Raw genomic sequence first — 52,672 nt, forward strand, 5'->3', positions numbered from 1 at the left:
GGCCCCCGCGGGTGCGGGGGCCGGCGCGCGGTGGTCCGCCTGCCGGGGACGGCGGCTCCGGGGACCGTCGGCGTCCTCGTCAGCCGGCGAGGAGTTCGAGCGTGTCGATCACGCGGTTCGAGAAGCCCCACTCGTTGTCGTACCAGGCGACGACCTTGACGTGGCGGCCCTCGACGCGGGTGAGCTCCGAGTCGAAGATCGAGGAGGCCGGGTTGCCGGTGATGTCGGAGGAGACGAGCGCGTCCTCCGAGTACTCCAGGACGCCCTTGAGCGGGCCCTCGGCGGCGGTGCGGTACGCCGCGAGGACGTCCTCGCGGGTCACGTCGCGGGAGACGGTCGTGTTCAGCTCGACGATCGAGCCGACCGGGACCGGCACGCGGATCGAGTCGCCGGACAGCTTGCCGTCCAGGTTCGGCAGCACGTGGCCGATGGCCTTGGCGGCACCCGTCGAGGTCGGGACGATGTTGACGCCGGCGGCGCGGGCGCGACGCGGGTCGCGGTGCGGGCCGTCCTGCAGGTTCTGCTCCTGCGTGTAGGCGTGGACCGTCGTCATGAAGCCGTGCTCGATGCCGGCGAGGTCGTCGAGGACCTTGGCCAGGGGAGCGAGCGCGTTCGTCGTGCACGAGGCGTTCGAGACGATCGTGTGCAGCTCCGCGTCGTAAGCGTCGGTGTTGACGCCGTACGCGAGGGTGACGTCGGCGCCGTCGGCGGGCGCGCTGACGAGCACCTTCTTGGCACCCGCGTCGATGTGGGCACGGGCCGCCTTGGCCGAGGTGAAGCGGCCGGTCGCCTCCAGGACGATGTCGACGCCGAGCTCGGCCCAGGGAAGCTGCGCCGGCTCGCGCTCGGCGAGCACCTTGATGCGGTGCCCGTCGACGACCAGGGTGTCGCCGTCCACGCTCACGGGGCGACCGAGGCGACCGGAGGTCGAGTCGAAGGCGAGGAGACGCGCGAGCGCGGTGGGCTCGGTGAGGTCGTTGACGGCGACGATCTCGAGGCTGCTGTCGCGCTCGAGCAGCGCGCGCAGCACGTTGCGTCCGATGCGGCCGAATCCGTTGATGGCGATACGAGTCATGGCGATGATGTCCCTTCGGTTCGCCACCCATGCTCGTGCGCGGCGCCCGCCCGTGACAGCGGCGTGATCGCCACGGTCCGCAAGTATCGCGCCAGAGCGCGGCCGGCCCCGGAACCGGGCCCCGTCTCCCCTACTCGCCCTGGGCGAACGTGCGCCGGTACTCGCTCGGCGTGGTGCCCAGGATCCGCTGGAAGTGCAGCCGCAGATTGGCCCCGGTGCCGAGGCCCACGTCGGCGGCGATCTGCTCGACGCCCCGCTCGGAGCGTTCGAGCAGCTCGCGGGCCCGGTCGACGCGGGCCCGCATGACCCACTGCATGGGGGTGTAGCCGGTGTCCTCGACGAACCGGCGCGAGAAGGTGCGCGCCGACACCGCCGCGTGCCGGGCCAGGACGTCGAGGGTGAGGGGTTCGCCGAGCCGGTGCAGCGCCCATTCGCGGGTGGCGGCGAACCGCTCGCCGAGCGGTTCGGGCACGCTGCGCGGCACGTACTGCGCCTGGCCGCCGCTGCGGTACGGGGCGGCGACCAGGCGCCGGGCCGCGTGGTTCGACGCGGCCACCCCGAGGTCCCCGCGCAGGATGTGCAGGCACAGGTCGATGCCCGAGGCGGCGCCGGCGGACGTCAGGACGCTGCCCTCGTCGACGAAGAGGACGTTCTCGTCGACGCGGATCAGGGGGCGTTTCGCGGCGAGCGCCCGCGCGTAGTGCCAGTGCGTGGTGGCGCGCCTGCCGTCGAGGAGTCCCGTGGCGGCGAGCGCGAAGGCACCCGTGGAGATCGCGGCGAGCCGGGCGCCCCGCGCGTGGGCGGCGATCAGCGCGTCGACGACGGCCCGCGGCGGGTCCTCGCGGTCGGGGAAGCGGTAGCCGGGGACGAAGACGATGTCGGCCCACGCGAGCGCGTCCAGGCCGTGGGCGACCTGGTACGCCAGGCCGTCGCCCCCGGCGACGACGCCGGGTTCGGCGCCGCACACCCGTACCTCGTACGGCATGCTCGCGCGCGTGGTGAACACCTGCGCGGGGATGCCGACGTCGAGGGGTTTCGCCCCTTCGAGGACGAGGACGGCGACGCGATGCAGACGGGAAACGGGCACGTCACGAGGGTACGCGGGGCATGCCGGAGGGCGGCCCGCGGGCACCCGGGCACGGACGCGGGCGCGGGCGTCAGGACCCGGGGACCGGAACCGGAGCCGGCCCCTTAGTATTCCGTGATCCGTGTCAGGAACCCTTCCCGGGCGTTGGCACTCATGATCAATGGGCCCGGGGCCGCACCGTGATGGCGCTCCTCCGGGTCCCGCGGCACACCGCTGCCGTGTGCCGTTCCGGACGATTCCGACGAAGTCGAGGAAACCACCGTGCCCCTGACGCCGCACCGACGCCTGGTCGTGAGCGCCACTCTGATCGCCGCACTCGCCGCGGGCGTGGCCCCCGCCACCAGCGCGTCCGCCGCCCCGCGAACCCCGGTCGTCCCGCAGGCCCCCGCCGCCCCGGCGGCGAAGACCGTTCCCGCTCCCGACATGAAGGGCGTGGTCGCCGCGCTGGACGCCGCCGTGGCCAACGGCGCGCCGGGGGCGATGGCCCGCTTCTCCGGACCCGGCGGCGTCCAGAGCCGCGCGGTCGGCGTCCAGGACCGGGTGAAGGGCACGCCCATGGACGTCCGGTCGCGGTTCCGGATCGGCAGCGTCAGCAAGACGTTCTCCGCGGTCGTCCTCCTCCAGTTGGTGCAGGAGAAGCGGCTGAGGCTCGACGCGCCGGTCAACGCGTACCTGCCCGGCCTGCTCCCCGACGACCGCATCACGGTCCGTCACCTGCTCACCCACCGCAGCGGTCTCGCCGACTACACCGACCCGATGTTCGCCGCCACGGTGCCGGGCTTCGAGTCCGTGCGGAACAGGGTGTTCGGCTACCGCGAGCTCGTGAAGCTCTCCCTGGCGCTGCCCCGGACCACCGAGCCCGGGGTGTCGTACAAGTACTCGAACACCAACTTCGTGGTGGTCGGGATGCTCGTCGAGAAGCTCACGGGCAAGCCGGTGGCGGACGCGTACCAGCGCCGCATCTTCCAGCCGCTGGGGCTGCGGGACACCTCGTACGTCCACCCCGACACCCGCATCGCGGGCCGGCACGTGCGCGGGTACCTGTACCCCGACGCGGCCGGCGACCCGCTGGTGGACTCCACGGAGCAGACCGCGTCCTGGGCGCAGTCGGCCGGGGCCGTCATCTCCAGCCCCGCCGATCTGAACACCTTCACCGAGGCCCTCATGAGCGGCCGTCTGTTGTCCCCGGCCATGATGGAGGCGATGACGAAGGTGACGCCGACGGACACCACCGGCGCCCGGTTCTACGGGCTCGGCCTGCGCCGCTACGACCTGTCGTGCGGCACCCGGGTGTACGGCCACACCGGCACCGTGCAGGGCTTCTACACGTACGCCTTCTCGACGCGCGACGGCCGGCGCAGCCTCTCGGCCATGGCCAACTCCTCGAACCGCGGCGTGGTCAACACGGCGCTCGGCGGAACGCTGGAGGCGGCGTTCTGCGGCAAGAAGCCGGCCGTGGCGCCGTCGTCGCGCGCCGCCTCGCCCTCGGCCCGTGACTTCTCGTCGCTGCCGGCGGAGCGGGACCTGCCCGAGCGGCACTGACCGGCTCCCCGAGGGGGCGTCCGCGGTCTCCACCGGGCGGACGCCCCCTCGGGTTCACGCCTGGTACTCGGTGAGGTCGATGGCGTGGACGCGCAGGGGCACGCCGAGGACCGGGTGGTCCAGGTCGCGCTCGGGCTCCATGCCGAGCTTGGCGGCGACGTTCTCGGACGCGCGGTCGCCGAGGTGCGTGACGGCGACGACCCGGTCGAGCCCCCGGTCCTGGAGCGCCCACTCCAGGACCGCGTGGGCGGCCTCGGAGGCGTAGCCCTGGCCCCAGAACTGCCGGCCGAGACGCCAGCGGATCTCGATGTCCGGCACCGTCTCGTCCGGCACGGAGAGCCCCGCGAGGCCGATCAGCTCGCCGGAGGCGATGAGTTCCACGGCGAAGAGGCCGAAGCCCTCCTCGTCCCACTCCTCCTCGTACCGCTCGATGTCCTCGGCGGTCTCCTCCAGGCCGCGGAGCGAGCCGTCGCCGATCCGGTGCATGACCTCGGGGTCGGCGTTGATCTCGGACAGCGGGACGAGGTCGTCGTCGCTCCAGCGGCGGAGGACGAGGCGGGGGGTGCGGATCTCGGTCATGGTCCCATCCTGACGCACGCGGCGGACCGCCCGCGCCACCGGGCGACGGGGGTCCGCCGAGTGGGGTTCCCGGGCACGGTGACGCCCCGGAGGCGCCGGCTGCCTCCGGGGCGTTTCCCGATCTCGTGGTACCGCGGGCCGTCTCGCGGTCCGTGTTACGGGACGATCCGCAGGAGGCGGTTCGGGGAGCCGCTGCCCGGGCCGGTGACCTTGCCGGGCGTGGAGCCGTTGACGAGGGCCGTGGCGACCTGGGCCGGGGTGGCGGAGGGGTGCCCGGCGAGGTAGACCGCCGCGGCGCCCGCCACGTGCGGGGCGGCCATCGAGGTGCCCGAGATGGTGTTGGTGGCGCTGTCGCCCGTGTGCCAGCCCGCGGTGATGGACACACCGGGGGCGAAGAGGTCGAGCACCGAGCCGTAGTTGGACCAGCTCGCCTTCGCGTCGGTGTTGCTCGTGGCGCCGACCGTGAGGGCCTCGGCGACCCGGGCGGGCGACGAGGAGGAGGCGTTGACGCCGGAGTTGCCGGCCGCGACGGCGTAGGTGATGCCGTCGGCGATGGACCTCTTCACCGCGTTGTCGAGGGTGGTGGAGGCGCCGCCGCCGAGGGAGAGGTTGGCCACGGCCGGGGTGCCGGCGGTGTGGTGGGAGGTGACCCAGTCGATGCCCGCGATGACGCCGGCGGTGGTGCCGGAGCCGTTGTTGTCGAGGACGCGGACGGCGACGACCTTCGCCTTCTTGGCCACGCCGTAGGTGGTGCCGGCGACGGTCGTGGCGACGTGGGTGCCGTGTCCGTTGCCGTCCTGGGCGACCGTGTCGCCCTCGACCGCGTCGTAGCCGTTCACGGCGCGCCCGGTCAGCTGGGAGTGGCTGATGCGGACCCCGGTGTCGATGACGTAGGCCGTGACGCCGCCGCCCGCGCTGTCGGGGTAGGTGTACGTGCCGGAGAGCGGCAGGTTCGCCTGGTCGATGCGGTCCAGGCCCCAGGGGGCGCTGGTCTGCGTCGCGTCGGAGCGGACCACCTGGTTCTGCTCGACGGAGGCGACGGACGGGTCGGCGGCGAGGCGGCGGGCCGCCGTCGCGTCGAGGGTGGCCGTGTAGCCGTTGAGGGCGGAGCCGAACGTCTTGCGGACGGTGCCGCCGTAGGCGGATATCAGCTTCCGGCCCTTGTCCGAGCCGGCCTTGAAGCCCGCGCCCTGCTTCAGGGTGACGATGTAACTGCCGGGGACGGCGTCGGCCGAACCCGCCGCGAGGACCGTGCCCTCGGCCGGGGCCGCCTGGGCGGGGACGGCGGCGAAGGTGCCGAGCAGGGCGGCCACGGTCGCGGCGGAGGCCGTCACGGCGAAGCGGGTCTTGGTGCTCTTCGGGAGTGCCATTGCGAGGGAGTCCTCCTCGTCTACGTCGTGCCCGGGGGGTGGGACGGCACGACTGTGGGGGGGGTGCACGTGGGGCCACGTACACGGTCGGGACCGGTGTGTCCGGCCTCGGCGTGATCAGCAGCCTGGCGGCTCTACGGGCGTAGCTCAAGGAAGTTGACGCCTTGTCATGCATCCGCCATACGCCTGCAATCGAACCCCCTCCGAAGCCCCTCCGGGTGGCCTGATCAGGCACGCGGGTGGCCGGAAACCGGACCAGCCCGGTCTGCACGGCCCGTCCGGTCCGTCCGGCCCGTCTGATCCGCGAAGTCCGCCGGAGCCTCCGCGAGGGAGCGGGCGAGCGCCTCGGCGAAGCCGTCCGGGTTGTCCAGCATCAGGTTGTGCCCCGCGCCGGGGACCTCGGTCACCGGGACGCCGAACGCGGCGGCCTTCTCCGCGGCGGCGTCCGGCAGGCTCGCCTCCCCGACGAGGAACGTGCGGGGCGCCGTGATCCCGGCCAGCAGGTCCCCCGTGGCGGGCGTGCTCCCCTCGACGAGCGCCACCGCGCTGCGGTGGACGGCCAGCGGGTCGGCGAGGCGCAGCCGGGCGGCGTAGTCGGCACGTCCGGCGAGGGCGAGCATGCGGGAGAACCCCCTCGCCACGAACGCCTCCTCGCTCTGGGCGGCCACCGGCGAACTGAACGCGCCTCCGCCCGCGTACAGGTTGGGCTCCGCCACCACGAGCCGGGCGACCAGGTCGGGCCGGGCCGCCGCCAGGTGGACGGCCACGGCGCCGCCCATCGAGTGCCCGACGAGGTCCACCCCCGCCACACCGAGGTGGTCGAGGACGGCGGCCACCACCGCCGCCTGGGACTCCATGCGGTAGTCGAAGTCCGCGGGCCGGTCGCTCAGTCCGTGCCCGAGGAGGTCCACCAGGAGCGCCCGGCCGCCGCGGAGGGCGGGGTGGGTGGCGATGTGGGCGAAGTCCGAGGCGGCCGTGCATCCGAGGCCGTGGACGAAGACCCGTACGGGCCCTTCCCCCGGCAGGTCGATCCACCGGACGTACGCCCGCTCCTCCGTCAGGAACAACTCCCGCATGCCACCGCTCCCCTGCGCCGTACCGCCGTCGTGCCGTCGGGCGCCACCCTACGAGCCGGTACCGACAACACCCGCCGGAGCGGCCTGCTGCCGCGCGCGGGAGCGGTCGGATAGCGTCGTGTCCGACGCCGAGCCGGCGACGCCGGACACGACCCGAAAGGACGCCCATGCCCCTCGAAGGTGAGTACGAGCCCAGCCCGGAGGCGTGGGTGCGGAACCAGGTCGAGCTCTACGAGTCCTCCGGGGGCACGAAGGGCACGACCATGCGCGGCCTGCCCGTGGTCCTGGTGACCAACCGCGGCGCGAAGAGCGGCAAGCTCCGCAAGACCCCGCTGATGCGGGTCGAGCACGACGGGGCGTACGCGCTCGTGGCGTCGAACGGCGGCGCCGTGAAGCACCCCGTCTGGTACCACAACCTCGTCGCCTCGCCGCTGGTCGAGCTGCGCGACGGCACCGAGGTGTGGGACATGGAGGCGCGCGTCGTCACCGGCGAGGAGCGCCGGGCGTGGTGGGACCGGGCCGTCGCCGCCTTCCCGGACTACGCCGACTACCAGCGCAAGACGGACCGCGAGATTCCCTTGTTCGTGGTGGAGCGGGTCGGCTGACCGACCGACGGAGGAAGGGCCCGGGCCGGGGGCGGTCCGGGCCCTTCCCGTGCCGTCCCTCAGCCGGTGCGGAGCACCCGGAAGCGGCCGGGTTCCGCCGGATCCCGGTCGGCGACCTGGACCGGCGCCCAGGTCCACTGCAGGACGCCGATGTCCGGCGTGCGGGAGAACCGGATCGGCCCGCGGGTGCCCTCGGCCTCCACGCGCGGCCACGACGCGGCGACGGACGCCCGGTCCGTGCCGTGGGAACGCAGCACCGCGGCGAGGAAGGTGACGGTGTCCCAGCCCTCGAAGGCGACGAAGGAGGGTGCCTCGCCCAGCCGTTCGCGGAGTTCCTTCCCGACCCGTTCGCCGAGCGGGCCCGGGGACTCGGGCAGGTAGCGCAGGAACGGGATCCCGGCGCCGTCCCCGCCCAGCGCCGCGGCCCATCCCGCGAACTCCGGCTGTCCGGCCGGGGCGCCGATCAGGAGTTCCGCGAGCCGCCGGTCGCCCCGGACGGCCCTGACGATCGGCACCGCCGGCTCCGGGTGGCCGACGAGGAGCAGGAGCGCCGTCGCGCCGTGCTCGACGAGCGCGTCGCACAGGGCCCCGGGGGTGAGCGCGTTCGCGTCGAGTGCGACGACGGTGCCGCCCCGGGGGGCGAGGTGCTCCCGCAGGACGCGGGTCCCGGACGCCCAGTAGACGCTCGGCTGGGTCGCCACGGCGATCCGGTGCCGGCCCTCGGCGAGGAGGAAGTCCCCGTAGAGCCGCCAGCCGTGGGACTGGGCCGGTGCCAGGCGCGCGACCCACTCCGTCGGCTCCTCGGTGAGCGCGTCGAGCACGGCGGAGGAGCAGAGGAACGGCACGCCGAGGGCGTCGGCGCGGGCGGCGGCGGCACGGGCGACGACGCTGTGGTACTCGCCCGCCACGGCGGCCACGCCCAGGCCGGCCAGTTCGTCCACGGCCGCCGCGGCCCGCTCCGGGTCGGCCGCGGTGTCCCGGACCAGGAGTTCCAGCGGCCTGCCGTCGATGCCGCCGGTGTCGTTGACCTCGCGGACGGCCAGGTCGAGTCCGGCGAGCAGGTGCCGGCCCGCCTCGACCCAGCCGGGCGGCGTCAGCGGGACGAGGGCGCCCAGGCGGACGGTCGGCCCGTCCGCCGGGTGCTCCGCTCCGGACGGCGACGGTGAGGTGCTCGACGACGGCGCACTCGGCAACGGCGACGGCGTGCTCGACGACGGCGGTAGCGGTGGTGGCGGCGTGCTCGCTGACGTGCTCGCTGACGTGTTCATCGGGTGGCGCCTCCCCTGGACGATGCGGTCGCGGTCCGTCCGGGTCCCGCGCCGGCCGGGACCGGCGGTGCGCGTCCCCCGCGTCCCGCCCCGGCGGGCACATCCGGACGGTCACGCCGGACATTGGATCCGCCGCCGCCCCGGCGGGCAACCGGTTATCCGTCCGCCGGACCGGCGGACCTCACCGCCGGCCGTGCGCCGCCGGTCTCCGCCCCGGGGCCCGGCCGCCCGGTCACCCGGGTCAGCCCCACCCCCAGCAGGACGACCGCCATGCCCGTCACCACCCGTGCGGTCAGCGGCTCGTCGAGGACGAGGGCGCCCAGGGCCACGGACACCACCGGCAGCAGGTAGCCGACCGTCGCGGCGCTGGTGGGGCCCTCCTCGGCGATCATGCGGTAGTTCAGGTGGAAGGTGACCCCGGTCGCGAGGACGCCGAGGACGACGACCGCGCACACCCCGGTCCAGGTGACCGCCGCCGGGCCGCCGGCCGCCGGGACGGGTGCGCTCAGGGCGGTCGCCGTCAGGAGCTGCGCGGCGGAGAGGGCCAGCGGAGCGGTGCCCCGGCCGGTCAGCCGGCGGGCCATGTACGCGAAGGCCACCGCGTAGCTCGCGGAGGCGCCGAGCAGGGCGAGCGCGCCTCCGCTCAGGAGGCCGGAGCCCGCGCTCCAGGGAGCGAAGATCAGCAGGACGCCGGCGAACCCGAGGACGAGGCCGCCGAGCCGGAGGGCGCGGAACGGGCGCTCCGTGCCCAGGCCCAGGCCGATGAGGAGGGACCAGAGCGGGGTGGTGGCGTTCAGGACGCCCGCCACCCCGCTGTCGACGGTCTGCTCGCCGACCGAGAAGAGCAGGAACGGCAGCGCGTTGCAGAAGAAGGCGGCGACGACCAGCCGCCCCCAGGTGCCCCGGTCCCGCGGCAGCCGCTGCCCGGCCCCGTGCGCGAGCGCCAGGAGCACCGCCGCGCCGAGGAGGCACCGCACGAAGGTGATCCACCCCGGTGTGAGGCCCTCGTTGAGGGAGATCTTGATCCAGAGGAAGCCCGAGCCCCAGAGCAGGGCGAGGACGCCCATGCGTATCGCCGACGTCATGCCTCCACGCTCCCCCGCACCCTGCGTGCAGGACAAGCGAAGAGTTGTGCATCCGGCGTTAAGCTCTCCTACATGCTGGACGTGAAGCGCATGCAGGTGCTCCGGGCCGTCGTCGCCAGCGGCTCCGTCACGGGCGCCGCCGCGAACCTGGGGTACACCCCTTCCGCCGTGAGTCAGCAGATCGCCGTCCTGGAGAAGGAGGCGGGCATCGCGCTGCTCGAACGCTTCGGCCGGGGCGTGCGGCCGACCGCCGCCGGACTGTTGCTCACCGAGCACGCCGCCGCCATCGGCAGCCGGGTGGCGGAGGCCGAGACCGCCCTCGCGGACCTGCGGGCGGGTCGTACGGGGCGGATCTCCGTCCGCTACTTCGCCACGGCGGGCGCCGACCTCGTCGCCCCCGCCCTGGCCCGCTTCCGTACCGAACACCCCGGTGTCCGCGTCGATCTGAGGATCGCGGAGGGCGCGCCCGACGCGGAGGCGGACCTCACCCTCGTCGTACGGCCCCGGGGCGGCCCGGACGCGTACGGCGAGGGCCTCCGGCTCGTCCACCTGGTCGACGACCCGTACCGGGCCGTGCTGCCGAAGGGGCATCCGCTGGCCGGCCGCCGCGCCGCCGTCGACCTGGCGGCGCTCGCCGCCGAGCCGTGGGTCGGCAGCGAGCGGCCGGGCCCCTGTCTCGACGCGGTCCTGGACGCCTGCGCGGCGGCCGGTTTCAGTCCGGACGTCGCGGTGGAGTGCGAGGAGTACGCCACCGCCCAGGGTTTCGTCGCGGCCGGCCTGGGCGTCAGCCTGATTCCGCTGATGGGTCTGGGCAGCCGTCACCCGGGCGTGGTCGTCCGCAGGGTCCGGGGCCCGGAGCCGGTGCGCGCGATCCACGCGGCGGTGCGCGAGTCCTCGCTGGCGCTGCCCGCCGTGCGCGGTCTCCTGACCGCGCTCCGGGAGGTGTGAGCGGACGCGTCCGACCCGGTCAGGCCGGGGCGAGGACCGTCAGGAGGAGGGCGACCTCCCGGGCCACGGCCGCGCGGGCCGGGGTCAGGTACTGACGGGGGTCGACCGCGTCGGGGTGGTCGGCGAGGTGGTCCCGGACCGCCCGGGTGAAGGCCTTGTTCAGGTGGGTGGAGACGTTCACCTTGGTCATGCCGGCCGTGACGGCGGTGGTGAGGTCCGCGTTCGAGACGCCGGAGGAGCCGTGCAGGACCAGCGGGACGTCGACCGCGGCGCGCAGACGGGCGATCAGGTCGAAGTCGAGCACCGCGTCGCGGGTCAGCATCTGGTGGGAGCTGCCGACGGCGACGGCGAGGGCGTCGACTCCGGTGGCGGCGACGAAGGCCCGGGCCTCCTCCGGGTCCGTGCGCACGCCGGGGGTGTGGGCGCCGCCCTTGCCGCCGACCTCGCCGAGCTCGGCCTCGACCCAGACGCCGTGGCGGTGGCACTCCTCCACGATCTCGCGGGTCGCGGCGACGTTCTCGGCGTAGGGGAGCTTCGAGGCGTCGAACATGACGGAGCCCAGGCCGAGTCCGACGGCCTCGCGGACGAGGTCGGGGTTCTCGGCGTGGTCGAGGTGGACGGCGACGGGGACCTTGGCGGCGCGGGCGACCGCCAGGGAGGCGAGGGCGACCGGCTCCAGGGCGCCGTGGTAGCGGACGGTGTTCTCGCTGATCTGGAGGACGACCGGCCGGTCGGCGTCCTCGGCGCCGGCCACGATGGCCTGGGCGTGTTCGAGCTGGAGGACGTTGAAGGCCCCCACTCCGGTGCCGGCCGCGCGGGCGCGGCGGGCGATCTCGTCGGTCGGCGTCAGCGGCATGGCGCGTCTTCTCCCGGGATGCGGTCGGCTTCTTCTGGGGTGCGGTCGGCGGGGCGGCGGTCGGGCGCGGCCGTCGGGGCGCCGGACACGACGGCCCGGTCGGCGGACATGGCGGCCGGGCCGTCGGACGCGGCCGCCATGTCGCCGGGCGTGGCTGTCGGACCGTCAGGCATGGACGTCGGAGAGGACCACGGAGCGCGTCAGGTTGCGCGGGGTGTCGGGGTTCAGGCCCCGGGCCTCCGCGACGGCGACGGCGAGGCGCTGGGCGCGGACCAGGTCCGCGAGCGGGTCGAGGCCGCTCTCGGAGAGGATGCCGCCGACCTTCCGCACGTCGTCCGCGAGTCCGGCGGGGAGGGCGCCGAAGCCCCAGGCGACCCGGCCGGGGCCGGTGATGCTGATCGGGCCGTGGCGGTACTCCATCGCGGGGTACGCCTCCGTCCACGCGCCCGCCGCCTCGCGCATCTTGAGGCCGGCCTCCAGGGCGAGTCCGTAGGTCCAGCCGCTGCCGAGGAAGGTGAACTGCTCGGCCGTGAGGACGTCTTCGCCCAGCGGGGAGGCGAGGGCCTGCTCGGCGTCCCGCGCGGCGTCCTCGACGGTGGACACGCCCTCGGGGAGGGCGTCCTCGGCCTCCAGGTGGGCGCGGAAGAGGGCGAGCGCCGTGGTGGCGAAGCGGGTCTGAACGACCGACTCCTCGTCCGCGAAGTCGAGGACGGCGACCTCGTCGGCGAGGCCCATCACCGGGGTGGCGGGGTCGGCCGTGACCGCGCCCGTGGGCACGGTGCCGCGCAGCCGGGAGAGGACGGCGAGGACCTCGCTGGTGGTGCCGGAGCGGGTGAGGGCGACGACCCGGTCGTAACGGCGCCCGTGGGGGAACTCGGAGGCCGCGAAGGCGTCGGTCTCGCCGTGGCCGCCGGACTCGCGCAGCTCGGCGTAGGCCAGGGCCATGAACCAGGAGGTGCCGCAGCCGACGACCGCGACCCGCTCGCCCCGCCGGGGCAGGGCGGTGACGTGCCGGGGCAGGGTGCGGGCGGCCTGGCGCCAGGTCGCCGGCTGGGAGGCGATCTCCACGGCGGTGCGGGTGGTGCTCATGCCGATCTCCTTGCAAGAAAGACTGCGAGATATTGAACGAACATGCTTGAAGTCGAAGCCATTCAAGCAGAAACATGCATGACGTTTCCAGATCCCACACCCGTCGGCGGCTAGAATCGGACGCTCGCACGACCGGGAGGGAGGGACCCATGTCCAAGCACGAGCGGTGGAACACGCTCCTCGAACTACTGGCGGCCTCGGGAAGGATCGAGGTGGAGGAGGCGGCGACGACGCTCGACGTCTCCGCGGCCACGATCCGCCGGGACCTCGACGAACTCGCCGAGCAGCAGCTCCTCGTACGGACGCGGGGCGGCGCGGTCGCGCACGGCGTGTCGTACGAACTCCCCCTGCGGTACAAGTCGACGCGGCACGCGCCGGAGAAGAAGCGGATCGCGGAGACCGCGGCCGACCTGGTCGCGCCCGGCGAGGTCGTCGGGCTCAACGGCGGCACGACGACGACGGAGGTGGCGCGGGCGCTGGCGCTGCGGTTCGCGAGCGGACGCGCCGAGGGCCCCGGCCCGGTGACGGCGCCCTCGGGCCCGGCGCTGACCGTGGTCACCAACGCGCTCAACATCGCGGGCGAGCTCGCGGTGCGTCCGCAGATCAAGATCGTCACGACGGGCGGCGTCGCCCGGCCCCAGACCTACGAACTGGTCGGCCCGTTGACCGTCGGGGTGCTCAGCGAGGTGGTGCTCGACGTGGTGGTGCTGGGGGTCGACGGGATCGACGCCGAGCTGGGCGTGATGGCGCACCACGAGGACGAGGCGAGCATCAGCCGGCTCTTCGCGGAACGGGCGAGCCGGGTGGTCGTGGTGACCGACTCCTCGAAGATGGGCCGCCGGGCGTTCGCGCGGATCTGCGGCCTGGACCGGATCGACACCCTGGTGACCGACACCGGCATCGCGCCGGAGACGGTCGCCCGGCTCACCGAGGCCGGGGTGAAGGTCCTCACCGTCTGACCCGCCCGTCACCCCTGGCGAAGGAGTGCTTCGACGACCGGCCCCGACGATCGGAGGGGAGGGCGGGCGCGGCACCGTCAGCGGCCGGCGTGCGCGGCGCGGCGGATCGTGGCGTCGAGGAGGGCGAGCGCGTCCTCGGCCGCGCGCCCGGGGGCCCTGTTCCACGGACCGATGAGGTCCCGCCAGCCCCGCGACCGCAGCTCGGTCATGATCCAGGCGGCCGCCTCGTTCATGGTGTCCGCGCCGCCGTGGCCGAGGCGGTGGGCCGCGAGGAGCGCCCCGCAGACACAGCGGGCCCCGCGCCTGTCGCGCAGTCTGTACGGGGCGTTCTGCCAGCCCCACTCGGTGAGGACGAGGCGCGCGTAGCCGAGGTGGACCGAGGGGCGCAGCTCGGGTCGGCCGATGCGGCGCCAGGCATGGAGACGGTCGGGCAGCACGGCGCCGATCCGGCCGGGGAGGCGCTCGGCCGGGCCAGGGGCCGGGAGCGCGTCGAGCGCCTCGGCCACGAGCCGGTCCACGGGCACGCTGAGCAGGTCCCGCCAGCTCCGCCCCTCCCCCGGCGGCAGCGGCCCGGGGGCGGGCGCGGGCGGTTCGGGGGCGGTCCAGTCGGTGACGAGCCGCTGCCAGACGGCGCTCTCGTAGAGGGCGGCGGCCTCGCGGTCGAGGGCGTCGGGGACGTCGGGGGCGAGCTGGGGAACGGCGGGGGGCATCGGGCGGCTCCTGGGTCGGGCACTCCATCCTTCGAGAAGGATGTCGGCTTTGCACCCTTTGCCCTTGAGTGACTCCGATGCGAATAAAGCCCCCCTCATCCTCCCGAAGGCCTCACTCCGTAGATTTTCGCCTTATTTCTCCATCAATGGAATTACGCCGCATATTCGGACATAACTCACCGGGTGACGCGACTCACTCCGCACGGCCCGCCACGCGGCCCCCGCCCGCCCCGCCCCATACCGCACAAGGAAGTTCGGCACTTCTGCGGCCCGGCCGATCTTGAATTCCCCGAATTCGGTGATCCAATTACAGGGGCCGCCGCTCTGATCCTCTTGTTATTCGCCGCATTACTGGCCTACGGTCACCCCCATTCGAGCGGAACGCCTAATCCTGCCGCCGCTCGACAACCTCCCTTTTCACCCGACGGCAGGAGCGGGGGACCCACGAATACGCCGGCCCGGAATCCGGGACGGCTCGGGGTGCAGCCGCGTGCGCGCGGCCGGACATCTCCCGTCCGAACCCGACAGCTCACCTCGTAGGCGCCGGAGAGGAATCCGTCATGCCTGCACACGGTAAGCACCGCCGCCCCCGCCGCAGCCGCGTCTCCCGCGGTCTGGCCCTGGTCGGAACCGGTGGGGCCGCGCTGTCCCTGCCCCTGATCGCCTCCACCACGGCCGGAGCCGCGACCGCCGCACCCGCCGCCGGGACCCCGGAGATCGCCGCCGAGGCCTTCGCCGCTCCCGCCGCCCCGGTCGCCGCCAAGGCCCCGGCCGCCCCGGCGGCCGCGCGCACGTACACCGTCGTGAGCGGTGACTCGCTTTCTCTGATCGCCCAGAAGAAGGGAATTCAGGGAGGCTGGAAGAGCCTTTACCGCGCCAACCAGAGCGCTGTGGGTGACAACCCGTCACTCATTCACCCCGGTCTGGAACTGACGATTCATCGGGGTTCGGTCGAGGCCGCTCCCGCGCGGGCCGAGACGCAGGAAAAGGCCGAGCGGAAGAGCACCGCGAAGGCGGAGAAGTCCGGTACGGCCGAACGGGCGAACCGCTCCGAGCGCCGTGCCACGCCGACCGCCGCCACCACCGGCACGGGTGCCTCCGCCGCCGCTCCCGCGGTCGCCGCCGCCCCGGCCGCCGTCCCCCAGTACACCGACAACCTCGACGGCTGGATCCGGGAGTCGCTGGACATCATGGCCCGGCACGGCATCCCCGGTTCCTACGAGGGCATCCACCGCAACATCATGCGCGAGTCCTCCGGCAACCCGCTGGCCATCAACAACTGGGACATCAACGCCGTCAACGGCACCCCCTCGAAGGGCCTCCTCCAGGTCATCGAGCCGACGTTCCTCGCCTACCACGTGCCCGGCACGGCGATGGACCTGTACGACCCGGTCGCCAACATCACCGCCGCCTGCAACTACGCGGCCGACCGCTACGGCTCCATCGACAACGTCAACGGGGCCTACTAGTCCGCACCGGCCGACGGGGCTCCCCGGCCCCGGAAGTGCCCGGTGAACCAGGAGGTGGCGAGCTCCGCCACCTCCTCCAGGGCGCCGGGCTCCTCGAAGAGGTGGGTGGCGCCCTCCACCACGGCCAGCCGGTGCTCGCAGCGCAGCAGCGCCCCGGCCCGCCGGTTGAGGTCCAGGACCAGCGGGTCCTCGCCGCCCACCACCAGGAGGGTCGGGGCCCGCACCCCGGCCAGGCGGTCGGCCGCGAGGTCCGGCCGCCCGCCGCGCGAGACGACGGCGGCGACGGGGGACGCGGGGTCGCCCGCCGCCCACAGCGCGGCCGCCGCCCCCGTGCTCGCGCCGAAGTAGCCGAGCGGGAGGCCCGCGACGTCGGGCCGCTCGGCCAGCCGCTCCGTGGCCCCGGCGAGCCGTCCCGCGAGGAGCGGGGTGTCGAAGACGTGCGCCCGGTCGGCCGCCTCGGCCTCGCCGAGCAGGTCGAACAGCAGGGTCCCGAGGCCGGCCCTGTTCAGCTCCGCCGCGACCGCCCGGTTCCGGGGGCTGTGGCGGCTGCTGCCGCTGCCGTGGGCGAACAGGACGAGCCCGACGGCCCCCTCGGGCACGGCGAGCCTCCCGGCGAGGACGGCGCCGTCGACCGGGATCCGTACGTCCGTGTCCCGGACGACGGGGTCGCGCGCGGCCCGGCTCCGGTCCAGACAGGCGATCACCTCGTCGTCCGGCGTCTGCGGGAACTCCCGGTAGAACTGGCCGACGGCGTAGAACCCCTCCGGGGTGCGGACGCCGACGGTCTCGTCGGCCTCGCCTCCCAGGCGGGCCGTCCAGCCGGGCGGGGCGACCGGCACCGCGAGGACGATCCGGGCCGCTCCCCGGGCGCGGACCACCCGGCAGGCCGCCAGGGCCGTGGCACCGGTGGCCAGCCCGTCGTCGACGACGAGGACCGTCCGTCCTTCGAGGGGCACGGGCGTCCGGCTGCCCCGGTAGCGGCGGGTGCGCTGGTCCAGTTCGGCCAGCTCGCGCTCCTCCACGGCGGCCAGCGCGCGGTCGTCCACTCCGGCCTCGTGGATCACCCCGTCGTTGAGCACCCGCACGCCGCCCTCGCCGATCGCGCCCATCGCGACCTCCGGCCGGTGGGGCACGCCCAGCTTCCGCACGAGGCAGATGTCGAGCGGGGCGTCGAGGGCGTCGGCGACCTCGGCGGCCACCGGCACGCCGCCGCGCGGGAGGCCGAGGACCACGACGTCCTGGCCCCTGAAGTGGTCGAGCCGGGCGGCGAGCTGCCGCCCCGCGTCGCTGCGATCGCTGAAGAACATGGTCCGACGCCCTTCCGCCTGTGCGGCCGCCCGGGCGGACCCGGGACGGACGACCACGTTCCTCCAGGGTAGGCACGTCGGCCCGCCCGGCGCGGCGGACCGCGGCCCGTCAGGCGGCGAGGAAGGCCTCGATGGCCTCGGCGAGGGCCTTCGGGGTCTCCTCGGGGGCGTAGTGCCCGGCGTCCTCGAGTACTTCCAGGCGTGCGTTGGGGTACCAGCGCAGCCAGGTGCCCTCCATCGCCTCGGCGCCGAGCGCCGGGTCGTGCGCGCCGACGACGAGGAGGACGGGCGTGGGGTTGTCGCGGACGCGCTCGTGGAAGTCGGCGCGGGACCAGGAGTCCAGGTAGGCGCGGAAGGCCGTGGCGGAGGAGCGGCCGAGGGAGCGGTCGACGAGCCTGCCGAGCCAGGCGTCGTCGTACCGGCCGCCGGTGGTGCGGTCGATGATCGCGCGCCGGTTGGCCGGCTCGCCCGCGGCACCGGCGAAGAGCTCCCAGGACTCCCCGTCGAGGGGGAATCCGGCGGCGGAGACCGGCGAGACGCCGATGAGCGAGCGCACCCGGCCGGGGGCTTCGAGGAGCACCAGCTGGGCCGCCTTGCCGCCCATCGAGTGGCCGATGACGGAGAAGGAGTCCCAGCCGAGGTCGTCGGCGACCGCCAGGGCGTCGGCGGCGACCTCCTCCATCGTGTAGGCGCCCTCGTGGTCGAGGGCCTCGCCGTAGCCGCGGCAGTCGACGAAGGCGTAGGTGCCGACGGCGCCGTCCAGATGGGCGCGCAGCGGGGCGAAGCCGGTGCGGTCGCCGAACCAGTCGTGGAGCACGAGAGCCCTCACCGGCCCCTCGCCGTGGACGTCGTACGGAAGAACCCGGCCGGTCATCGTGCCCCCTGGTCGCGCGGTGGCGCCGCCGCGCTTCGACGGCGGCGGTCGACCACCGAGTGTGACGGCACGGACGCACGTGGTCAACGTCCTCGACCGGTGGAGGGTCCTCCCGGGATGCGGGCGCTTCGGCTCCCGGGGCATCCTGGCTGTGTGACCTCGCACGGCGCTTCCGGCCCCGGCCCGGCGGGCGGTACCGGGCGTCCGTCCGGGAGCGGAGCCGGCGGCGAGCCCGCTCCCGTCGCCCTGACGTGGGCGCTCGCGGAGGCGGCGCTCGGGGCCGTGGAGGAGGTCGGCGGATACGCGGGCGGGGTGTACCTGCGCTCCGAGACGCCCGGTCTGCTGCGGCTCGCGGTCCTCGTGGGGCTGCCGGGACCGTTGTTCCGTCCGTGGTGGCGGATGCACGCCAATCGTCCGTTCCCGGTGGCGGAGGTCCACCGTTCGGGCCAGGCCGTCCACCTCGCCGACGTCGAGGAGGCGATGCGGCGCTTCCCCCAGCTGGTGGCGAGCCTGCCGTTCCCCTTCGCGTCGCTGTACGCGCCGGTGACGGCGGGCCGTGAGCGCTTCGGCGTGCTCGTGGCGCTGCGCGCGCCCACCCCGGGCGTGCCGGTGGACGGGCGGGACCGGAGCCGGATGACGCGGGGCGCGCTCCGGCTCGGCGAGGCCCTCGCCGAGCTGTCCCACCGGGGGACGACGGTCGAGTGGGCGGGCGATCCGGTGTGCGTGCAGCTGCCGACCGGCTCGGGACCGCCGGTGCGGTTCGGCTCCTTCGACTGGGACCTGGCCGCGGGCACCGTGACGATGGACGAGGGGCTCCTGAAGATCCTCGGCGCGGGCGTGCCCTCGCCCTGCACGATCGAGGCCCTCATGTCCCTCCTGGAGCCGGAGGACGGGTACGCGCTGTGGGCGGCGGCCCGGCACTCGACGGGCGCCGGCGGGCGCCCCCTGGTGCGCCGGCTCCGGCTGAAGGGCCCGGACGGCGGGCTGCACCTCCTGGAGGTGTCCGCACGCGCGCGGCGGACCGGCGCCGAGAAGGGCTCCAGACTCGTGGGCACCCTCGTCGACCTCGGTACCGGCCTGATCGGCTCGGACGCCACCGACCGGCTGCCGCGGGCGCTCCTGGCCGTCGACCGGCTCGGCCGCGTCACGTACGTCAACGAGCGCACGGAGCAGTTGCTCGGCCGGCCGCGCAGGGACCTGGCCGGGCGGCCGCTGTGGGAGGCGCTGCCCTGGTTCGGGCACGCCTTCCACCAGGAGCAGCTGCGCGCCGCCCTGCTCTCGGGCGAACCGGTGCGCTTCCTGGCCCGCCCCGAGGGGGGCCACTGGCTGTCGGTCTCGCTGCATCCGGGGCGGGACGGGGTGACGATGGTGCTCCAGCCCGAGGAGGGGGCGGCGGTCCTCGCGCACGGGGCCGGGACGGGCCGGCGCATCGCGGACGACCTGGCCTCGCCCGGGGACCGGGCGGCGGACCTGTACCGGCCGGTGGCCCTCGCGATCGCGCTCACCGAGGCGGTGACGGCGCGCCAGGTGTCGGCGGTGGTGACGGAGGAGCTGCTGCCGGCGTTCGGCGGACGGCAGCTGGCGATCTACCTGCTGAGCGACCGGCGCCTCTACCTGGCGTGGGAGACGGGTTTCCCGCAGGGCTTCCTCGAACCCTTCGACGGCGTGGGCCTGGACGCGCGGGTGCCGGGAGTGGTGACGCTGACGACGGGCAGGCCGCTGTTCTTCGAGTCGATGGAGCAGTTGGGCCGGGCGTATCCGGGTCTTCCGCTGGACGCGGAGGAGGGGGCGCGGGCGTTCCTGCCGCTGATCGCCTCGGGCCGGCCGGTGGGCTCCTGCATCCTCGGCTTCGACCAGCCGCGCGGGTTCAGCCCGGAGGAACGGACCGTCCTCACGGCGCTCGCGGGGCTGATCGCGCAGGCCCTGGAGCGGGCGCAGCGGTACGACACCGAGTCGGCGGTCGCGCGCGGGCTCCAGGACGCGCTGCTGCCGCACCGGTTGCCGGTCCGGGTCGGGGTGGACACGGTGGGCCGCTACCTTCCGGGCACACAGGGCATGGACGTGGGCGGGGACTGGTACGACGTGATCGAGACGGGTCAGGGGCGGCTCGCCCTGGTCATCGGCGACGTGCAGGGCCACGGGGTGGCGGCCGCCGCCACCATGGGCCAGCTGCGCAGCGCGGTGCGGGCGTTCGCGCTCGGGGGCCACCGGCCGCAGGACGTCATGCGGGGCACCAACCGGCTCCTGATCGACCTGGACCCGGGGCAGTTCGCGAGCTGCTGCTACGTCCTGCTCGATCCGGAGACGGGCGAGGCGCGGGCGGTGCGGGCGGGGCATCCGCAGCCGCTGCTGCTGCGGCCGGACGGGACGGCGCAACAGCTGGACCTGGCGGGCGGGATGGTCCTCGGGATCGACGACGGGGCCACGTACCCGGTGTCCCGGCTGCGGCTGGCCCCCGGGGCGGTGCTCGCGCTGTTCACGGACGGGCTCGTGGAGCGGCCGGGCAGGGACATCGACGAGGGGATCGAGCGGTTGCGCCGGGCGCTCGCCGCGACGGCCTCCCTGCCGCTCTCGGAGACGGCCGACCGGCTGACCCGGGAGGCCCGGCAGGCCACGGCCCGGCCGGACGACATCGCCCTGCTGCTCGCGGCACGTTGGCCGGAGGGCGGCTGAGCCGTACGAGGGGGGGCCGCGCCCGGTCGGAGGAGCGTACGGGGGGTCCGCGCCGGGCGAAGGAGCTGTCCGGAGGGGTGCGGGGGCGGTACGCGTGCGCGTGTCCCGTCACCCGGTTCACCCGGTCGGGCCCGCGGCACTGGTCGGCGGCCCCGGCCCCGGGGAGGCTGGGGGTGCCGCGCCGATCAGGCCGGACGAGTCAGGGCGGCAGCCCGAGGAGGACACGTGCAGCAGGACAAGCAGCCCGAGTACGGCCCCGTGGTCTTCCGCGACCGCTCGGCCGGGTACGCGTTTCTGACCCGCTCCACCGCGACCAGCGACCGGACCATCGAGTGGGACGACGGCAACACGTACCCCGTGATCGACGTCGAGATCTCCTCCGAGAGCCACCCGTTCTACACGGGCAAGGCGCGGACCGTGGACACCGAGGGCCGGATCGCCAGGTTCGAGCGCCGTTTCGGCGAGCAGGGGTCTTCGGAGGGCTGAGCCCTCTCCCGGGGCCGCGCCGGGCTCTTCGGAGCCGCGGCCGGCTTCGGAGCGCGGCGGGCCTCCGGAAGAACACGGCGGGGCGGGAACACGGGTCCGTGGGACCGCGTTCCCGCCCCGGCCGGGGTCGGTGAGCGGGGCTCGGGGCCCTCCGCTCAGCTCCGGAAGGCGATCAGGCCTTCACGACGCCGGACTCGGCGACCTTGATGGCGGCCTTGGTGGAGCCGGAGGGGGAGCCGAGGCCCTCGATCTTCTTGACCAGGTCCTGGCCCTCGACGACCTCGCCGAAGACGACGTGCTTGCCGTCGAGCCAGTCGGTGATGATCGTGGTGATGAAGAACTGCGAGCCGTTGGTGTTCTTGCCGGCGTTGGCCATCGAGAGCAGGAACGGGCGGTCGTGCTTCAGCTGGAAGTTCTCGTCCGCGAACTTCTCGCCGTAGATGCTCTTGCCGCCGGTGCCGTTGCCGTTGGTGAAGTCGCCGCCCTGGAGCATGAACTGCGGGATGACGCGGTGGAACGGGGAACCGGCGTAACCGAAGCCGTGCTGGCCGGTGGCGAGCTCACGGAAGTTCTGCGCGGTCTTCGGCACGACGTCGTCGAACAGCTGGAAGACGATGCGGCCCGCGGGCTCGTCGTTGATGGTGATGTCGAAGTAAACGTTGTCGCTCATGGGGACATCCTGTCATTACTCGCGCACCGGGTGCGCACGGGCTGCCTCCGGCCGTGTCACGGCGCGCCGGTGCCCCGCCGCCCGTGGGGGCGCGGGGCACGGTTCTCGCCGTCGGACACGGGGGACGAACGGGGCCGCGGCTAGAGCAGTCCGCCGGTCTCCGGGGACTGGAGGGCGCCCCCGGCGCCCTGGACGGTGTCCTGGAGGACGGTCTCGGCGCCCCGGTCCTCCTGGAGGAGGCCGAGGGGGCTGCCGACGGGGTTGTCCCCGACGACGGCGTTCGCCTGCGGCGGAGGCGTGATGAGGGCGGTGACGACACCTGCGGCGAGGGAGGCGATGGCGAGCATGCTGCGCTTCTTCATGCCCGGGTCAACTGCCGAACGGCCGAGGGGTTACGGGCTTTCTCGGATCGGACGCGGATCGGGCCCGGTCCGGCCCCGTGCCCAGACGAGGAGCAGCAGGGAGGCGACGGCGGCGAGGGCGCACCAGGTGGAGACGAACTCGGTGGTCCACAGGAGGGCGCAGACGACGGCTCCGGCCCCGGTCAGGACCCCGAGGAGCCGCAGGAGCCGGTCGCGGGCGAGGAGCAGGGCGCCGACGGTGGCGAGGAGGTAGGCGGCGAGGAGCAGCGGCGCGTGCGGCAGGTCGACGACGTACCCGAGGGCGCGGCCGCGGATCTCGGCGGTGACGGGGCCGGTGGCGAGCCGGTGCGCCAGGACGCCGGCGGTCGCGAGGCCGGCGGCGAGCGGTACGAGCAGGCGTGGCCGGTCGGCGGGGCGGGCGGCGGTCAGGACGCCGACGGGGAGCCAGAGGGGCAGCAGGGGGAGGGCGATGACGGCCCAGGCGAGGGTGGCGGGCCCGGATCCGCCGCCGGCGTGCCAGACGGCGGCCTCCACGATCTGGTGGGCGCCCAGGAGCAGGGGCAGGGCGGCGAGCGGCGCGTCCCCGGGACGCCGTACGGAGGCGAGGGAGGCCGCGCCCACGGCGCCGATCCCGAGGCCCGCCCAGAGGTCGGCCGTCGCGCTCCAGCACATAGCGCACTTCTACCCCATATCGGGTGGAACCGTACGGCCGTGGCGAGTGTCTCCCCCAGTGACACCACTGTCCCCGAGCACCAGGAAATGGGGGACGTCATGCAGCACCGTCATGCGTTCGCCGCCGTCTCCGCCGTCGCCGCGGGAGTCCTGCTGACCGCCGGGATCGGCGCCACGATCCCGGCGGGCGCGGCCGGCACCCCGCCCCGGAGCGGGCCGGCCCCGGCCACGGCCCTGGTCGTCGGCGCCCGCTGGGGCGGCCACGCGGCCTTCGACCGGCTCGTGATCGACGTGCGGGGCGCCGCGCCCGCGGTCACCGTGCGCCAGGTCTCCGCCCTGTACCAGGACGGCTCGGGGCGGAAGGTCCCGCTGGCGGGGAAGTACTTCCTGGAGATCAGGCTCTCCCCCGCCGCCGCCCACGACGACGCCGGAAGGTCCGTGTACCGGGGTCCCCGACTGGCCGAGGTCTCCCTGCCCGCGCTCAAGGGGGTCGCGCTGACGGGCGACTTCGAGGGCGTGGTCACCGTCGGAGCGGCCTTCGACGCCAAACCGGTCCACAAGGCCTTCCGGCTGCACGCGCCGGAGCGCCTCGTGGTCGACATCGCCCATCCGGTGGGCTGCCGGTCCTGAGGCGCGCCGCCGGTGCGGCCGGTCGGCCGCACCGGCACGCGCTCGCCTTTCCTACGAACCGGTCTCCACGTACAGGGGGATTCCGGTCCGCCGGGCGCGGTCGGTCGCCGCGAGGCGGGCGAACTCGGCCGGGTCCATCTCCCGCTCCCACTCGTCGAGGGTGCGCAGGCGGTACTCGCTGTGTTCGTCGGGGTCGAGGACGACGGCGGCGATCTGCTCGTCCGTCAGCTCGCCGCCGTCGAAGACGAAGCCGATGTGGTTGGCGGGCCAGGCGTCGCCCCGGTCGGTCGTGAAGTGGGTGCCGAGCAGCCGGGGCTCGCCGGTGAAGACGATGCCGGTCTCCTCGCGGCACTCGCGCACCGCCGTCTCCCAGGGCGTCTCCCCCGGGTCCATGTTGCCGCCGGGCCACTGCCACATCCGGGAGTGGTAGGTGGCGCGCAGCTGGAGGGGGCGGCCCCTGGTGTCGGTGAAGTAGAGGCAGGCGTAGGCCGTCGCTCTCGGCAGGGTCGCTACGTACTCGACGGGCGGCAGCCAGGTGTTCGCCATGGGGCGGCTCTCTCTCGACGGGCCGATGGGATCGCCTCCATCCAAGCGGTCGCGGGAGCGCGGCCCGGCCGCTCGCGGACGGATCACCGGATCGTGTGATCAGGCCCTTCCCGCGGGGCCTCCGGGGCGGTGCAGGAGGTGGCGCAGGCGGCGGCGGACGAGCTGCTCGTGGACGAGGCGGCCGACGAGGGCGCCGCCATAGACGACGAAGCCGACGCCGACGAGCCAGGACTGGAGGACGAGGACGGTGCCGAACTGGCCGTACGTCACCGCGTTCGAGGCGATGAGGGGGGAGAAGACGAGCTGGGAGAAGATCCGCAGCCCGAGGAGGCCGAGCGCGGTGAGGACGGCTCCGGGGAGGAGGGCGCGCCAGCGGATGCGTCCGCAGAGCAGGAAGCGCTGGGACCACCAGAAGAAGAGGAAGGTGCCGAGGGTGTCGCCGAGGGCGACGGCGGCGGTGGTGAGGGCCGGGGCGTCCTCGGGGGCGGGGAAGGCGACGAAGACGAGGAGGGCCCCGATGAGGACGGCGAGCCAGACGACGTGCCGCCACATGGTGTGCCAGCGGGCCGTGGGAAGGTCCCAGACCCGTTCGTACCCGGTCTGCACGGCGGATCCGAAGGTGACGCCGAAGGCGGCGAGGGCGGCGAGGCCGAAGGCGGTGGTGCGTTGCAGGGCCTGTCCCGGCCGGCCGAAGAGCTGCTCGACCTCTTCCTGGGAGACCTCGGTGACGCCGAGGCCCTGGACGAGCCAGCGGGCGAAGCCCTGTCCCCTGGCGAGGTCGGCCGCCGCGACGACGATGAGGAGGGGGACGAGGGTGAGCAGGCTGAGCGCCGCGAAGCCCATGGCGCGGTGCATGAGTTCCATGGCGCGGCCGCGGTTCCACGCGAGGCCGACGGGGGAGGCGGCGACGCGGTCGTGGACCCGTCGGAACCAGTGGCCGTGTTCGGTGGGGGCACCGTCGTGCGGCGGACCGGGTGTGGAGGGCATGCCTCGTGAGGTACCCGGCCGGGCGGCGCGGCATCGCGGGGGTGCCGCCGAACGGGTGGGGCGGGTGTCCGGAGGGAGGGGGCCGGGCCCCGGAAGGGCGAGAGCGGGGCCCGGGGCCGCCGGGAGTCCGGGAAGCGGGCGCCGGGAGGAGGCTCAGGCGGGGAGGAGGCTCAGGCCGGGAGGAGGCTTAGGTCGGGAGGGGGCTTAGGTCGGGAGGGGGCTTAGGTCGGGAGGGGGCGGGCGCCGGGGCCGGGGCGGACGGTGACGTCGCGGGCGGAGAGGGCGGCCCGCTCCTCGCCCTCGCACTGGACGACCACGCGGACGGGGGCTCCGCAGTCGGTGTGGCGGACGTCGAGGACGGGGCCCCCGGGAGCCTCCGCGTGGACGTCGCCCCACTGCTTGAGCGCGAGGAGAACGGGCCAGAGGTCGACGCCCTTGGAGGTGAGCCGGTACTCGTACCGCGTCCGGGCGCCCGGCTCGCGGTAGGGCTCGGCGCGCAGGACCTCCGCCGCGACGAGCTTGCGGAGGCGGTCGGCGAGGACGGCCTCGGAGAGCCCGAGGTGCCGGCGGAACTCGTCGTAGCGGCGCACGCCGTTGAACGCGTCCCGCAGGATCAGCAGGGTCCACTTCTCGCCGACCAGGTCCAGGGCGCGCCGGACCGAGCAGTTCTCCGTGTCCGTCTCCAGCCACTTCATCGTCCCACTCTAACCACCTGGCTGTGTCGTTGACAGTCAGCTTTCGGGACGGCTAGCTTCGGGATGCAAAGTCAGCAGGTCGAAGTGAGCGGAGTGTGGTCGTGGGACGGACGCGTACGGTCGAGTGGGAGGATCCCGCGGCCTCCGCGCGGGCGGCGGGGACGATGGCGGGGCTCGACTTCCTGCGGGAGATCACCGCCGGGCGGCTGCCCGGACCGCCGATCGCCGCGCTCCTCGGCTTCGCCCTCGAAGAGGTCGAGGACGGGCGGGTGGTGTTCTCCTTCGAGCCGGCCGAGGAGCACTACAACCCGATCGGAAGCGTGCACGGCGGCGTGTACGCGACGCTGCTCGACTCGGCGGCCGGGTGCGCGGTGCACTCCACGCTCCCTCAGGGGACGGCGTACACCTCGCTCGACCTGTCGACCCGTTTCCTCCGCCCGATCACGATCGCCACCGGCAAGGTCAGGGCGGTCGGCACGGTGCTGACCCGGGGGCGCCGCACGTCGCTCGCGGAGGCGGGGCTGTACGACGCGGAGGACCGGCTGCTCGGCCACGCGACCAGCACGTGCATGCTGTTCCCGATCCCGGCGTAGCCCTCCGCGTCGCGCGACACGGAGCGCGCGGGCTCAGAGTCCTCCGCGGACGCCGGGGACCGGGTGGGTGCGGGTGCAGCCGTCCGGGACGGTGTCGGGGGCGCCGCTGGCCTGGAGGGCCGCGCTCACCAGGGTGGCGAGCAGGTCGATGTCGGAGCCCATGTCCAGACGGACCGTCACCCACCCGGACCCGGCGCGCAGGCGGACGGCGCTCGACCCGAGGAGGGCCGGACGCAGCTTGGCGATCATGGCGCGGGTGAGGTGGACGTCGGCCTCGTGCTCACCGTGGAAGTGCACGATCTCCTGCGTCGCGGTGCCCAGTCCGACCTCGGCGCCGCAGTGGGCACGGCCGGGGGTCAGCGAGGGCCAGCTCATCAGACGTTCACTGGCATGCCTGGCCGTGTTCATACGAGGAGCGTGCCGGGCGCCGGGGCCGCGCACAAGCGTCCTGCGGCAAGAATCCGGCCCATGGCGGGAAACAGGCCGTCGGGAGGGCCCTCGCGGCCGTGCGCCACGGCGCCGCGTGGGGAGGGAGTGACCCTGCGTCACGGTGGGACGGGCGGTTCCGGGCATCCCGGTTGCACGGCGGACGGGACCTCGAACTAGCGTGGCGCCCATGGAACTCTTGGGAGAGATCACGGGCGACCGCCCCCTGCTGGTGCTCGCCGTCAAGGAGGAGGCGCAGTTCCTCGACACGGGGCTGCCGGTGCTGCTCACCGGCATGGGCAAGGTGAACGCCGCGACCGCGCTGGCGACCGTGCTCGGCCGGGGGCCCCGGCCGTCCGGGATCGTGAACCTGGGGACGGCCGGGGCGCTGCGGCCGGGCCTGACCGGGACGCACGTCGTCGGCACGGTGGTGCAGCACGACTTCGACGGACGGCTGCTCGCCATGCTGACGGGCGAGTCGTACGGGGCGCCGCTGACCCTGCCGGACGGCGGTGACGTGGTCCTGGCCACCGGCGACACCTTCATCTCGGACGAGACCGCCCGCGCCCGGCTCGCGGAGCAGGCGGCCCTCGTCGACATGGAGGGGTACGCCCTCGCGCACGTTGCCGCGGTCGCCGGAGTGCCACTGCGCGTCGTGAAGCACGTGAGCGACGAGGCCGGCGAGGGCGCCGCGCGCACCTGGCGCGAATCGGTCGCCGGGTGCGCGCGGGTCCTGGCCGACTGGGCGGCGGAGAACGTTCCGTACCGCTCCTGAGGGACGGGTCCCCCGGTCAGGGGTTCTGGAAGTGCGCCTCCGGGGCGGCCGCGGACGGGCCGTCCAGGACCGGGCGCGGAAGGCCGCGCAGGTGCCGGTCGAAGAAGGCCGAGACGTACGTCCGGGTGAGGGCGACGGCCCGGTCGGCGGGCAGCTCCGGCTCGGGGAGGCCGAAGTGACGCGAGATCACGGGCCCGTCCGAGAAGGAGAAGTGGTCGGCCCCGACCAGGGTGATCCAGCGCTTCCAGCCGTCGAGCGCGGACCACGTCCGGTCCCAGCTGGTGTCGGTCCCGCCGGGCAGGTGCGTCTCGTCGTGGGTGCCGAGCATCATGAACGGGCGGCCCCGCAGACCCTCCGGGGGAAGCTCCTCCCAGAAGGCGCCGTCCATGTTGATCCCGGCGTCGATGCGCCGGTCGGCCACCATCGCGGTGGCCGCGCTCGCCCCTCCGATGGAGTGGCCCGCCATGCCGATCCGGCGGGCGTCGATCACGTCGGCGTGCCGCCAGACGGACCGGGGGCCGACGAGCCGGTCCAGGACGTACCGCACGTCGGCGGCGCGGGTCGTGGTGACCACGCTCCCGTGCACCCCGCCCTCGTCGAGGGCCGTGCAGGCGACACAGGTGAGGGTGCGGCCGCCGGGGAGGCTGATCCCGAACGACTCGTAGGCGTGGTCGACGGAGGCGACGACGTAGCCGCGCGAGGCGAGGTCCTCGGCGAGGGAGGTGAGCGTCCAGCGGGAGACGCTGAAGCCCGGCGAAAGGACCACCAGGGGGTGGCGGCCCGGCGCGGGCCGGGCGTCGGTCCCGCCGTGGGTGCGCGTCCGGGCGAGCACGTCGCCGGAGACGCCGGGCCCGAGCTGCTCGGCGAGCAGCCGCGCCTCCTCCCGGGTGGCGTACCGGGCGGGGCTGCCGCCGCCGGAGCGGGCGGCCGGGTAGTGGAGCGTGACCATCAGCGCCCGCCCGTCGGCGGTGGGCACCCAGGGGTCGGTGCGGGACCGGTCGACCAGCGGCAGGACCGTGCTGCCGACGGCGTGCGGTCCGGTGGGCGCGGGGAGGGCGGCGGGCCGCACCGGATGCGTGGCCGCCGTACGCGCGCCGGGGGCGTCGGAGGTGGCCGCGGTGGCGACTCCGGCGGTCAAGGCGAGGGAACAGGCGAGAGCGGTGGCCGCGACGGCCCTGGTGAGTCGAGTCATGCGGGCACGGTAGGCGCCGGGAGCGGTCCCGCACGTCCGCCCGTGGGCCCACTTTCGATCAACCTCGGGTCTGAGACGGGGGCGTGCCCGTCCCCCACGGGTACCCCCCTGGTTCCGGTGTCCGGCTCCCTTCAACTCCCCTCCTCCGCAGCGTTTCTGACGTGCCGACCGGACGGGCGGCCCCGTGCGGCGAGACGACCTTGACAGCGCGGAAGGCCGCCTGCCTATGGTGAGGAGTCTCCGTCCGCGTCCGGGCGGGGCCGAGACCCGGGGGAGGCGTACGTGCTCACAGCGACCACGGCGCCGCACGCCCCGGTCCGGGCGGGTGCCCGCCTCGTCTGCCGTCGGCACGTCGACTTCTGCCGCACCGCCTCGGCCATCTGTCCTTCCCCTCGCGCCTGACCCCGCCCCGCGGGCCCGCGCGTCCCGTCGCCCGCCCGGCGCGGGACTTCGCGGCGATCCCGCCACGCCCGGGTCCGCGCGCCCCGTGACGTCCCGTCGCCCGGCCCCGCGCAGCCGTGTCCCGCACCGCTGCCGTGCCGCCGTGCGCCCCTGCCGTTCGGAAGGACTCCCATGCCCCAGCCCGCCCTGCACCTGGCCGTCGAGATCGACGGCGACGGTGCCCATCCCGCCGCGTGGCGCCGTGCCGCGCACGCCCCCGGAGAGCTGCTGAGCCCGCGCCGGCTCGCCCGGACCGCGGCCGCCGCCGAGAACGCCGGGTTCACCCTGGTCACCCTCGACGACTCGGTCCTGCCGCCCGGTTCCGCCGACGGCACCGGCCCGGTGGGCCGGATCGGCGCGGTCGAACGGGCCGCGTTCGCGGCCGCGTCGACGAGCGTCCTCGGCATCGCCCCCGTCCTCGCGACCACGTACGCCGAGCCGTTCCACGTCTCCTCGCAGATCGCCTCGCTCGACCACGTCTCGTCCGGCCGGGCCGGCTGGGTGGTGGGGACCGAGGAGGACCCGGCCGCCGCGCGTGCCTGGGGACGCCCGGTCGTCGAGGGCGCCGACGCGATCGCCCGCGAGGCCCGCGACGGCCTCCGGGTCGTACGGGACCTGTGGGACTCGTGGGAGGACGACGCGGTGATCCGGTCGGTGGCCACCAGCCGGTACCTGGACCGGTCGCGGCTGCACTACGTGGACTTCGCGGGCGAGACGTACTCCGTGAAGGGGCCGTCGATCGTGCCGCGTCCGCCGCAGGGCCGGCCCGTGGTCCTGGCGCCCGCCGGTCTCGTCCCGGCGGAGCTGGTCGACGTGGCGCTGGTCGACGGCCCGACCCCGGCCGAGGCGGGCGCGGCGGCCTCGGCCGCCGGTGCGCCGCTCGCCTTCGCCGAGGTCGAGGTGGCGCTCGACACCCCGCGCGAGACGGCGCAGAAGCGGATCGCCGACCTGGAGCGGTACGCGCCGTGGGAGGGCCGCCCCGAGCGGCTGCGGTACACCGGTCCGGCCGCCGGTCTGGTGGAGCTGCTCGCGGAGCTCGGCGGGCGCGTCGACGGGGTGCGGCTGCGGCCGCTCGTCCTCGACGAGGACCTCGCCGTGCTCTCCCGGCTCGTCCTGCCCGAGCTGTTCGTGCGGCGGCTCGCGGCCCGGCCCCTGCCGGGCACCACCCTCCGCACCTCCCTGGGCCTCCCCCGGCCCCTCAGCCGCTTCACGACCGACGGCGCCGCCGCGCCCGTTCCGGAGGAGACCCGATGACCCGCACCGATCCGCACGACGTCCCGCGCCCGGACGCGCAGCTGCACTTCGGGGTGTTCTTCCAGGGGGTCAACCACTGGACGATCTGGTCGGACCCGTCCAGCGGCTCCCAGATCGACCCGGCCTCCTTCCTGCGGGTGGCCAGGACCGCCGAACGCGGCCTCTTCGACGCCTTCTTCCTCGGCGACGGCCTGCGGCTGCGCGAGTCGCGGGGAGGCGTCCACGAACTGGACGTGGCGGGCCGGCCCGACTCGATCACCCAGTTGTCGGCGCTCGCCGCCGCGACCGAGCGGATCGGGCTCGTCTCCACCTCCAACACCACCTACAACGAGCCGGGCGACCTCGCCCGGCGGCTCGCCGGGCTCGACCTGCTCTCCGGCGGCCGGGCCGGCTGGAACGTGGTGACCACGCACAACGCCTGGACCGGCGAGAACTTCCGGCGCGGCGGGTTCCTCGACCACGCCGACCGGTACCGGCGCGCCGAGGAGTTCCTGTCCGTCGCGCGCGCCGTGTGGAACGGCTGGGCGGAGGGCGCGGTGGCGGACTCCGCCGAGGCCCGTTCCTGGTCGGTGCCGGGGGCGGTGGGACGCGTACGGGCGGAGGGCGCCCAGTTCGACGTCGACCTGGTGCCGACCCTGCCGCGCAGCGCCCAGGGGCATCCGGTGATCTTCCAGGCGGGCGACTCCGGCGAGGGCCGGGACTTCGCGGCCCGCAACGCGGACGTCATCTTCTCCGCGCACGGCACGGACTTCGACGACGCCCTCGCCTTCGCCGAGGACGTCCGGGGCCGGCTGCGGGCGGCGGGCCGGGCCGAGGACGCGCTGCGGATCCTGCCGGGCACGGAGATCGTCATCGGGGCGACCGAGAAGGAGGCGGAGGAGAAGGCCCGCTGGGTGCGCCTCGAACAGGTCACGCCCGCGGTGGCGCTCGGCATCGCGAGCCGGCTGTGGGGCTTCGACCTGTCCGGGCGGGACGCCGACGGGCCGCTGCCCGCCGAGGACCCGGTGGTCGCCGAGGACCAGGGGAAGTTCGGGACGCGCTGGGTGGACGATCCCCGGGAGGTGGTGGCCGAGTGGCGGGCCAAGGCCGGGGCCAACGGCTGGTCGCTGCGCGAGACGGTGATCGAGCTGGGCCCGCAGCGCGGGCACGTCGGGACTCCCGCCGGGCTCGCCGAGAAGTTCGCGCGGTTCGTCCGGCACGGCGCCCTGGACGGCTTCAACATCTCGCCGTACCTCGTGCCGGACGGCCTCGACGACATCGTGGAGCTGCTCGTGCCGGAGCTCCAGGAGCGGGGCGTGTACCGGACCGCGTACACGGGGACGACGCTCCGGGAGCACCTGGGACTCGCCCCGGCGGTGTGACGGCGGGGCGCGGGACCGGGAACCGCCCGGCGTTCAGGGGGCGTCGGGCGGGCGGACCACCAGGAGGGCGGCCACGTCGTCGTCGGGGCCCCTGCCGCCGTAGGCGGTGAGGTCGCGGCGGAGGAGTTCCAGGAGGCCCGCGGAGGGTTCCCGGTCCCAGCTCCGCAGGCGCGCCTCCAGCGGGTAGAAGGCGCCCGCCCGGTCGCGGGTCTCGCTGACGCCGTCGGTGTAGAGGAGCAGCCGGTCCCCCGGGCCGAAGGGGGCCTCCTCAATGCGGTGGCGGCCTTCGGCGAGGCCCGCGAGGTTGACGGGGAGCGAGGGGTCGGCGAAGCGCACCGGCTCGACCCCGCCCCCGTGCTGGAGGAGCGGGGCCGGGTGGCCGCGGCTGAGGAGCCGTACGACGTCCCGGTCGTCGGGGAGTTCCACGAGGACGACGGTGGCGAAGCGTTCGGCCGCGTCGGAGTCCGGGTCCCAGGCGCCGTAGCGGGCGAGGCCCTCGTCGAGACGGTCCGCGAGGACGGCCAGGTCCTCGGCGTCGTGGACGGCGGCGCGGAACGCGCCGAGCAGGACCGAGGCGGTCTCGACGGCGCCGAGCCCCTTGCCCTGGACGTCGCCGAGCATGACGCGCACGGCTCCGGGGACCTCGACGGCCTCGTAGAAGTCGCCGCCGATCCTGGCCTTGGCGGCGGCCGCGACGTACAGCAGGTGGAGTTCGAACCGGCCGAGGCGGCGGGGCAGGGGACGCAGCACGACCCGCTGGACGACCTCGGCGACGGCGGTGAGTTCGCGCAGGTCCCGTTCGCGGCGGGTGCGGACCCTGCTGGCCCAGGCCGAGGCGGCGGTCACGACGGCGAGGACGGTCTCGCTCGCCAGGGTCTCCGGCAGGGGGTCCCCGCCCCGGTCGAGGCCGAGCAGCACGCGGACCGCCATCGCGAGCAGCCCGATGCCGACCGTGCCGCGCACGCTCCAGGTGACGGCGGCGAGGGCGGGCGCGGCGACGAGGAGGCGGTCGAAGCGTTCCTCGTCGGGGGTGAGCAGGTCGGCGAGGGCCGTCAGGAGCAGGACCAGGAAGGGCAGGGCACGGCCGATGGTGAGCTGGGTGCGCGTCGCCGTGCCTGGACTGCTGCGGGGACCGGCTGCGGGCATTTCATGATCGTACGCAGGGCCGTCGGCCTGGGCGGGGCGGGACCGGCTCCGGGCGTGTCCTCCGGTGGGCGGTGCCGGGGAGGGCGAGGGCGGCGGGCAGCGCGAGGGCGGCGATCGCCGTCAGAGCCGGGAGCGCGGCGCCCTCCGCCGGTACGAATCCTCCGTGCGGTACGAGGGTGAGCAGGAGGGTCGCGGTGGCGACGCCGAGCGCCGGGCCGACGTTCATGGCGGTCTGCTGGAGGCCTCCGGCGACTCCGGCGTGGGCCTCGGGCGCGCGGTGCACGACGACGGAGGTGGCGGTGACCATGAGCGTGACGAAGCCGGCGCCGAGGAGGGCGGAGCAGCCGCCGACGGAGACCGCGCCGGCCGTGGCGTCCAGGCGGGAGAGCAGCAGGACGCCGAGCGTGAGGAGGACGGCGCCGGCCGTCGCCGTGCGGCGGGGGCCGAAACGGCGCTGGAGCGGCGGGCAGAGCGGCGCGCCGAGCACCATGAGGAGGGCGAGCGGCAGGACGCGCAGCGCGCAGGTGAGGGGGTCGAGGCGCTGGACGTCCTGGAGGAAGTACGTCGCCACGAACAGCGAGCCGAAGAGGGCGGCCGAGGCGGCGAGGAGGGCGGCGACCCCCGCGACGACGGGCACGCTGCGGAGCAGTTCCGAGGGCAGCAGGGGGTGGGCGGCGCGGCGCTCGTGCCGGGCGAGGGCGATCCCGGCGACGGCGGCTCCGGCACACGCGAGCGCACCGGAGCCGGCGCCGCCGGGCCGCGCGGCCTCGACGAGCCCGTGGACGAGCAGCCCCAGGGCCACGGCGAGCAGCAGGGCGCCGACCGGGTCGAGCGCGGCGAGGCCGGGGACCGCCCGGCGGGGCGCTTCCGCCTCTCGTGTGCGAGGGGCCGGCTCCCGGGTGGTGAGGGCCAGGAGGCCGATGGCGAGGGTCGGCGGAACGCTCAGGAGGAAGACGGAGCGCCAGCCGTACGAGGAGACCAGCGCGCCGCCCACGAGCGGTCCGGCGGCGGCCGCGAGGCCGATGACGGCGGTGCGGACGGCGATCGGGGTCGCGAGCCGGTCGGGCGGGAAGGCCGTGCGCAGCATGCCGAGGGTGGCGGGCTGGAGCAGCGCCCCGCACACCCCCTGGAGCACGCGCAGCGCGATCACGGCCCCGATCCCGGGGGCCAGGGCGACACCGGCGGAGGCCGCGGCGAAGCCGAGGGCGCCGGCGGCGAAGACGCGGTGGTGGCCGTGGCGGTCGCCGAGGCGGCCCGCGAAGACCAGGAGGCTCGCGACGGCCACGAGGTAGCCGGTGCTGGTCCACTGGACCTGGCCGACGTCGGCGTGCAGGTCGCGCTGGAGGGCGGGTTGGGCGACGGTCAGGACCGTGCCGTCGAGGGCGACGACGGCGGCTCCGACGACGCTGCAGGCGAGGACGGGGGTGCGGCGCCGGTTCACGGGGCCGGCTCCGCGGGCCCGAGGTGGGCGTCGAGGGCGGCCGCGAGCAGCGGGGCGGGGTCGGTGCCGCCGGTCGCGAGCCGGAGGCTGCCCCAGTGCCAGAGCTGGGCGATGCCGTGCAGGTTGGCCCAGAGGGCGCCCGCGGTGGTGACGGGGTCGGCGTCGGGGCGGACGCGGGCGACCAGTTCGGCGAGCCGGGCGAAGAGCGGCAGGCTCGTCTCGCGCAGCCCGAGCCGCCCGCTCTCCAGCAGGTCGTGCCGGAACATCAGCTCGTACATGCCGCGCCGCGATCCGGCGTAGTCGAGGTGGACGCGGGCGAGGAGTGCGATCCGCTCGCGCGGCCCGGCGTCCTCGCGGTCCTCGGCGGTGACGCGGGCGGACAGTTCGGCGAAGCCCTGCCGGGCGATGGCCGACAGGAGGTCGAGGTGGGTGGGGAAGTGGCGGCGGGGCGCGCCGTGGGAGACGCCGGCGCGGCGGGCGATCTCGCGCAGCGAGAGGGCCTGGGCGCCCTCGGCGTTCACGAGCTCGACGCCGGTCCGGACGAGCCGCCCGCGCAGCCCGTCGTCCCCGCGCCCGTCGTCCTCGTGGCCGTCGTCCTGCCGGCCGTGTTCCTCGTGACCTTCTTGATCTCTCTGCATGGACACTGTCTACCAAGCTTGAGTAGACAGTGTCTACCGAATCCGAGCAGACGGCGTCTCCTCCCTCTCGCGCCCGGTCCGTTACACTGGACGGCAGCGAAGGGGAGTAGCCCTGCGAACCGGTCGTCGACACACTGGAACCCCCGGGTTCCCGGTGACCGGGTCCACGGACGACGTGGACGGGCGAGACCTTCGGCCAGGCATCAACCGCGCCCGCGCATCCGTGGGCACGGTCCGTCATGCCGGGCCGAGTGGTCCTCCCGTCGCCCACCGAGGTGTCGTGCGGGGCCCGGCGGCCCGGACCGAGCAGAGAGCCCCGGTATGCACCTCGACCCCTTGGCGATCCTCACCGCCTTCGGGCTGATCTTCCTCGCCGAGCTTCCCGACAAGACGATGTTCGCGTCCCTCGCCATGGGCACGCGCATGCGTCCCCTGTACGTGTGGATCGGCACCTCCACCGCCTTCCTGGCGCACGTCGCCATCGCGGTGGGCGCCGGCAGCCTGCTCGGGCTGCTGCCGGGCTGGATCGTCAAACTCGTCTCGGCGCTCATGTTCGGCTTCGGCGCCTTCATGCTGCTGCGCGGCGGGGACGACGACGAGAACGACGACACGGGCGGCCGGACGGTCACCGGCTTCTGGCCCGTCTTCTCGACCGCCTTCATGGCCGTGTTCATCAGCGAGTGGGGCGACCTGACCCAGATCACCACCGCCAACCTGGCCGCCACCAACGGCACCTGGTCGACGGCGATCGGTTCGTTCGCCGCCCTGACCAGCGTCTCCGCCCTCGCCCTGGTCGCGGGCCGCTTCATCGCGAAGCGCGTCCCCCTCAAGACCGTCCAGCGCGTCGGCGGCGTGTGCATGGCGGGCCTCGCGATCTGGTCGCTCACCGAGGTCTTCACGGGCTGACGCCGGCCCCGTCGGCCCACCGGCCGACACCCCCTCCGCTGCCCCGCCGTCCTCCGCAGGACGACGGGGCAGTCCTTTTGCCCCCGTCCCTCGCCCCGCCCGTCCGGACCCTTGATGAAGCAGTGAATCACTGCTTCACTCCTTCCATGCCCTACCGACGCACCCCCGCCGTCCAGGCCCGGCTCGACGCACAGCGCGCCTCCGTCGTCGAGGCGGCCCTCGGGCTGCTCGCCGAACAGGGCTACGCGGGGTGCACCGTGGCGGCCGTCGCCGCCCGGGCCGGGATCGCCACGGGCAGCGTGTACCGCCACTTCGACGGCAAGTCCGAACTCGCCGTCGAGCTCTTCCGGACCGTGGTGGGCCGGGAGGTGGCGGCCGTCTCCGAGGCGGCCAGGCACCCCGGGCACCGTTCGGCCGCCGAGCGGGTGGTCGCCGTCGTCGAGACCTTCGCCCAGCGCGCCCTGAAGTCGCCGCGCCTCGCCTACGCGCTGCTCGCCGAGCCCGTCGACCCGGCCGTGGACGCGGAGCGGCTCGTCTTCCGGCGCGCGTTCCGGGACGTGTTCGCCGCCCGTGTCGAGGAGGGCGTCCGCTCGGGCGAGCTGCCGCCCCAGGACCCGGTCCTGACGGCCTCGGCGCTGGTCGGGGCGGGCGCCGAGGCGCTCGTCGGCCCGCTGGCGGAGGGGTCCGTCGGGCCCGGCACCGTACCCGCACTCGTCACCTTCACCCTGCGAGCACTGGGAGTCCCCGATGCCGACCACGCATGAGGTCACCAACCAGGTCCCCCCGCTGACCGGTCACGACGTCTCCGCCGACCCCGCCCTCCTGGAGGCGCTGCGCCGGGAGGGCGCCGGCTGGGCCGAGGCGGAGGTCCGTGAGCTCGGGGCACGGGCCGGCGGCGCCGAGGCGCAGGAGTGGGGGCGGCTCGCCGAGCGCCACTCCCCCGTCCTCCACACCCACGACCGGTACGGCCACCGGATCGACGAGGTCGAGTTCCACCCGTACTGGCACTCCCTGATGGACGTGGCCGTGCGGCACGGGCTGCACGGCGCGCCCTGGGCCGACGAGCGGCCCGGCGCCCATGTGGCGCGCGCGGCCAAGGTGTTCGTGTGGGGGCAGGCCGACGCCGGCCATCTGTGCCCGGTCTCGATGACGTACGCCGCCGTGCCCGCGCTGCGCGTCCAGCCGGAGCTCGCCGAGGCGTACGAGCCGCTGCTCACCTCCCCGTCGTACGACTTCGGGCTGCGGGTGCCGACGGAGAAGCGCGGGATCATCGCCGGGATGTCGATGACCGAGAAGCAGGGCGGTTCGGACGTCCGGGCGAACACGACCCGGGCGGTCCCGGCCGGCGAGCCCGGTCTGTACGCGCTGACCGGTCACAAGTGGTTCACCTCCGCCCCCATGTCCGACGTCTTCCTCACCCTCGCGCAGGCGCCCGGCGGCCTGTCCTGCTTCCTGGTGCCGCGCGTCCTGCCGGACGGCACCCGCAACGCGATCCGCCTCCAGCGCTTGAAGGACAAGCTGGGCAACCGGTCGAACGCCTCCTCCGAGATCGAGTACGAGGGGGCCCTCGGCCGGCTGGTCGGCGAGGAGGGGCGCGGGGTGGCGACCATCATCCGGATGGTCAACATGACGCGGCTCGACTGCGCGATCAGCTCGGCGTCCGGGATGCGCCTCGGGCTCGTGCACGCGGTCCACCACGCCACGCACCGCGGCGCGTTCGGGGCGCGGCTCGTCGACCAGCCGCTGATGCGGAACGTCCTGGCCGACCTGGCGGTGGAGGCGGAGGCGGCCACGGTCGCGGCGCTGCGGCTCGCCGGGGCGGTGGACCGGGCGGCGCGCGGCGACGCGGAGGAGGAGCAGCTGCGGCGGCTCGGCCTCGCGGTCACCAAGTACTGGGTGTGCAAGCGGGCGCCGGCGCACGCGGCCGAGGCCCTGGAGTGCCTGGGCGGCAACGGCTACGTGGAGGACTCGGGCCTGCCGAGGCTCTACCGGGAGGCGCCGCTGCCCTCCGTCTGGGAGGGGTCGGGGAACGTGGCCGCGCTCGACGTGCTGCGGGCGATGGCCCGTCAGCCGCAGGCGGTGGAGGCGTTCTTCGCGGAGGTCGACCGGGGCGCGGGCGCCGACCGCCGCCTGGACGCGGCGGTCGCCGGGCTCCGCAAGGAGCTGGCGGGGCTCGGCGATCCCGACGCGGTGGCGTACGGGGCGCGGCGGCTCGTGGAGCGGCTCGCGCTCGTGCTCCAGGGCTCGCTGCTGGTGCGGCACGGGAACCCGGCGGTGGCGGACGCGTTCTGCGCCTCGCGGCTCGACGGCGACCGGGGCCTGGCCTTCGGCACGCTTCCCGCGGGCCTGGACACGGCGGCGATCATCGAGCGGAGCGGGCCGGACGCGGCGGTCTGACGGGGCGGTCCGCGGGCCCTCCTCCGCCGCGTCCGCGGGGCCCTCCTCCGCCGCGTTCCCGCCGTGCCGCCGCCGCCTTCCGGTGACAGGCTGAGGGGGCACGTCGGAGCGCGAGGGAGGAGTCCTCTTGGACAGCGGGGCGATGCACGAGGAGTTGGACGCGCGGGCGGCCGGGGTGGCGGAGCGGGTGGTGTCCTGGCGGCACCATCTGCACCGGCATCCGGAGCTGTCGAACCGGGAGGTGAACACGGCCCGCCTGGTGGCGGACCACCTGCGCGCCCTCGGCCTCGACGAGGTCCGCACGGGCATCGCGGGCCACGGGGTCGTGGGGGTCCTGCGCGGCGGGGCGGCGGGCGAACGGGTCGTGGCGCTGCGGGCGGACACGGACGCGCTGCCGGTGCGGGACCTGTGCGGGGCGGACTTCGCCTCCGAGGTGGTGGACGCCGACTACCCGGGCGGCCCGTTCCCGGTGTCGCACGCCTGCGGCCACGACTGCCACACGGCGATGCTGCTCGGCGCGGCGACGGTCCTCTCGGAGGTCCGCGACCGGCTCCCAGGGACCGTCCTGTTCGTCTTCCAGCCCGCCGAGGAGGGCCCGCCGGTCACCGAGGAGGGCGGCGCGCGGGCGATGGTCGAGGCGGGCGCCTTCGCCGGTCCGGTGCCGACGATGGTCTTCGGGATGCACGTGACGCCGTACCCGGTGGGGTACGTGGGGTACAGGATCGGCAACCAGTACGGCGCGTCCACGCTCGTCCGGATCGTCGTCACCGGCCGGCAGACGCACGGCTCCACGCCCTGGCAGGGCGTCGACCCGATGCCGGCGGTCGGCGCGGTCCTCACGGGCATCGGCCAGCTCTACCGGCAGGTCTCGGCCTTCGACGCGGTCACGGTGTCCATCGGGCACGTGGAGGACGTCGGCCGCTTCAACATCGTCGGGGAGACGGTGACGCTGTGGGGCACGATCCGCACCGCCGTCGAGTCGGACATGGCGGAGGTGCAGCGGCGGCTCACGGCGCTCGTGGAGCACTCGGCGGCGGCGTACGGGGCGACGGCCACGGCGGAGTACCTCCAGCCCGTGCCGCCCGTGCACAACAGCGGGCCGTGGGTGGCGGCCGGGCTCCCGACCTTCCGCCGGGTGGCGGGCGAGGAGCGCGTGGTGGAGACGGGCGGGACGCTCGGGTACGACGACGTCTCCGAGTTCGTGCGGCGGTTCGGGGGCCTGTACGTGACGCTCGGCGTCCAGGACGCGGCCCTGGACGCGTCGGGCCGGCCGGTCCCCGTGGAGGGCGGACGCGGTCTGGTGACCAACCACAACCCGGGCTTCTACGCCGACGACTCCGCCCTCGTCACCGGTGTCCGGCTCCACGCGCACGTGGCGTACGACCATCTGAGGGGAGCGCTCGTCATCCCGGAGGAGACTCCCGACGCGGGCGGGACGCTTCCGGTGCGGCGACCGCCGTCACGAAGGCCCTGAGCAGGGCGGAGTCGGCCGCCGTGGGCCAGACCAGGGCGTAGGCGAGCGGCGGGACGTCGCGCAGGGGTACGTAGGCGATGCCCGGCCGGGGGTGGTAGCGGGCGCCGCGCGCCGCGCCGGGGGCGGCGCCCCGTCCCGCGGTCACGTGGGACAGGACCTCCTGCCAGGTGGCGGCGGCCGGGCCCCGGCCGACGGGGGCTCCGGAGGGGGTGCGGCGCGGGTAGTGGTGGTCGAGCCAGTACCGGGGATGGGCGCCCGCCGGAGCGATCAGGGGCAGGCCGGCGAGGTCCTCCGGGCCGAGGGAGGAGCGGCCGGCCAGGGGGTGGGCGGCGGGAAGGAGCAGGACCCGGTCGTCGCGCAGGACGACGGGGCCGGTGGTGAGGTCCGGCTCGCGGACGGGCAGGGCGGCGAGCTGGACGTCGAGCGTGCCGTCGAGGAGGGCCCGGACCCCGCCGTCGAGGGGGACCTCGCGGACGGTGACCTCGCAGCCGGGGTGGGCGGCGAGGAGGGTGTCCGCGGCGGCCGTCAGGAGTTCGCCGCCCCAGGGGGTGACGAAGCCGGCGCGCAGTGCGCCGAGGACGCCGCGCCCGGCGGCGGTGGCGCGCTCCACGGCGGCGCGGAGCTGCCGGTACGCGGGCAGGAGGTCCTCGTACAGGGTCCGGCCGACGGGGGTGAGCCGGACGCTGCGGCTGGTGCGGGCGAAGAGCGGGGTGCCGATGCGCCGCTCCAGTTTCTTGACGGTCTGGCTGATCCGGCCGGTGGAGACGCCGAGGCGTTCGGCGGTGCGGCCGAAGTGGAGTTCCTCGGAGAGCGTGAGGAAGGCCTCCAGTTCGTACCGTTCGAGCACCGGTCCTCCTCCGTCGGGCATCGCGGTCGTTCACCGTCCGCCTCGGTCGGGCGTCGTGATCGTTGAGCGGTACTCAACGCCGGTTTCATGATGACAGCTTGTTCCGCCGAGTCGGCACCGGGGAGCCTGGAGGCCTCCCCCAGCCCCTACGGAAGAGGTTCCGTGGCTCCGTCCGCACGCCCCCTCGCACCGCCCACGAACGTCCCGCTCCTCGCCGTGGCGGGGGCGGTCGCCGTCGCCAACCTCTACTTCCCGCAGCCGCTGCTCGCCGCCGTGGCGCGCGGGCTGGACGTGCCGGAGCGGACGGCGGGCCTGATCACCCCGGCCGCGCAGTTCGGGTACGCGTTCGGCATCCTGCTGCTCGTGCCGCTCGCCGACACCGCGCGGCTGCGGCGCCTCACCTCGGTGCTGCTCGCCCTCACCTGTGCGGCGCTGCTCGTCGCCGCGGCGGCGCCGGACGTCGTCACCCTCGCGCTCGCGACGCTCGCGCTCTCCACCACGACGGTGCTGCCGCAGATCCTCACGCCGGTGGCGGCGGTGCTCGCGGACCCCGGGCGGCGGGGGCGGGTCGTGGGCCTGGTGGGCCTCGGCCTCACCCTGGGCTCCACCCTGTCCCGTACGGTCTCGGGGGCCGTCACCGACGCGACCGGCACGTGGCGGACGGCCTACGTGGTCGCCGCCGCGGCGACGGCCGCGCTGCTGTGCTTCCTGCCGCGCCGGCTGCCCGAGCGGCTGGGAGCGCCCGGCGAGCGTGGCGGCGGGTCGTACGCGAGGCTCCTGGCCGGGCTCCCCCGGCTCCTCGCGGCCCACCGGGAGCTGCGGGTCCCGGCGCTGCTCGGGGCCTGCGTCTTCGCCGCGTTCAGCGTCTTCTGGGCGGTGCTCGCCTTCCACCTGGCGTCCCCGCCGCTCGGGTACGGACCGGGGGCCGCCGGTCTCTTCGGGGTGCTCACCCTGCCGGCGGCGCTGCTCTCGGCGGGGGCCGGGCCGCTGGCGGACCGGTACGGGGCGGCGGCCGTGGGCGCCGGGGGCCTGGTGTGCGCGGGGCTCGGACTCGCGGTGGCGGGCCTGCTGCCGTACTCCCCCGCGGCCCTGGTGGCCGGGGCGAACCTGCTCGTGGTGGGGGTCGGCTCGTGCCAGGTGGCGAACCAGGCCAGGATCTTCGGGATCGGCCGGGCGGTGGCGGCCCGGGTCAACACCGTCTTCATGCTGGCCACCTTCGGCGGCGGGGCGGCCGGGTCCCTCGCCGGGACGTGGCTGTACGCGGCGTACGGCTGGACGGCCGCGCTGTTCGCGGCGGGGGCGTGCGTCGCCGTCGGCGGACTCGTCCTGGTGACGGCCCGGGTGCGGCCGGCGGTCCCGACTTGCGTCCCCGTCGGCACGCGGGAGGCTGGGGTCATCCACCCGGGCACCCCGCAGGGAGAGACATGATGCTGGACCTCACCGCCCTCGCCGACGAGCACCTGGCCGCGGCCCGCACCGCGCCGCACGGGCGGAGCGCCCATCTGGTGATGCACGACGGAGTGCTCCGGCAGACCGTCATCGCCCTGACGGCGGGCACGTCCCTGGACGAGCACAACGCGCCGCCCGCCGCGAGCCTCCAGGTGCTGCGGGGCCGGGTGAGCCTCACGGCGGCCGACCGGGCGGAGGAGCTGCGGGCGGGCACGCTCCGCATGATCCCCAAGGAGCGGCACGGGCTCACCGCCCTGGAGGACGCGGTGGTCCTCCTGACCGCCGTGAACGACTGACCCGGGCCCCGCCGCACCCGGTCATCCGGTCGCGTCGAGGTCCTCCGCGTAGTGCTCGATGGCCGGCCGGTACGCGCGGACGGACGGGTCCTCGCTGGTCCCGGCGAGCAGGCGCAGCAGCAGGGCGACCGACTCGTGGTGCCGGCCCGTGTTGTAGAGGGCCATCGCGAGGAAGGCGCGCAGGGAGCCGTCCTCGGGGAACTCGGCGACCGCACGGGTCAGGAGGGCGACCGCGTCCTCGTACCGGCCGAGCACCCGGTAGGTGCTGCCGAGGCCGAGGAGGGCGCCGCGCCGGTCGTCGGGCACGAGCCGTCCGGAGGCGTCGCCGAGGGCCTTCTCGTAGTACGGCACGGCCTCCGCCTCCAGGCCCAGGACGTCGTGCGCCCAGGCCGTCTGGTAGGCGACCCCGGCGTCGTCCGGCCACCGGGCGGAGAGCGCGACCAGCCGCTCGCGGGCCTCTTCCCGACGGCCCCCTTCGCGCAGCGCGACCGCCTCGGCCAGCAGGCCGTCCTTCTCCTCTTGGTGCTCCATGGCGCCATCCTCGCAGCTCGCGACGGAGGCCCCGGCACCGGCTGCCAGGTGACGGGCCGCCATAGCGGACCGGCCGGATTGTGGCGTCCTCACCCATGGAGGACGGCTGCGGGAAGCCCGTAGCCTCCCGGCCGATCCCCCGTCAGGAACGAGCCGCCCGGGAGCCCCCATGCGTTCACCCCGTCCCGCCCGCTTGCGCGGGCCACGCCGTCTCGCGGCGCTGCTGCTGTGCGCCGCCGCGACCCTCTTCCCGACCGCGAGTCCCGCCGGGGCCGCCGCTCCCCCGCCCGTGCCCGGCACGCTCCGGGGGTACGACATCGGCTCCGTGTTCAGCGCGGGCGTCTCGTCCGGCGGGTACATGGCCACGCAGCTGCACGTGGCGTACTCGGGGACGTTCGAGGGCTCCGCGGTGTTCGCCTCGGGTCCGTACGACTGCGCCCGGGGTCAGCTCGCCACGGCGCTCAACGCCTGCATGGACACCACGCAGAACCTCCAGCTCGCCGCCCTGGAGCAGGCCACCCGCGACCGGTCCGCGCAGGGGCAGATCGATCCGGTGGCGAACCTGGCGGGCGACCCGGTGTACGCCTTCAGCGGGTCGGCGGACACCACGGTGAAGCGGCCGGTGGTGGACGCGCTCTCCGACTACTACGGGCGGTTCGGCGCCCGGGTCCGCCACGACCGGTCCACGGCGGCGGGCCACGCCTGGATCACCCCGCTCGGCCCCAACTCCTGCGGGGTGACGCAGACCCCGTTCCTGAACAAGTGCGGGACCGACGCGGAGGGGGCGCTGCTCGGGCACCTCTTCGGGTCGGTCGCGGCGCCCGGTTCCGGGACGGGCGGCTCGCTGATCCGCTTCGACCAGAACGCGTACGCGCCCGGCGGTTCGGCCTCGGCGATCTCGATGGGCGCGGAGGGCTTCGCGTACGTGCCGAGGTCCTGCTCGGACGGGGCGCGCTGCCGTCTGCTCGTGGCGCTGCACGGCTGCAAGCAGGGGTACGCGTACCAGGGCTTCGGGACCCGGTTCGTCGAGGGCGCCTACCTCAACGAGTACGCCGACACCAACGACATGATCGTGCTGTACCCGCAGGCGGCGGCCACGGGGACGCTGGAGAACCCGAACGGGTGCTGGAACTGGTGGGGTTACCTCGGTGACACGGCCTACGCCCGGCACGGCGGGAAGCAGATCGAGGCGATCATGGGCATGGTGCGGGCGCTGCGCGGCACCGGGACGCCGCCCCCCTCGTCCGACCGTACGGTCCTGACCAGCACGGACGCCGAGGACGGCTATGTGAAGGCGGCGGCGGACGGTTCGGGGGCGGCGGTCGGCACCCTGGAGGACGCGTCCGGGCTCGCACTGGGCCGGGGCACGGACGGGAAGGTGAACCGGACGGTGGTCTCCTTCGACACCTCGCGGATCCCGGCCGGCAAGGAGATCTCGCGGGCCTGGCTGACCGTCACGCGGTCGAGCGGCTCGGGCGACCCCTGGGCCTCGCCCGCGGGGAACCGGCTCCTGGCGGACGTGCGGACGGGCTGCTTCGGCGGGTGCGCGGTCGAGCCGGCGGACTGGTCGGCGCCGGCCTCGGTGGCGGGCGGGGCGCGGATCGACGCGTTCTCGTCCGGGAGCGCGGTGTCGACGGACCTGTCGGCGGAGGCGGTCGCGGCCTTGAACCGGGGCGGGACCACCCAGTTCCGCCTCGGGTTCGCGTCGGCGCCGGCCGGCACGGCGTACCTCTTCGTGAACCGGGACGCGCCGGTGACGCTGACGGTCGAGTACCGGTGACCGGCGGGGGTTCGCCGTCGGGGTTCGTTCAGGGGGCCGGGCCGAGGCCGCCCCGTCGCGGGTCCGGGATCCGCGGCGGGGCGGGGCCCGGTCCGACGGGTCGCGGGGCGGTCCACGGGGTCAGCGGGGTGGCTCCGGGAGTTCCTCCCCGGTCTCCAGAAGGGACTTGAGGCTGGAGATCAGCGCGGGCCAGCCCTCGCCGAGCAGCTCCTTGACGGGACCGTCGGGCGCCAGGTCGTCGTGGGTGACCGTCAGTCTGACCGTGTCGCCCGACGGTTCGATCTCGAAGGTCGCCCGGGACCGGGGCTCGGCGGCGAGGCGTTCGTACACGTCGTGCCCGAGGCCGACGGCGTCCGCCCAGGCCGGGGTGAAGGTGTGCCAGGTGTACGAGAGGAGGCGGCCGGGCTCGGCCCGGAGGACCACCTGCTCGGGATCGGCCGTCCTGCGGCCGCCCTCCTCCCAGACCATGGGGGCGCCGGGCGTCCAGTCCGTCTCGAAGGCCACGCCCCAGTAGCGGCGGGTGAGCTCCGGGTCGGTGAGCGCCTTCCAGAGCTCGTCGGGGGTGGTCCGGATGTAGGTGGTGTAGACGAACGTGTCGCTGCCCATCGCGCTGCCCTCGGATCTGCTCCCCCGCGGCTTCCCCTCCCCTCCAGCCTAGGCGGGCGCCGGAGGTACGTGCCAGCGAGAGCGCCGGACCCATGTGCCGGCGAAGGACTCGTGGCCCCCGCCGGTCCCCGCCCGTCTCCATCGGTGCGATGATCCTTCTTCCGTTGAATAGGTGCGGAAGAAACTATTCAACGGACTGCTAGCGTGTCCGGATGTCCCTCAAGCACGCCGTCCTCGCAGCTCTCCTGGAGGGCGAGGCCTCCGGATACGACCTGGCCAAGATCTTCGACGTGTCCGTCGCCAACTTCTGGGCCGCCACCCCGCAGCAGCTCTACCGTGAACTCGACCGGCTGGCGGAGGCCGGTCTGATCACGGCCCGTGTGGTGGAGCAGGAACGGCGCCCCAACAAGAGGATGTTCAGCCTCACGGAGACGGGCAGGCGGGATCTGGCCGCCTACACGTCGACGCCTCCGCGCCCGAGCGCCGTCCGTGACGAGCTGCTGGTCCAGGTGCAGGCCTGCGACGAGGGGGACACCGCGGCCGTCCGCGCGTTCGTGGCCCGGCGGATGGAGACGGCCCGGACGAAGCTCGCCCGCTACGACCGCCTGCGGGAGCGGATGCTCGCCGGCCGGGACGAGGAGACGTACCTGGAGGAGGCGGAGCGCATCGGGCCGTATCTCACGCTGATGCGCGGCCGGTTCTTCGAGGAGGAGAACCTGCGCTGGGGCGCCCGCGCCCTCGCCGTGCTCGACCGGCGCGTCGCCGCGGAAGCCCGGGAAGGGCGGGAAGGGACGGGGCGGGCCGCGGCCGAGGCGGCACGGGGAGCGTGACGGGACCCGAGGGGTGACCGGGGGTCCTACTCTGCGGTAACGTCACCGGCCGGCCGCCGGAGGCTCCGGCGGCGCATCGGGACGGATCGGGGACGGACCTCCATGAACGTCGGTGACCTCGTCGAGGACTTCAGCCTTCCGGACGAGACGGGTACCTCTCGCTCCCTGACCGGGCTGTTGGCCGAAGGGCCGGTCGTCCTCTTCTTCTACCCGGCGGCCCTCACCCCGGGCTGCACCGCCGAGGCCTGCCACTTCCGCGACCTGGCGGCCGAGTTCCGCGCCGTCGGCGCGCTGCCCGTCGGGATCAGCTCCGACGGGGTGGAGCGGCAGCAGGAGTTCGCCGAGCGGCACTCCCTCGGATATCCCCTGCTGTCCGACCCGGACGGTGTCGTACGGGAGCGGTTCGGCGTCAAGCGCGGCTTCTCGCTCGCGCCGACCAAGCGGGTCACGTTCGTGATCGGCCGGGACCGGCGGGTGCGGGAGGTCGTGCGCAGCGAGCTGCGGATGAGCGCGCACGCGGACCGCGCGCTGGCCGCCCTGCGCGACGCCTGAGCCGCGTCCGGCCCGCGTCTCCGCCCACGTGGGGGCGGGCGGCCCGCCCGTGCGGCGGGCCGCCACGACGTGCGGGGACGCGGCGCCCGGGTGAGACTCGCTCCAACGCCCGGCCGCTCCCGGCCGGCGCCGGAACGGAGCGTGCTGGCATGGACGACTACCCCCTCCTCAACCTCTTCTGGACCATGCTGTGGTTCTTCCTCTGGATCATGTGGCTGTTCCTGCTGTTCAAGGTGGTCACCGACATCTTCCGGGACCACAGCCTGCACGGCTGGGGCAAGGCCGGCTGGCTGGTCTTCTGCATCCTGCTCCCCTACCTCGGGGTGCTGGTCTACGTCATCGCCCGCGGCAAGGGCATGAGCCAACGTGACGTCAAGCAGGCGAAGGACAGCGAGGCCGCGTTCCAGGACTACATCCGCAAGACCGCCGGGACGCAGGGCGGCGGCGCGAGCGCCACGGACGAGCTGGCCCGGCTCGTGGACCTGAAGGACAAGGGCGCCATCACGGCGGAGGAGTTCGAGAAGGCGAAGGCCAAGGTGCTGTCCTGAGGTGCCGCCGCGACGACCGGGGCCGGTACCGGATGGGCAGGAGTCGGTGCCGGTGCCGGTGGGTGAACCCACCCCCTGAATACGCATATCGAATACCACTTTGATACGGTCGGACCGTGAAGCTGACGAAGTTCACCGACCTGGCGCTCCGTGCCGTGATGCGCCTGGCGGTCACCGCACAGGAGGAGTCCGTCACCACACGCGAGGTGGCGGAGTCGATGGACGTGCCGTACGCCCACATGGCGAAGGTGATCACCCGGCTCCAGCACCTCGGCGTGGTCGAGGCGCGACGCGGACGCGGCGGCGGACTCGCCCTGACGGAACGGGGCCGGCGCTCGTCGGTGGGCTGGCTGACCCGCACCCTGGAGGGCGAGGAGGAGGTCGTCGCCTGCGAGGGCGATCCGCCCTGTCCGCTCAGGTCCGCCTGCCGGCTCCGGGGCGCGCTCCGCGAGGCACAGGAGGCGTTCTACCGCGTGCTCGACCCGCTGACCGTGGCGGAGCTCGTGTCCTCGCCGACCGGCCCGCTCCTCCTCTCCCTCTCCCCCCGCCCCACCCCCTGACCGCGCGCGTCACGAGCGCGCGCCTCCTTCCGCCTTTAAATAGGTAGATGATCTACCAGATTAGGAGCCCCCATGCTGTCCGAGCAGGCCGTCCCGGTCGTCCGCGCCACCCTGCCCGCCGTCGGCGGCGCCCTGGACCGGATCACCGAGCGCTTCTACGGGCGCCTCTTCGCCGCCCACCCGGAACTCCTGCGCGACCTGTTCAACCGGGGCAACCAGGCCAACGGCGAGCAGCGGCAGGCGCTCGCGGGCTCCATAGCGGCCTTCGCCGTGGCCCTCCTCGAACACCCGGACCGGCGCCCGGACGCGATGCTGGCGCGGATCGCGCACAAGCACGCCTCGCTCGGGGTGACCTCCGAGCAGTACAAGGTCGTGCACGAGCACCTCTTCGCCGCGATCGTGGAGGTCCTCGGCGACGCGGTGACGCCCGAGGTCGCACGCGCCTGGGACGAGGTCTACTGGCTGATGGCCAACGCGCTCATCGCCGTGGAGGCCCGGCTGTACCAGGAGGCCGGCGTCACCGAGGGCCAGGTCTGGCGCTCGATGGAGATCGCCGAGCGGCGGGAGGAGACGGCCGACACGGTCTCGTTCGTCCTGCGCCCCGCGGACGGGAGCCCCACGGCGGCGTTCCGGCCGGGCCAGTACGTGAGCGTCCGGGTCGCCCTGCCCGACGGCGCCCGGCAGATCCGCCAGTACAGCCTCTCCTCCGCTCCCGGGCGCCCGCAGTGGCGGATCACGGTGAAGCGGGTCGACGGCGACCCGGCGGGCGAGGTCTCGTCCTGGCTGCACGCCCACGCCCGCGAAGGGGACGCGGTGGAGGTGTCGGCCCCGTTCGGCGACCTGGTCCTGCCCGAGGGCGACGGGCCCCTGCTGCTCGCCTCCGCCGGGATCGGCAGCACTCCGATGCTGGCGATGCTCGACCACCTCGTGGAGACCGGGTCGGCCCGCCCCGTCGTGGTCGTGCACGCCGACCGCGCCCCCGCCTCCCACGCGCACGCCGCCGAACTGCGGCGCCTCGTGGACGCGCTGCCGCAGGGAACCCTGCACCTCTGGTACGAGGAGCCGGGCGGCTCCGGCGCCCTGCCGGGCCGCGCGGACGTCGCCGGGCTCGACCTGCCGGCGGGCACGACCGCGTACCTCTGCGGGCCGCTGCCCTTCCTGCGGGCGGTGCGCGGCGACCTCCTCGGCCGGGGCACCGCCGCGGCCGACATCCACTACGAGGTCTTCGGCCCCGACCTGTGGCTGGGTACCGAAAGCTGAACCTCCGCCCCCGGTATTCCTTCGATCCCCAAGCAGCATGGCATCTTTGCTACGGATACTGCATAGTGATGTGCCATATCGGCCTCGTATTCAGCGGGTCCGGGAGGAACGGACGGAAGCGACGGAGACGATGGGATCGTTCGGGTCAGCACACGGCGGCCGAGGCGCCGGACGGCCGGTGCGCGGGATCGCCCTCGACATCGGCAGCTCCCGGACCCGCGCCTGGGCACCGGGAGCGGGCGTCTTCGCCGACGTTCCCAGCGGTCCGGTGCTGCGCGGCCGCGTGACCGATCCGGACTCCCAGCTCCGGCTGCTGCGGAGCCTGACGGCCAGGGCGCCGGGCGGCGACGGTGACGACACCGTCGTGATGCTGACCCACCCGGTGCTCGCCGGCCGGAAGGAGCGGGAGGCGGTGAAGCGGGTGGTGGACGGTCTCGGCGCGGTACGGGTCTTCGCCGTGGACAGCGCCCGCGCGGCGGCGGCCCACGCGGCCCCACCCGGCGACGGCCCGCTGCTCGTGGTCGACCTCGGCGCGCAGTTGACCGAGGTCACGCTCGTCGTGGACGGCCTGGTCGCGGACGCCCGGCTCGCCGAGGTCGGCCTCGACGACCTCCCGGAGTCGGGGAGCGCCCCGGACTCGGTCGCCGGGACGGCCGCCGACCTGGTGAGCGACCTGTGGCGGCGCGACCGCACCGGCGCCGTGCGGGGGGCTCTGCGCCGCGGCGTCCTGGTGACGGGTGGTGGCGCCCTCCGCCTCGACGTGACCGGTCGACTGGCCCATCTGCTCCGGGCCCGCCTGCGCCTGGCCAACGACCCGTCGACCAGCGTCGTCCGCGGCGCGGGTCTGATGCTCAGCTCCGCCCTCCGTCACCCGACCGCCCCTCCTGCCCGGATCTGACAGCGGCCGGGGTGGGGGGACCCCCTGGAGGGGGAGAGGGACGGACACGACAAAGCCCCGGTTGGACGGGGGATTCCAACCGGGGCCGATCGCCGTGACGGGCGAAGGGCGGTCACCTCTCGGGGGGGGACCTTGGGGACCGGGCCCCTTCGCCGTCACATACGTATGAACGGTAAACCTTTCCCGAATGTTCCGAGAGTTCCCGAGTGGGCGATGTGAGCCACCTCACCCGTTTTCGTCAGTGCTCGGCAGCGCGTCGCGAGGCCGGTGGCCGCGGCGGGCCCGTCAGTCCTTCTCGGGGCGGTAGACGGTGCCGGGTTCCGCCTTCCCGGGGGCGAGGAGTTCCGGCACGGTCACGAAGGTGAAGCCCCGCCGCTTGAGCTCGTCGATGATCGGCGGGACGGCGGGGACCGTGCCGTCGTAGATGTCGTGGAGCAGGATGATCCCGTCGCCGTGCGCCTGTTCGAGGACACGCTGCTCGATGAGGGCCGAGTCGTCGGTCGAGTAGTCCTTGGCCGTGATGCTCCACAGGATCTGGGCGAGCCCGAGTTCCCTGCTGACCTCGGACACGGTGTCGTCGGTGCGGCCCTGCGGCGGGCGCATCAGAGTGGGCTTCCGGCCCGTGATCCTCTCGACGGCGTCCTGGGTGCGCGACAGTTCCTCGCGGACCCCGGCGGCGTCGAGATCCGTCAGGATCCGGTGCGTCCAGGTGTGGTTCGCGACCTCGTGCCCTTCGTCGGCTATGCGCTTGACCACCTGGGGGTAGCGGTCGACGTGCTTGCTGCCGAGCAGGAAGAAGGTGGCGGGGACCTGCTTCTCCTTGAGGATGTCGAGGAGCCCGGGGGTGTCCTTGCCCGGCCCCGCGTCGAAGGTCAGCGCGATGCACTTGGCCTTCGCGCAGTCGACGCGACGGCCCGTGTCACCGGGCTTGTCGTCCGATCCGGCCTCCTCCCGCGCCTCCTGGGGAGTGAGCGGGTCGACGCCGCAGCCGCTCAGCGTCATCATCAGCGACGCGGCGGCCAGCAGGGCGACGGCGGTTCCCCCGCGTCGGCGCAGCCTGGATCGGAACATGGTGGAACCCGCTTTCCCCGGTGACGTTCGACAGGGCCGCGGCCGTCGCCTGGTCAGGGCGGGCCGTGCGACCGAACATGCACACTACACAGGGTGTATACCGGGGACAGCAGGGGGGTCGCACGCCCGTTCGCGGGCATGCGGGAGCCCCGGGAGCACCCGTCCGCGTCTCCCGGGGCGTCCTCCGGCGGTGCCTCCGACAGCGGTGGCGCGCTGCGGCGCCGCCGCTCAGCGGGAGGCGAGCAGCAGGCGCGCCTCCTTCTCCTGGTCACCGGAGACGGTGTGCCGGGACTGGACGTCGAAGCCCGCGGCCAGGACCTTCTCCACCTCGTCGACGGCGTGGTAGCCGCCGGTGAGCGTGACGCCGACCATGGCGGACAGAGGGGCCGGAGACGCTTTCCGGTGCTCCCCTCCGGCCGTGTCGAACGTGGCCGTCCAGACGGTGGGGGACGGCCCCGTCGCCGCCTGCGGGCCGGATGTCGCCATGTCCTCCAGCCGGTAGGCCGCGTCGAGGACGTCGAACACGGCCTGGGCGTCCTCCCGGCCGCAGTCGCTCAACTGGACGGTGACGTCGGTGTCGATGTGCAGGTCGTACACGTCGCTCATCTCCTCACGGCCCCCCGGTCGCCGGTGACACCTCGCGTCCCTCGTGCAGGGCGCTCGTCGCGCCACCTCTCCAGCATCCCTCCGGGGGCGCCGCTCCGCGAGAGCCGTCGGGCGCTCGGCCGCGCCCGGCGCCCTCCGCGACGGCCTGCCGCCCGGCTGCCCGGCCCGTGCCCGACCGGACCGGCATCGGGGCGGTGCCCATCAGGGCCACGACACCGGGCGCCTCCGTCGCCGGGCGCGCGTCTCACCGCCCGCCCTCCCCCGGCGGAACCGGTCGAGGAACCGGGTGCGGGCCGGACGGGAGGGCCGATGAGAGGCCGGTTGGACGACCTCCGACCCTGACCCAGGCTCCGCCGCCGCCCGCGCCGCCGCTTCCCCCCACGTCGCCGCCCCTGCCGCCAGCGGTGGTTCCACCCTCACAGAAGAGCCCCCCGCTTCCGCCGTCCCCGATGGTTCCGGCTCCCGCCGGGCAGCCGACGGCGGGGGCGCCGAGAAAGGTCGCGCCGTCGGGAAAGGCTGGGCCGTCGGGAAAGGCTGCGCCGTCGGCAGAGACCGGGACCGGGCCGACAGGGCCCGCGGGCCGCCGCGGACCACCACCGGAACGGCCCACGGGTCCGCCGCCCCGGGTCGTACGGAAGGCGTCGCGCCGGACCGTACGGAAGGCCCGGCGTCGGACCGTACAGAAGGCTCGGCATCGAACCGTACGGAAGGCCAGGCGTCGGACCGTACAGAAGGCCTGGCGTCGGACCGTACGAAAGGCTCGGCCTCGATCCCCCGGCCGGTCGGGGCGGTCGGCGCGGCCGCGGCGGCCTCTCCCGGATACGGGGCCGGGCACGCGGCCCGCGCCTCGTCCAGGGCGAGCGCCAGGCTCAGCCGGTGCCAGAGGATCTCGTCCGGGTCGTCGGCGCGCGTGAGCCGCTCGGCGAGCTCCCGCGCGGCGGCGGGCACCGGCATTCCGGGCGGTGACGGCGGACGCAGCCGGTCGAGGTGGGCGCGTTCGTACGGATCGTCCACGACCTCGGCCACCTGGAGCGGGTCCAGCAGGGAGGCGACGGCCGAGGCCCGCGCCCACGGGTCGCCGGCGGCCCGGAGCAGCAGGGCGAGCCGCCGCGCCCGCCAGTTCCTCGGCCGCAGGTCCTCTCCCGCGGCCAGACGTTCACGGAGCTCCAGCGGC

At 74.7% G+C, this 52,672-nt stretch carries 55 protein-coding genes and 1 riboswitch (1 of these 56 cut by a window edge); of the genes, 25 read left to right on the top strand and 30 right to left on the bottom strand.

The features are described 5' to 3' along the window. Positions 1-79 precede the first annotated feature (79 nt). Both gap and ACWGSR_RS17375 read right to left on the bottom strand, forming a co-directional pair. Complete coding sequence (gap, locus tag ACWGSR_RS17370) at positions 80-1,075, bottom strand: type I glyceraldehyde-3-phosphate dehydrogenase (RefSeq protein ID WP_053641044.1); 996 nt, start codon at positions 1,073-1,075, stop codon at positions 80-82. A 130-nt stretch (positions 1,076-1,205) separates the two neighbouring features. After that, the gene (locus ACWGSR_RS17375) at positions 1,206-2,162 is read right to left on the bottom strand and encodes a GlxA family transcriptional regulator (protein WP_366378811.1); all 957 of its coding nucleotides are present in this window, start codon (positions 2,160-2,162) and stop codon (positions 1,206-1,208) included. Between the two features lie 261 nt (positions 2,163-2,423). Between ACWGSR_RS17375 and ACWGSR_RS17380 the strand changes: the two genes are divergently transcribed. Next, entirely contained in the window at positions 2,424-3,704 is a 1,281-nt protein-coding gene (locus ACWGSR_RS17380) for a serine hydrolase domain-containing protein (protein WP_453567260.1), read from the top strand. A gap of 54 nt (positions 3,705-3,758) precedes the next feature. On the opposite strand, the gene ACWGSR_RS17385 is transcribed toward ACWGSR_RS17380, so the two are convergent. The 3 genes from ACWGSR_RS17385 to ACWGSR_RS17395 all read right to left on the bottom strand — a co-directional run bounded on the left by ACWGSR_RS17385 (position 3,759) and on the right by ACWGSR_RS17395 (position 6,729). Then, complete coding sequence (locus ACWGSR_RS17385) at positions 3,759-4,283, bottom strand: GNAT family N-acetyltransferase (RefSeq protein WP_376236323.1); 525 nt, start codon at positions 4,281-4,283, stop codon at positions 3,759-3,761. A 155-nt stretch (positions 4,284-4,438) separates the two neighbouring features. Then, positions 4,439-5,653, bottom strand: a complete 1,215-nt coding sequence (locus ACWGSR_RS17390) for a S8 family peptidase (protein ID WP_376236326.1) — start codon at positions 5,651-5,653, stop codon at positions 4,439-4,441. 227 nt (positions 5,654-5,880) lie between these two features. After that, complete coding sequence (locus ACWGSR_RS17395) at positions 5,881-6,729, bottom strand: alpha/beta fold hydrolase (protein ID WP_453567263.1); 849 nt, start codon at positions 6,727-6,729, stop codon at positions 5,881-5,883. A 167-nt stretch (positions 6,730-6,896) separates the two neighbouring features. On the opposite strand from ACWGSR_RS17395, the gene ACWGSR_RS17400 reads away from it, so the two are divergent. After that, on the top strand, positions 6,897-7,334 hold the full coding sequence (locus ACWGSR_RS17400) for a nitroreductase family deazaflavin-dependent oxidoreductase (protein ID WP_376236331.1): 438 nt from the start codon (positions 6,897-6,899) through the stop codon (positions 7,332-7,334). A gap of 59 nt (positions 7,335-7,393) precedes the next feature. Here the strand turns inward: ACWGSR_RS17400 and ACWGSR_RS17405 are convergent, their stop codons facing one another. Together ACWGSR_RS17405 and ACWGSR_RS17410 are read right to left on the bottom strand one after the other, a co-directional pair. After that, positions 7,394-8,449 carry an ABC transporter substrate-binding protein gene (locus tag ACWGSR_RS17405; protein ID WP_453567465.1) on the bottom strand — a complete coding sequence of 352 codons (1,056 nt, stop codon included), beginning with the start codon at positions 8,447-8,449 and terminating at the stop codon, positions 7,394-7,396. A 308-nt stretch (positions 8,450-8,757) separates the two neighbouring features. Continuing rightward, positions 8,758-9,687 (bottom strand): DMT family transporter, encoded by a 930-nt coding sequence (locus tag ACWGSR_RS17410; RefSeq protein ID WP_453567265.1) that lies wholly within the window; start codon positions 9,685-9,687, stop codon positions 8,758-8,760. Positions 9,688-9,759: 72 nt separating this feature from the next. Here ACWGSR_RS17410 and ACWGSR_RS17415 point away from each other — a divergent pair, with 72 nt between their 5' ends. Further along, positions 9,760-10,635, top strand: a complete 876-nt coding sequence (locus tag ACWGSR_RS17415; RefSeq protein ID WP_376236335.1) for a LysR family transcriptional regulator — start codon at positions 9,760-9,762, stop codon at positions 10,633-10,635. A 19-nt stretch (positions 10,636-10,654) separates the two neighbouring features. Here ACWGSR_RS17415 and ACWGSR_RS17420 read toward each other — a convergent pair whose 3' ends face one another. Genes ACWGSR_RS17420 through ACWGSR_RS17430 form a run of 3 tightly spaced genes read right to left on the bottom strand, consistent with a single transcriptional unit; the run spans position 10,655 to position 12,580 of the window. After that, positions 10,655-11,491, bottom strand: coding sequence for a class II fructose-bisphosphate aldolase (locus ACWGSR_RS17420; protein WP_453567267.1), 837 nt, complete (start codon positions 11,489-11,491; stop codon positions 10,655-10,657). Next, on the bottom strand, positions 11,482-11,631 hold the full coding sequence (locus ACWGSR_RS17425; RefSeq protein WP_376236340.1) for a hypothetical protein: 150 nt from the start codon (positions 11,629-11,631) through the stop codon (positions 11,482-11,484). The genes ACWGSR_RS17420 and ACWGSR_RS17425 overlap by 10 nt, the downstream gene beginning before the upstream one ends. Positions 11,632-11,656: 25 nt before the next feature. After that, positions 11,657-12,580 (bottom strand): SIS domain-containing protein, encoded by a 924-nt coding sequence (locus ACWGSR_RS17430; protein ID WP_453567270.1) that lies wholly within the window; start codon positions 12,578-12,580, stop codon positions 11,657-11,659. Positions 12,581-12,729: 149 nt separating this feature from the next. On the opposite strand from ACWGSR_RS17430, the gene ACWGSR_RS17435 reads away from it, so the two are divergent. Next, positions 12,730-13,539 carry a DeoR/GlpR family DNA-binding transcription regulator gene (locus ACWGSR_RS17435; protein ID WP_376236345.1) on the top strand — a complete coding sequence of 270 codons (810 nt, stop codon included), beginning with the start codon at positions 12,730-12,732 and terminating at the stop codon, positions 13,537-13,539. 77 nt (positions 13,540-13,616) lie between these two features. Here the strand turns inward: ACWGSR_RS17435 and ACWGSR_RS17440 are convergent, their stop codons facing one another. Continuing rightward, positions 13,617-14,249, bottom strand: a complete 633-nt coding sequence (locus ACWGSR_RS17440; RefSeq protein ID WP_453567272.1) for a DUF6197 family protein — start codon at positions 14,247-14,249, stop codon at positions 13,617-13,619. A 399-nt stretch (positions 14,250-14,648) separates the two neighbouring features. Continuing rightward, a riboswitch (cyclic di-AMP (ydaO/yuaA leader) is annotated at positions 14,649-14,805 on the top strand. Between the two features lie 4 nt (positions 14,806-14,809). On the opposite strand from ACWGSR_RS17440, the gene ACWGSR_RS17445 reads away from it, so the two are divergent. Further along, the gene (locus ACWGSR_RS17445) at positions 14,810-15,718 is read left to right on the top strand and encodes a LysM peptidoglycan-binding domain-containing protein (protein WP_453567274.1); all 909 of its coding nucleotides are present in this window, start codon (positions 14,810-14,812) and stop codon (positions 15,716-15,718) included. On the opposite strand, the gene ACWGSR_RS17450 is transcribed toward ACWGSR_RS17445, so the two are convergent. Both ACWGSR_RS17450 and ACWGSR_RS17455 read right to left on the bottom strand, forming a co-directional pair. After that, entirely contained in the window at positions 15,715-17,025 is a 1,311-nt protein-coding gene (locus ACWGSR_RS17450) for a phosphoribosyltransferase family protein (protein WP_376236354.1), read from the bottom strand. The two genes, ACWGSR_RS17445 and ACWGSR_RS17450, sit on opposite strands and share 4 nt — an antisense overlap. A 109-nt stretch (positions 17,026-17,134) precedes the next feature. After that, the gene (locus tag ACWGSR_RS17455; RefSeq protein ID WP_376236357.1) at positions 17,135-17,899 is read right to left on the bottom strand and encodes an alpha/beta fold hydrolase; all 765 of its coding nucleotides are present in this window, start codon (positions 17,897-17,899) and stop codon (positions 17,135-17,137) included. Positions 17,900-18,052: 153 nt separating this feature from the next. Between ACWGSR_RS17455 and ACWGSR_RS17460 the strand changes: the two genes are divergently transcribed. Together ACWGSR_RS17460 and ACWGSR_RS17465 are read left to right on the top strand one after the other, a co-directional pair. Further along, positions 18,053-20,572 carry a SpoIIE family protein phosphatase gene (locus ACWGSR_RS17460; RefSeq protein WP_376236360.1) on the top strand — a complete coding sequence of 840 codons (2,520 nt, stop codon included), beginning with the start codon at positions 18,053-18,055 and terminating at the stop codon, positions 20,570-20,572. Between the two features lie 225 nt (positions 20,573-20,797). Next, a complete protein-coding gene (locus ACWGSR_RS17465; protein ID WP_030212502.1) occupies positions 20,798-21,058 on the top strand; it encodes a type B 50S ribosomal protein L31 in 261 nt (86 codons plus the stop codon). Between the two features lie 172 nt (positions 21,059-21,230). Here ACWGSR_RS17465 and ACWGSR_RS17470 read toward each other — a convergent pair whose 3' ends face one another. From ACWGSR_RS17470 to ACWGSR_RS17480, 3 genes are all read right to left on the bottom strand, one after another. Further along, complete coding sequence (locus ACWGSR_RS17470) at positions 21,231-21,728, bottom strand: peptidylprolyl isomerase (protein ID WP_376236365.1); 498 nt, start codon at positions 21,726-21,728, stop codon at positions 21,231-21,233. 140 nt (positions 21,729-21,868) lie between these two features. Then, the gene (locus ACWGSR_RS17475) at positions 21,869-22,090 is read right to left on the bottom strand and encodes a hypothetical protein (RefSeq protein WP_376236368.1); all 222 of its coding nucleotides are present in this window, start codon (positions 22,088-22,090) and stop codon (positions 21,869-21,871) included. Positions 22,091-22,120: 30 nt separating this feature from the next. Then, positions 22,121-22,762 carry a DUF6629 family protein gene (locus ACWGSR_RS17480; protein WP_453567278.1) on the bottom strand — a complete coding sequence of 214 codons (642 nt, stop codon included), beginning with the start codon at positions 22,760-22,762 and terminating at the stop codon, positions 22,121-22,123. 99 nt (positions 22,763-22,861) lie between these two features. Here ACWGSR_RS17480 and ACWGSR_RS17485 point away from each other — a divergent pair, with 99 nt between their 5' ends. Further along, positions 22,862-23,392: an AMIN-like domain-containing (lipo)protein gene (locus ACWGSR_RS17485; protein ID WP_453567280.1), complete on the top strand. Its 531-nt coding sequence runs from the start codon at positions 22,862-22,864 to the stop codon at positions 23,390-23,392. Between the two features lie 51 nt (positions 23,393-23,443). Here the strand turns inward: ACWGSR_RS17485 and ACWGSR_RS17490 are convergent, their stop codons facing one another. The 3 genes from ACWGSR_RS17490 to ACWGSR_RS17500 all read right to left on the bottom strand — a co-directional run bounded on the left by ACWGSR_RS17490 (position 23,444) and on the right by ACWGSR_RS17500 (position 25,620). Next, the gene (locus tag ACWGSR_RS17490; RefSeq protein ID WP_453567282.1) at positions 23,444-23,938 is read right to left on the bottom strand and encodes an NUDIX domain-containing protein; all 495 of its coding nucleotides are present in this window, start codon (positions 23,936-23,938) and stop codon (positions 23,444-23,446) included. Positions 23,939-24,037: 99 nt separating this feature from the next. After that, positions 24,038-24,925 (bottom strand): YhjD/YihY/BrkB family envelope integrity protein, encoded by an 888-nt coding sequence (locus ACWGSR_RS17495; RefSeq protein ID WP_376236377.1) that lies wholly within the window; start codon positions 24,923-24,925, stop codon positions 24,038-24,040. A 221-nt stretch (positions 24,926-25,146) separates the two neighbouring features. Then, the gene (locus ACWGSR_RS17500) at positions 25,147-25,620 is read right to left on the bottom strand and encodes a winged helix-turn-helix transcriptional regulator (RefSeq protein WP_453567284.1); all 474 of its coding nucleotides are present in this window, start codon (positions 25,618-25,620) and stop codon (positions 25,147-25,149) included. Between the two features lie 101 nt (positions 25,621-25,721). Here ACWGSR_RS17500 and ACWGSR_RS17505 point away from each other — a divergent pair, with 101 nt between their 5' ends. Next, a complete protein-coding gene (locus tag ACWGSR_RS17505) occupies positions 25,722-26,213 on the top strand; it encodes a PaaI family thioesterase (RefSeq protein ID WP_376236382.1) in 492 nt (163 codons plus the stop codon). A gap of 33 nt (positions 26,214-26,246) precedes the next feature. Here ACWGSR_RS17505 and ACWGSR_RS17510 read toward each other — a convergent pair whose 3' ends face one another. Next, positions 26,247-26,621 (bottom strand): luciferase domain-containing protein, encoded by a 375-nt coding sequence (locus ACWGSR_RS17510; protein WP_376236384.1) that lies wholly within the window; start codon positions 26,619-26,621, stop codon positions 26,247-26,249. 208 nt (positions 26,622-26,829) lie between these two features. Here ACWGSR_RS17510 and ACWGSR_RS17515 point away from each other — a divergent pair, with 208 nt between their 5' ends. Continuing rightward, the gene (locus tag ACWGSR_RS17515) at positions 26,830-27,414 is read left to right on the top strand and encodes a nucleosidase (protein ID WP_376236387.1); all 585 of its coding nucleotides are present in this window, start codon (positions 26,830-26,832) and stop codon (positions 27,412-27,414) included. A gap of 16 nt (positions 27,415-27,430) precedes the next feature. On the opposite strand, the gene ACWGSR_RS17520 is transcribed toward ACWGSR_RS17515, so the two are convergent. Continuing rightward, positions 27,431-28,606 carry an alpha/beta hydrolase family protein gene (locus tag ACWGSR_RS17520; protein ID WP_453567287.1) on the bottom strand — a complete coding sequence of 392 codons (1,176 nt, stop codon included), beginning with the start codon at positions 28,604-28,606 and terminating at the stop codon, positions 27,431-27,433. A 573-nt stretch (positions 28,607-29,179) separates the two neighbouring features. Here ACWGSR_RS17520 and ACWGSR_RS17525 point away from each other — a divergent pair. Beyond that, the gene (locus ACWGSR_RS17525; RefSeq protein ID WP_376236392.1) at positions 29,180-30,301 is read left to right on the top strand and encodes an LLM class flavin-dependent oxidoreductase; all 1,122 of its coding nucleotides are present in this window, start codon (positions 29,180-29,182) and stop codon (positions 30,299-30,301) included. Next, positions 30,298-31,662, top strand: a complete 1,365-nt coding sequence (locus ACWGSR_RS17530; RefSeq protein WP_453567290.1) for an NtaA/DmoA family FMN-dependent monooxygenase — start codon at positions 30,298-30,300, stop codon at positions 31,660-31,662. The genes ACWGSR_RS17525 and ACWGSR_RS17530 overlap by 4 nt, the downstream gene beginning before the upstream one ends. A gap of 33 nt (positions 31,663-31,695) precedes the next feature. Here the strand turns inward: ACWGSR_RS17530 and ACWGSR_RS17535 are convergent, their stop codons facing one another. Genes ACWGSR_RS17535 through ACWGSR_RS17545 form a run of 3 tightly spaced genes read right to left on the bottom strand, consistent with a single transcriptional unit; the run spans position 31,696 to position 34,887 of the window. After that, on the bottom strand, positions 31,696-32,808 hold the full coding sequence (locus ACWGSR_RS17535; protein ID WP_376236396.1) for a PP2C family protein-serine/threonine phosphatase: 1,113 nt from the start codon (positions 32,806-32,808) through the stop codon (positions 31,696-31,698). A gap of 1 nt (position 32,809) precedes the next feature. Beyond that, positions 32,810-34,249 (bottom strand): MFS transporter, encoded by a 1,440-nt coding sequence (locus ACWGSR_RS17540; RefSeq protein ID WP_453567292.1) that lies wholly within the window; start codon positions 34,247-34,249, stop codon positions 32,810-32,812. After that, a complete protein-coding gene (locus ACWGSR_RS17545; protein WP_453567294.1) occupies positions 34,246-34,887 on the bottom strand; it encodes a TetR/AcrR family transcriptional regulator in 642 nt (213 codons plus the stop codon). Before ACWGSR_RS17545 ends, ACWGSR_RS17540 begins: the two co-directional genes overlap by 4 nt. 321 nt (positions 34,888-35,208) lie before the next feature. On the opposite strand from ACWGSR_RS17545, the gene ACWGSR_RS17550 reads away from it, so the two are divergent. From ACWGSR_RS17550 to ACWGSR_RS17565, 4 genes are all read left to right on the top strand, one after another. Next, positions 35,209-35,793, top strand: coding sequence for a TMEM165/GDT1 family protein (locus tag ACWGSR_RS17550; protein WP_376236403.1), 585 nt, complete (start codon positions 35,209-35,211; stop codon positions 35,791-35,793). Positions 35,794-35,939: 146 nt separating this feature from the next. After that, positions 35,940-36,557: a TetR/AcrR family transcriptional regulator gene (locus ACWGSR_RS17555; protein ID WP_453567296.1), complete on the top strand. Its 618-nt coding sequence runs from the start codon at positions 35,940-35,942 to the stop codon at positions 36,555-36,557. Then, positions 36,541-38,190, top strand: coding sequence for an acyl-CoA dehydrogenase family protein (locus ACWGSR_RS17560; RefSeq protein ID WP_376236407.1), 1,650 nt, complete (start codon positions 36,541-36,543; stop codon positions 38,188-38,190). Before ACWGSR_RS17555 ends, ACWGSR_RS17560 begins: the two co-directional genes overlap by 17 nt. A 127-nt stretch (positions 38,191-38,317) precedes the next feature. Continuing rightward, entirely contained in the window at positions 38,318-39,664 is a 1,347-nt protein-coding gene (locus ACWGSR_RS17565; protein ID WP_453567298.1) for a M20 metallopeptidase family protein, read from the top strand. On the opposite strand, the gene ACWGSR_RS17570 is transcribed toward ACWGSR_RS17565, so the two are convergent. Next, positions 39,594-40,511: a LysR family transcriptional regulator gene (locus ACWGSR_RS17570; RefSeq protein WP_453567300.1), complete on the bottom strand. Its 918-nt coding sequence runs from the start codon at positions 40,509-40,511 to the stop codon at positions 39,594-39,596. The two genes, ACWGSR_RS17565 and ACWGSR_RS17570, sit on opposite strands and share 71 nt — an antisense overlap. Positions 40,512-40,673: 162 nt before the next feature. Between ACWGSR_RS17570 and ACWGSR_RS17575 the strand changes: the two genes are divergently transcribed. Further along, on the top strand, positions 40,674-41,939 hold the full coding sequence (locus tag ACWGSR_RS17575; protein ID WP_453567302.1) for an MFS transporter: 1,266 nt from the start codon (positions 40,674-40,676) through the stop codon (positions 41,937-41,939). After that, positions 41,939-42,256, top strand: a complete 318-nt coding sequence (locus tag ACWGSR_RS17580; protein ID WP_366378772.1) for a cupin domain-containing protein — start codon at positions 41,939-41,941, stop codon at positions 42,254-42,256. Before ACWGSR_RS17575 ends, ACWGSR_RS17580 begins: the two co-directional genes overlap by 1 nt. Before the next feature lie 21 nt (positions 42,257-42,277). Here the strand turns inward: ACWGSR_RS17580 and ACWGSR_RS17585 are convergent, their stop codons facing one another. Beyond that, positions 42,278-42,787, bottom strand: coding sequence for a tetratricopeptide repeat protein (locus ACWGSR_RS17585; RefSeq protein WP_453567304.1), 510 nt, complete (start codon positions 42,785-42,787; stop codon positions 42,278-42,280). A gap of 169 nt (positions 42,788-42,956) precedes the next feature. On the opposite strand from ACWGSR_RS17585, the gene ACWGSR_RS17590 reads away from it, so the two are divergent. Continuing rightward, on the top strand, positions 42,957-44,567 hold the full coding sequence (locus ACWGSR_RS17590; RefSeq protein ID WP_453567306.1) for an extracellular catalytic domain type 2 short-chain-length polyhydroxyalkanoate depolymerase: 1,611 nt from the start codon (positions 42,957-42,959) through the stop codon (positions 44,565-44,567). A gap of 120 nt (positions 44,568-44,687) precedes the next feature. Here ACWGSR_RS17590 and ACWGSR_RS17595 read toward each other — a convergent pair whose 3' ends face one another. Next, positions 44,688-45,173 (bottom strand): SRPBCC family protein, encoded by a 486-nt coding sequence (locus ACWGSR_RS17595; RefSeq protein ID WP_376236420.1) that lies wholly within the window; start codon positions 45,171-45,173, stop codon positions 44,688-44,690. Between the two features lie 212 nt (positions 45,174-45,385). Between ACWGSR_RS17595 and ACWGSR_RS17600 the strand changes: the two genes are divergently transcribed. The 6 genes from ACWGSR_RS17600 to ACWGSR_RS17625 all read left to right on the top strand — a co-directional run bounded on the left by ACWGSR_RS17600 (position 45,386) and on the right by ACWGSR_RS17625 (position 49,821). Continuing rightward, positions 45,386-46,003: a PadR family transcriptional regulator gene (locus ACWGSR_RS17600; RefSeq protein WP_376236423.1), complete on the top strand. Its 618-nt coding sequence runs from the start codon at positions 45,386-45,388 to the stop codon at positions 46,001-46,003. A gap of 102 nt (positions 46,004-46,105) precedes the next feature. Continuing rightward, positions 46,106-46,555, top strand: a complete 450-nt coding sequence (locus ACWGSR_RS17605; RefSeq protein ID WP_376236426.1) for a peroxiredoxin — start codon at positions 46,106-46,108, stop codon at positions 46,553-46,555. 149 nt (positions 46,556-46,704) lie between these two features. Continuing rightward, on the top strand, positions 46,705-47,103 hold the full coding sequence (locus ACWGSR_RS17610; RefSeq protein ID WP_453567309.1) for an SHOCT domain-containing protein: 399 nt from the start codon (positions 46,705-46,707) through the stop codon (positions 47,101-47,103). Positions 47,104-47,219: 116 nt separating this feature from the next. Then, entirely contained in the window at positions 47,220-47,663 is a 444-nt protein-coding gene (locus ACWGSR_RS17615) for an RrF2 family transcriptional regulator (RefSeq protein ID WP_366378765.1), read from the top strand. Positions 47,664-47,735: 72 nt separating this feature from the next. Then, complete coding sequence (locus tag ACWGSR_RS17620) at positions 47,736-48,923, top strand: globin domain-containing protein (RefSeq protein ID WP_453567311.1); 1,188 nt, start codon at positions 47,736-47,738, stop codon at positions 48,921-48,923. A 130-nt stretch (positions 48,924-49,053) separates the two neighbouring features. Beyond that, positions 49,054-49,821: a rod shape-determining protein gene (locus ACWGSR_RS17625; RefSeq protein WP_453567313.1), complete on the top strand. Its 768-nt coding sequence runs from the start codon at positions 49,054-49,056 to the stop codon at positions 49,819-49,821. Between the two features lie 285 nt (positions 49,822-50,106). Here the strand turns inward: ACWGSR_RS17625 and ACWGSR_RS17630 are convergent, their stop codons facing one another. The 3 genes from ACWGSR_RS17630 to ACWGSR_RS17640 all read right to left on the bottom strand — a co-directional run. Then, entirely contained in the window at positions 50,107-50,892 is a 786-nt protein-coding gene (locus ACWGSR_RS17630; RefSeq protein ID WP_453567315.1) for a polysaccharide deacetylase family protein, read from the bottom strand. Between the two features lie 228 nt (positions 50,893-51,120). Next, positions 51,121-51,498, bottom strand: a complete 378-nt coding sequence (locus ACWGSR_RS17635; RefSeq protein WP_376236439.1) for a hypothetical protein — start codon at positions 51,496-51,498, stop codon at positions 51,121-51,123. A gap of 201 nt (positions 51,499-51,699) precedes the next feature. Next, on the bottom strand, positions 51,700-52,672 hold the 3' portion of the coding sequence (locus tag ACWGSR_RS17640; protein WP_453567318.1) for a DUF6397 family protein. Its footprint extends 425 nt past the window's final position; 973 of the gene's 1,398 nt are visible here — the last part of the coding sequence; the start codon falls outside the window, past its right edge; it ends in the stop codon at positions 51,700-51,702.

The organism is Streptomyces sp. NPDC055632, assembly GCF_053618675.1.

Excerpts from the sequence above, each read along its gene's own strand:
- ACWGSR_RS17590 (WP_453567306.1), top strand. The coding sequence starts at position 42,957 with ATGCGTTCACCCCGTCCCGCCCGCTTGCGCGGGCCACGCCGTCTCGCG.
- ACWGSR_RS17455 (WP_376236357.1), bottom strand. The coding sequence starts at position 17,899 with ATGACCGGCCGGGTTCTTCCGTACGACGTCCACGGCGAGGGGCCGGTG.
- ACWGSR_RS17595 (WP_376236420.1), bottom strand. The coding sequence starts at position 45,173 with ATGGGCAGCGACACGTTCGTCTACACCACCTACATCCGGACCACCCCC.
- ACWGSR_RS17520 (WP_453567287.1), bottom strand. The coding sequence starts at position 28,606 with ATGACTCGACTCACCAGGGCCGTCGCGGCCACCGCTCTCGCCTGTTCC.
- ACWGSR_RS17630 (WP_453567315.1), bottom strand. The coding sequence starts at position 50,892 with ATGTTCCGATCCAGGCTGCGCCGACGCGGGGGAACCGCCGTCGCCCTG.
- ACWGSR_RS17435 (WP_376236345.1), top strand. The coding sequence starts at position 12,730 with ATGTCCAAGCACGAGCGGTGGAACACGCTCCTCGAACTACTGGCGGCC.
- ACWGSR_RS17610 (WP_453567309.1), top strand. The coding sequence starts at position 46,705 with ATGGACGACTACCCCCTCCTCAACCTCTTCTGGACCATGCTGTGGTTC.
- ACWGSR_RS17625 (WP_453567313.1), top strand. The coding sequence starts at position 49,054 with ATGGGATCGTTCGGGTCAGCACACGGCGGCCGAGGCGCCGGACGGCCG.
- ACWGSR_RS17395 (WP_453567263.1), bottom strand. The coding sequence starts at position 6,729 with ATGCGGGAGTTGTTCCTGACGGAGGAGCGGGCGTACGTCCGGTGGATC.
- ACWGSR_RS17495 (WP_376236377.1), bottom strand. The coding sequence starts at position 24,925 with ATGCCCTCCACACCCGGTCCGCCGCACGACGGTGCCCCCACCGAACAC.
- ACWGSR_RS17485 (WP_453567280.1), top strand. The coding sequence starts at position 22,862 with ATGCAGCACCGTCATGCGTTCGCCGCCGTCTCCGCCGTCGCCGCGGGA.
- ACWGSR_RS17390 (WP_376236326.1), bottom strand. The coding sequence starts at position 5,653 with ATGGCACTCCCGAAGAGCACCAAGACCCGCTTCGCCGTGACGGCCTCC.
- ACWGSR_RS17600 (WP_376236423.1), top strand. The coding sequence starts at position 45,386 with ATGTCCCTCAAGCACGCCGTCCTCGCAGCTCTCCTGGAGGGCGAGGCC.
- ACWGSR_RS17400 (WP_376236331.1), top strand. The coding sequence starts at position 6,897 with ATGCCCCTCGAAGGTGAGTACGAGCCCAGCCCGGAGGCGTGGGTGCGG.
- ACWGSR_RS17450 (WP_376236354.1), bottom strand. The coding sequence starts at position 17,025 with ATGTTCTTCAGCGATCGCAGCGACGCGGGGCGGCAGCTCGCCGCCCGG.
- ACWGSR_RS17470 (WP_376236365.1), bottom strand. The coding sequence starts at position 21,728 with ATGAGCGACAACGTTTACTTCGACATCACCATCAACGACGAGCCCGCG.
- ACWGSR_RS17415 (WP_376236335.1), top strand. The coding sequence starts at position 9,760 with ATGCTGGACGTGAAGCGCATGCAGGTGCTCCGGGCCGTCGTCGCCAGC.
- ACWGSR_RS17500 (WP_453567284.1), bottom strand. The coding sequence starts at position 25,620 with ATGAAGTGGCTGGAGACGGACACGGAGAACTGCTCGGTCCGGCGCGCC.
- ACWGSR_RS17425 (WP_376236340.1), bottom strand. The coding sequence starts at position 11,631 with ATGGCGGCCGCGTCCGACGGCCCGGCCGCCATGTCCGCCGACCGGGCC.
- ACWGSR_RS17555 (WP_453567296.1), top strand. The coding sequence starts at position 35,940 with ATGCCCTACCGACGCACCCCCGCCGTCCAGGCCCGGCTCGACGCACAG.
- ACWGSR_RS17445 (WP_453567274.1), top strand. The coding sequence starts at position 14,810 with ATGCCTGCACACGGTAAGCACCGCCGCCCCCGCCGCAGCCGCGTCTCC.
- ACWGSR_RS17605 (WP_376236426.1), top strand. The coding sequence starts at position 46,106 with ATGAACGTCGGTGACCTCGTCGAGGACTTCAGCCTTCCGGACGAGACG.
- ACWGSR_RS17510 (WP_376236384.1), bottom strand. The coding sequence starts at position 26,621 with ATGAACACGGCCAGGCATGCCAGTGAACGTCTGATGAGCTGGCCCTCG.
- ACWGSR_RS17620 (WP_453567311.1), top strand. The coding sequence starts at position 47,736 with ATGCTGTCCGAGCAGGCCGTCCCGGTCGTCCGCGCCACCCTGCCCGCC.
- ACWGSR_RS17585 (WP_453567304.1), bottom strand. The coding sequence starts at position 42,787 with ATGGAGCACCAAGAGGAGAAGGACGGCCTGCTGGCCGAGGCGGTCGCG.
- gap (WP_053641044.1), bottom strand. The coding sequence starts at position 1,075 with ATGACTCGTATCGCCATCAACGGATTCGGCCGCATCGGACGCAACGTG.
- ACWGSR_RS17410 (WP_453567265.1), bottom strand. The coding sequence starts at position 9,687 with ATGACGTCGGCGATACGCATGGGCGTCCTCGCCCTGCTCTGGGGCTCG.
- ACWGSR_RS17515 (WP_376236387.1), top strand. The coding sequence starts at position 26,830 with ATGGAACTCTTGGGAGAGATCACGGGCGACCGCCCCCTGCTGGTGCTC.
- ACWGSR_RS17580 (WP_366378772.1), top strand. The coding sequence starts at position 41,939 with ATGCTGGACCTCACCGCCCTCGCCGACGAGCACCTGGCCGCGGCCCGC.
- ACWGSR_RS17535 (WP_376236396.1), bottom strand. The coding sequence starts at position 32,808 with ATGCCCGCAGCCGGTCCCCGCAGCAGTCCAGGCACGGCGACGCGCACC.
- ACWGSR_RS17475 (WP_376236368.1), bottom strand. The coding sequence starts at position 22,090 with ATGAAGAAGCGCAGCATGCTCGCCATCGCCTCCCTCGCCGCAGGTGTC.
- ACWGSR_RS17560 (WP_376236407.1), top strand. The coding sequence starts at position 36,541 with ATGCCGACCACGCATGAGGTCACCAACCAGGTCCCCCCGCTGACCGGT.
- ACWGSR_RS17430 (WP_453567270.1), bottom strand. The coding sequence starts at position 12,580 with ATGAGCACCACCCGCACCGCCGTGGAGATCGCCTCCCAGCCGGCGACC.
- ACWGSR_RS17385 (WP_376236323.1), bottom strand. The coding sequence starts at position 4,283 with ATGACCGAGATCCGCACCCCCCGCCTCGTCCTCCGCCGCTGGAGCGAC.
- ACWGSR_RS17480 (WP_453567278.1), bottom strand. The coding sequence starts at position 22,762 with ATGTGCTGGAGCGCGACGGCCGACCTCTGGGCGGGCCTCGGGATCGGC.
- ACWGSR_RS17530 (WP_453567290.1), top strand. The coding sequence starts at position 30,298 with ATGACCCGCACCGATCCGCACGACGTCCCGCGCCCGGACGCGCAGCTG.
- ACWGSR_RS17525 (WP_376236392.1), top strand. The coding sequence starts at position 29,180 with ATGCCCCAGCCCGCCCTGCACCTGGCCGTCGAGATCGACGGCGACGGT.
- ACWGSR_RS17545 (WP_453567294.1), bottom strand. The coding sequence starts at position 34,887 with ATGCAGAGAGATCAAGAAGGTCACGAGGAACACGGCCGGCAGGACGAC.
- ACWGSR_RS17420 (WP_453567267.1), bottom strand. The coding sequence starts at position 11,491 with ATGCCGCTGACGCCGACCGACGAGATCGCCCGCCGCGCCCGCGCGGCC.
- ACWGSR_RS17490 (WP_453567282.1), bottom strand. The coding sequence starts at position 23,938 with ATGGCGAACACCTGGCTGCCGCCCGTCGAGTACGTAGCGACCCTGCCG.
- ACWGSR_RS17440 (WP_453567272.1), bottom strand. The coding sequence starts at position 14,249 with ATGCCCCCCGCCGTTCCCCAGCTCGCCCCCGACGTCCCCGACGCCCTC.
- ACWGSR_RS17635 (WP_376236439.1), bottom strand. The coding sequence starts at position 51,498 with ATGAGCGACGTGTACGACCTGCACATCGACACCGACGTCACCGTCCAG.
- ACWGSR_RS17550 (WP_376236403.1), top strand. The coding sequence starts at position 35,209 with ATGCACCTCGACCCCTTGGCGATCCTCACCGCCTTCGGGCTGATCTTC.